General features: G+C 63.3%; 50 protein-coding genes (1 of these 50 running past the window's edge). 19 read left to right on the top strand and 31 right to left on the bottom strand.

The annotated features are described in order from the left end of the window. Nucleotides 1–3469, top strand: partial view of an FtsK/SpoIIIE domain-containing protein gene (locus ACFVSJ_RS08050; RefSeq protein ID WP_387435759.1) — the 3' portion only. It extends 617 nt beyond the left edge of the window; 3469 of the gene's 4086 nt are visible here — the last part of the coding sequence; the start codon falls outside the window, past its left edge; it ends in the stop codon at nt 3467–3469. Here the strand turns inward: ACFVSJ_RS08050 and ACFVSJ_RS08045 are convergent. Then, entirely contained in the window at nt 3466–3975 is a 510-nt protein-coding gene (locus ACFVSJ_RS08045; RefSeq protein ID WP_387435757.1) for a hypothetical protein, read from the bottom strand. The genes ACFVSJ_RS08050 and ACFVSJ_RS08045 overlap by 4 nt on opposite strands. Nucleotides 3976–4217: 242 nt before the next feature. On the opposite strand from ACFVSJ_RS08045, the gene ACFVSJ_RS08040 reads away from it, so the two are divergent. After that, nucleotides 4218–4466, top strand: a complete 249-nt coding sequence (locus tag ACFVSJ_RS08040) for a WhiB family transcriptional regulator (RefSeq protein WP_003804966.1) — start codon at nt 4218–4220, stop codon at nt 4464–4466. Between the two features lie 83 nt (nt 4467–4549). On the opposite strand, the gene ACFVSJ_RS08035 is transcribed toward ACFVSJ_RS08040, so the two are convergent. Genes ACFVSJ_RS08035 through ACFVSJ_RS08020 form a run of 4 tightly spaced genes read right to left on the bottom strand, consistent with a single transcriptional unit; the run spans nt 4550 to nt 12909 of the window. Then, nucleotides 4550–6019: a sensor histidine kinase gene (locus ACFVSJ_RS08035; protein ID WP_387435756.1), complete on the bottom strand. Its 1470-nt coding sequence runs from the start codon at nt 6017–6019 to the stop codon at nt 4550–4552. Nucleotides 6020–6049: 30 nt separating this feature from the next. Continuing rightward, nucleotides 6050–10903, bottom strand: a complete 4854-nt coding sequence (locus ACFVSJ_RS08030; protein WP_387435755.1) for an NAD-glutamate dehydrogenase — start codon at nt 10901–10903, stop codon at nt 6050–6052. Between the two features lie 57 nt (nt 10904–10960). Beyond that, nucleotides 10961–12268 carry a CpaE family protein gene (locus tag ACFVSJ_RS08025; protein WP_387435754.1) on the bottom strand — a complete coding sequence of 436 codons (1308 nt, stop codon included), beginning with the start codon at nt 12266–12268 and terminating at the stop codon, nt 10961–10963. Continuing rightward, nucleotides 12265–12909 carry an SAF domain-containing protein gene (locus tag ACFVSJ_RS08020; RefSeq protein ID WP_387435752.1) on the bottom strand — a complete coding sequence of 215 codons (645 nt, stop codon included), beginning with the start codon at nt 12907–12909 and terminating at the stop codon, nt 12265–12267. Before ACFVSJ_RS08020 ends, ACFVSJ_RS08025 begins: the two co-directional genes overlap by 4 nt. A 151-nt stretch (nt 12910–13060) precedes the next feature. Here ACFVSJ_RS08020 and ACFVSJ_RS08015 point away from each other — a divergent pair, with 151 nt between their 5' ends. Then, nucleotides 13061–13276 carry a helix-turn-helix domain-containing protein gene (locus tag ACFVSJ_RS08015; RefSeq protein WP_387435750.1) on the top strand — a complete coding sequence of 72 codons (216 nt, stop codon included), beginning with the start codon at nt 13061–13063 and terminating at the stop codon, nt 13274–13276. Nucleotides 13277–13316: 40 nt separating this feature from the next. Here ACFVSJ_RS08015 and ACFVSJ_RS08010 read toward each other — a convergent pair whose 3' ends face one another. Next, on the bottom strand, nt 13317–13751 hold the full coding sequence (locus ACFVSJ_RS08010; protein WP_387435748.1) for a hypothetical protein: 435 nt from the start codon (nt 13749–13751) through the stop codon (nt 13317–13319). Nucleotides 13752–14030: 279 nt separating this feature from the next. On the opposite strand from ACFVSJ_RS08010, the gene ACFVSJ_RS08005 reads away from it, so the two are divergent. After that, nucleotides 14031–14750 carry a LysM peptidoglycan-binding domain-containing protein gene (locus ACFVSJ_RS08005; RefSeq protein ID WP_387435746.1) on the top strand — a complete coding sequence of 240 codons (720 nt, stop codon included), beginning with the start codon at nt 14031–14033 and terminating at the stop codon, nt 14748–14750. 133 nt (nt 14751–14883) lie between these two features. Next, on the top strand, nt 14884–15303 hold the full coding sequence (locus tag ACFVSJ_RS08000; RefSeq protein WP_387435744.1) for an Rv3235 family protein: 420 nt from the start codon (nt 14884–14886) through the stop codon (nt 15301–15303). Nucleotides 15304–15390: 87 nt separating this feature from the next. On the opposite strand, the gene secA is transcribed toward ACFVSJ_RS08000, so the two are convergent. The 8 genes from secA to ACFVSJ_RS07960 all read right to left on the bottom strand — a co-directional run bounded on the left by secA (nt 15391) and on the right by ACFVSJ_RS07960 (nt 26166). Continuing rightward, entirely contained in the window at nt 15391–18132 is a 2742-nt protein-coding gene (secA, locus tag ACFVSJ_RS07995; RefSeq protein ID WP_387435743.1) for a preprotein translocase subunit SecA, read from the bottom strand. A 42-nt stretch (nt 18133–18174) separates the two neighbouring features. Further along, complete coding sequence (locus ACFVSJ_RS07990) at nt 18175–19455, bottom strand: winged helix-turn-helix domain-containing protein (RefSeq protein WP_387435741.1); 1281 nt, start codon at nt 19453–19455, stop codon at nt 18175–18177. A 30-nt stretch (nt 19456–19485) separates the two neighbouring features. Beyond that, on the bottom strand, nt 19486–20214 hold the full coding sequence (hpf, locus tag ACFVSJ_RS07985; protein ID WP_387435740.1) for a ribosome hibernation-promoting factor, HPF/YfiA family: 729 nt from the start codon (nt 20212–20214) through the stop codon (nt 19486–19488). A gap of 144 nt (nt 20215–20358) precedes the next feature. Next, nucleotides 20359–21378 (bottom strand): ComF family protein, encoded by a 1020-nt coding sequence (locus tag ACFVSJ_RS07980; RefSeq protein ID WP_387435738.1) that lies wholly within the window; start codon nt 21376–21378, stop codon nt 20359–20361. Between the two features lie 68 nt (nt 21379–21446). Further along, on the bottom strand, nt 21447–23162 hold the full coding sequence (locus ACFVSJ_RS07975) for an LpqB family beta-propeller domain-containing protein (protein WP_387435737.1): 1716 nt from the start codon (nt 23160–23162) through the stop codon (nt 21447–21449). Further along, a complete protein-coding gene (mtrB, locus tag ACFVSJ_RS07970; protein WP_387436146.1) occupies nt 23159–24949 on the bottom strand; it encodes an MtrAB system histidine kinase MtrB in 1791 nt (596 codons plus the stop codon). Before mtrB ends, ACFVSJ_RS07975 begins: the two co-directional genes overlap by 4 nt. A 148-nt stretch (nt 24950–25097) precedes the next feature. Further along, a complete protein-coding gene (gene mtrA, locus ACFVSJ_RS07965) occupies nt 25098–25772 on the bottom strand; it encodes an MtrAB system response regulator MtrA (RefSeq protein ID WP_347107889.1) in 675 nt (224 codons plus the stop codon). A 226-nt stretch (nt 25773–25998) separates the two neighbouring features. Beyond that, nucleotides 25999–26166, bottom strand: coding sequence for a hypothetical protein (locus ACFVSJ_RS07960; protein WP_387435736.1), 168 nt, complete (start codon nt 26164–26166; stop codon nt 25999–26001). A gap of 45 nt (nt 26167–26211) precedes the next feature. On the opposite strand from ACFVSJ_RS07960, the gene ACFVSJ_RS07955 reads away from it, so the two are divergent. The 6 genes from ACFVSJ_RS07955 to ACFVSJ_RS07930 all read left to right on the top strand — a co-directional run bounded on the left by ACFVSJ_RS07955 (nt 26212) and on the right by ACFVSJ_RS07930 (nt 32345). Continuing rightward, entirely contained in the window at nt 26212–27303 is a 1092-nt protein-coding gene (locus ACFVSJ_RS07955) for a glycerophosphoryl diester phosphodiesterase membrane domain-containing protein (RefSeq protein ID WP_387435734.1), read from the top strand. Next, nucleotides 27300–27980: a DUF4129 domain-containing protein gene (locus ACFVSJ_RS07950; protein WP_387435733.1), complete on the top strand. Its 681-nt coding sequence runs from the start codon at nt 27300–27302 to the stop codon at nt 27978–27980. The genes ACFVSJ_RS07955 and ACFVSJ_RS07950 overlap by 4 nt, the downstream gene beginning before the upstream one ends. Next, a complete protein-coding gene (locus ACFVSJ_RS07945) occupies nt 27977–29179 on the top strand; it encodes a DUF4350 domain-containing protein (protein ID WP_387435732.1) in 1203 nt (400 codons plus the stop codon). The genes ACFVSJ_RS07950 and ACFVSJ_RS07945 overlap by 4 nt, the downstream gene beginning before the upstream one ends. A 77-nt stretch (nt 29180–29256) precedes the next feature. After that, nucleotides 29257–30261, top strand: coding sequence for an AAA family ATPase (locus tag ACFVSJ_RS07940; protein WP_387436145.1), 1005 nt, complete (start codon nt 29257–29259; stop codon nt 30259–30261). A gap of 65 nt (nt 30262–30326) precedes the next feature. Next, nucleotides 30327–31619 (top strand): DUF58 domain-containing protein, encoded by a 1293-nt coding sequence (locus ACFVSJ_RS07935; protein ID WP_387435730.1) that lies wholly within the window; start codon nt 30327–30329, stop codon nt 31617–31619. A 15-nt stretch (nt 31620–31634) separates the two neighbouring features. Beyond that, nucleotides 31635–32345 carry a DUF4166 domain-containing protein gene (locus ACFVSJ_RS07930; protein WP_387435728.1) on the top strand — a complete coding sequence of 237 codons (711 nt, stop codon included), beginning with the start codon at nt 31635–31637 and terminating at the stop codon, nt 32343–32345. Here ACFVSJ_RS07930 and ACFVSJ_RS07925 read toward each other — a convergent pair. Next, nucleotides 32342–33370: a hypothetical protein gene (locus ACFVSJ_RS07925; protein WP_387435727.1), complete on the bottom strand. Its 1029-nt coding sequence runs from the start codon at nt 33368–33370 to the stop codon at nt 32342–32344. The two genes, ACFVSJ_RS07930 and ACFVSJ_RS07925, sit on opposite strands and share 4 nt — an antisense overlap. 2 nt (nt 33371–33372) lie before the next feature. Next, nucleotides 33373–33762, bottom strand: a complete 390-nt coding sequence (locus ACFVSJ_RS07920; protein WP_387435725.1) for a chorismate mutase — start codon at nt 33760–33762, stop codon at nt 33373–33375. Nucleotides 33763–33910: 148 nt separating this feature from the next. On the opposite strand from ACFVSJ_RS07920, the gene ACFVSJ_RS07915 reads away from it, so the two are divergent. Then, nucleotides 33911–34567, top strand: a complete 657-nt coding sequence (locus ACFVSJ_RS07915) for an NADPH-dependent F420 reductase (RefSeq protein ID WP_387435724.1) — start codon at nt 33911–33913, stop codon at nt 34565–34567. 2 nt (nt 34568–34569) lie between these two features. Here the strand turns inward: ACFVSJ_RS07915 and ACFVSJ_RS07910 are convergent, their stop codons facing one another. The 4 genes from ACFVSJ_RS07910 to ACFVSJ_RS07895 form a co-directional block, all read right to left on the bottom strand. Further along, nucleotides 34570–36276, bottom strand: coding sequence for an ABC transporter ATP-binding protein (locus ACFVSJ_RS07910; RefSeq protein ID WP_387435723.1), 1707 nt, complete (start codon nt 36274–36276; stop codon nt 34570–34572). Continuing rightward, a complete protein-coding gene (locus ACFVSJ_RS07905; protein ID WP_387435722.1) occupies nt 36273–37253 on the bottom strand; it encodes an ABC transporter permease in 981 nt (326 codons plus the stop codon). The genes ACFVSJ_RS07910 and ACFVSJ_RS07905 overlap by 4 nt, the downstream gene beginning before the upstream one ends. A gap of 2 nt (nt 37254–37255) precedes the next feature. Further along, on the bottom strand, nt 37256–38347 hold the full coding sequence (locus tag ACFVSJ_RS07900; protein ID WP_387435720.1) for an ABC transporter permease: 1092 nt from the start codon (nt 38345–38347) through the stop codon (nt 37256–37258). A gap of 116 nt (nt 38348–38463) precedes the next feature. Next, nucleotides 38464–40092 carry an ABC transporter substrate-binding protein gene (locus ACFVSJ_RS07895; protein ID WP_387435718.1) on the bottom strand — a complete coding sequence of 543 codons (1629 nt, stop codon included), beginning with the start codon at nt 40090–40092 and terminating at the stop codon, nt 38464–38466. A 319-nt stretch (nt 40093–40411) separates the two neighbouring features. Here ACFVSJ_RS07895 and ACFVSJ_RS07890 point away from each other — a divergent pair, with 319 nt between their 5' ends. Further along, nucleotides 40412–41239, top strand: a complete 828-nt coding sequence (locus ACFVSJ_RS07890) for a caspase domain-containing protein (RefSeq protein WP_387435716.1) — start codon at nt 40412–40414, stop codon at nt 41237–41239. Nucleotides 41240–41265: 26 nt separating this feature from the next. On the opposite strand, the gene ACFVSJ_RS07885 is transcribed toward ACFVSJ_RS07890, so the two are convergent. Then, complete coding sequence (locus tag ACFVSJ_RS07885; protein WP_387435715.1) at nt 41266–42891, bottom strand: hypothetical protein; 1626 nt, start codon at nt 42889–42891, stop codon at nt 41266–41268. Nucleotides 42892–42983: 92 nt separating this feature from the next. Next, complete coding sequence (mnmA, locus tag ACFVSJ_RS07880; protein WP_387436144.1) at nt 42984–44105, bottom strand: tRNA 2-thiouridine(34) synthase MnmA; 1122 nt, start codon at nt 44103–44105, stop codon at nt 42984–42986. 181 nt (nt 44106–44286) lie between these two features. On the opposite strand from mnmA, the gene ACFVSJ_RS07875 reads away from it, so the two are divergent. Then, nucleotides 44287–45540 carry an NAD(P)/FAD-dependent oxidoreductase gene (locus ACFVSJ_RS07875; RefSeq protein ID WP_387436142.1) on the top strand — a complete coding sequence of 418 codons (1254 nt, stop codon included), beginning with the start codon at nt 44287–44289 and terminating at the stop codon, nt 45538–45540. Between the two features lie 9 nt (nt 45541–45549). Here ACFVSJ_RS07875 and ACFVSJ_RS07870 read toward each other — a convergent pair whose 3' ends face one another. After that, nucleotides 45550–46779, bottom strand: a complete 1230-nt coding sequence (locus tag ACFVSJ_RS07870) for a cysteine desulfurase family protein (protein WP_387435713.1) — start codon at nt 46777–46779, stop codon at nt 45550–45552. 26 nt (nt 46780–46805) lie between these two features. Further along, nucleotides 46806–47486 (bottom strand): helix-turn-helix transcriptional regulator, encoded by a 681-nt coding sequence (locus ACFVSJ_RS07865; protein ID WP_387435711.1) that lies wholly within the window; start codon nt 47484–47486, stop codon nt 46806–46808. A 103-nt stretch (nt 47487–47589) separates the two neighbouring features. Here ACFVSJ_RS07865 and ACFVSJ_RS07860 point away from each other — a divergent pair, with 103 nt between their 5' ends. After that, nucleotides 47590–47919: a hypothetical protein gene (locus ACFVSJ_RS07860; RefSeq protein WP_387435710.1), complete on the top strand. Its 330-nt coding sequence runs from the start codon at nt 47590–47592 to the stop codon at nt 47917–47919. A gap of 9 nt (nt 47920–47928) precedes the next feature. Here the strand turns inward: ACFVSJ_RS07860 and ACFVSJ_RS07855 are convergent, their stop codons facing one another. Together ACFVSJ_RS07855 and ACFVSJ_RS07850 are read right to left on the bottom strand one after the other, a co-directional pair. Beyond that, the gene (locus tag ACFVSJ_RS07855; protein ID WP_387435709.1) at nt 47929–48603 is read right to left on the bottom strand and encodes a hypothetical protein; all 675 of its coding nucleotides are present in this window, start codon (nt 48601–48603) and stop codon (nt 47929–47931) included. A gap of 48 nt (nt 48604–48651) precedes the next feature. Continuing rightward, nucleotides 48652–49575: a diacylglycerol/lipid kinase family protein gene (locus ACFVSJ_RS07850; RefSeq protein ID WP_387435708.1), complete on the bottom strand. Its 924-nt coding sequence runs from the start codon at nt 49573–49575 to the stop codon at nt 48652–48654. 120 nt (nt 49576–49695) lie between these two features. Here ACFVSJ_RS07850 and ACFVSJ_RS07845 point away from each other — a divergent pair, with 120 nt between their 5' ends. The 4 genes from ACFVSJ_RS07845 (at nt 49696) to ACFVSJ_RS07830 (ending at nt 52790) form a co-directional block, all read left to right on the top strand. After that, nucleotides 49696–50637, top strand: a complete 942-nt coding sequence (locus ACFVSJ_RS07845) for a J domain-containing protein (RefSeq protein WP_387435706.1) — start codon at nt 49696–49698, stop codon at nt 50635–50637. A 45-nt stretch (nt 50638–50682) separates the two neighbouring features. Then, on the top strand, nt 50683–51150 hold the full coding sequence (locus ACFVSJ_RS07840) for a tRNA (cytidine(34)-2'-O)-methyltransferase (RefSeq protein WP_387435705.1): 468 nt from the start codon (nt 50683–50685) through the stop codon (nt 51148–51150). Nucleotides 51151–51340: 190 nt separating this feature from the next. After that, on the top strand, nt 51341–51946 hold the full coding sequence (gene sigK / locus ACFVSJ_RS07835; RefSeq protein ID WP_387436141.1) for an ECF RNA polymerase sigma factor SigK: 606 nt from the start codon (nt 51341–51343) through the stop codon (nt 51944–51946). A gap of 1 nt (nt 51947) precedes the next feature. Further along, on the top strand, nt 51948–52790 hold the full coding sequence (locus ACFVSJ_RS07830) for an anti-sigma factor domain-containing protein (RefSeq protein ID WP_387435703.1): 843 nt from the start codon (nt 51948–51950) through the stop codon (nt 52788–52790). A gap of 86 nt (nt 52791–52876) precedes the next feature. Here ACFVSJ_RS07830 and ACFVSJ_RS07825 read toward each other — a convergent pair whose 3' ends face one another. The 5 genes from ACFVSJ_RS07825 to ACFVSJ_RS07805 form a co-directional block, all read right to left on the bottom strand. Then, nucleotides 52877–54292, bottom strand: coding sequence for a gluconate:H+ symporter (locus ACFVSJ_RS07825; RefSeq protein ID WP_387435700.1), 1416 nt, complete (start codon nt 54290–54292; stop codon nt 52877–52879). Then, complete coding sequence (locus ACFVSJ_RS07820; protein WP_387435698.1) at nt 54289–54834, bottom strand: gluconokinase; 546 nt, start codon at nt 54832–54834, stop codon at nt 54289–54291. The genes ACFVSJ_RS07825 and ACFVSJ_RS07820 overlap by 4 nt, the downstream gene beginning before the upstream one ends. 74 nt (nt 54835–54908) lie before the next feature. After that, nucleotides 54909–55688 (bottom strand): PIG-L deacetylase family protein, encoded by a 780-nt coding sequence (locus tag ACFVSJ_RS07815; protein ID WP_387435697.1) that lies wholly within the window; start codon nt 55686–55688, stop codon nt 54909–54911. Nucleotides 55689–55692: 4 nt separating this feature from the next. Further along, nucleotides 55693–56646 (bottom strand): electron transfer flavoprotein subunit alpha/FixB family protein, encoded by a 954-nt coding sequence (locus ACFVSJ_RS07810; RefSeq protein WP_387435695.1) that lies wholly within the window; start codon nt 56644–56646, stop codon nt 55693–55695. A 12-nt stretch (nt 56647–56658) separates the two neighbouring features. Continuing rightward, entirely contained in the window at nt 56659–57474 is an 816-nt protein-coding gene (locus ACFVSJ_RS07805) for an electron transfer flavoprotein subunit beta/FixA family protein (RefSeq protein WP_387435693.1), read from the bottom strand. Nucleotides 57475–57671: the final 197 nt, after the last annotated feature.

Genomic DNA, 57671 nt, shown 5'->3' with positions numbered 1-57671 from the left:
AAAGGCTTCCCACCGCAACCGTTGGGCCACCGCCATCGGTGCGTTGCTGCCGTTGTTTGCCGGGGTGGGGCTCGCGGTGGCAACCGGGATGTGGATGTTCCTCGGCTTCACGGCTATCTCCGGCGCGAGTCTCTTGGTTCCGGCGATCTCCGGCAGGAAAGACCACAAGCAATTCCGGATAGCCCTGGACCGGGCCGTGCGCGAAGACGAGCGGCGCCGACGGCGGTGCGCACCGTCTGCGGCCGAGATCGGTGTCGCTGCCCGTCCCGGTAGCGATGGCTCCGGATCGATGTCCGCACCTGCGCCGGGTTCCGTGTCCTTCTGCGCTGCTGGCGAGGATCCAGCGGACCCTTCCCGGACCACCGGTGTAATGCCAGTTTGGCTCCGGCTGGGCACGGGAAGGGTCGAATCCAACGTCCGGGTGTTGCCCGAGGACACCCTCTTCCGTCCGCCCGCACTCGAATCCGCTCCCGTGACGTTGGATCCATCATTGCCGACCGTGACGATGCTCGGACCGCGCCGCCACGTTGACGGTCTTGTCCGCTTCCTGATCGTGCAATTGGCCAGCTTTCCGCTGGCATCGGACATCCCCGTAGTCCTGCTCGGCAAGGCCGACCGCCTTCCATTGCCCGCCCGGTTCCTGGATGGTTTTACTCTTGCCACAGACAACACATCGGCTTTGGAAGCCATGCGACGGCTGGACGCCGGACGCGCTGGAAGGCTCATAATCCTGGACCACTGCTTCACGGCGGCTGAAGATTACGACGTCCTCGCCGCCGCGGCAAAGGGTGCCTCTTGGCAGGTCATCATCCATGGCCGTCATAGTGACGGCAAACCCGACAACACCATCGAATTGGACACCTCCGGCGTGTCGGCCAGGCTGCATGTCAACGGACTGCCGTTGATGTTCGTTCCGGATGTGGTTTCGGAACCCACTTTCGACCGGATGTGCCGGCATCTCGCCGGCAAGGGTCCCCGGGAAGGCAACGGGCACCACCACATCATCCCTGCGCGGTGTTCGCTGGAAGAACTCATTTCAACGAGGACCCGGAGCGTAACCCGGCGCTGGGCCTCGGCGCCTCGGAGCAAGAGCCTTGAGGCCATCCTCGGCAGGGACGCGAGCCATCCAGTGACGTTCGATTTCCACGTGGATGGTCCCCACCTGCTGGTTGCCGGCACAACGGGCTCCGGTAAATCGGAATTGCTGCGCACCTTGGTGGCGACGTTGGCGCTGAAGTACTCCCCCGAGCATGTAGTTTTTGTTTTCATCGACTTCAAGGGAGGCTCCGGACTTGGCCCATTGACGTCGCTGCCACACTGTGCGGGGATGTTCACGGACCTTGCCAGCCATGAACTGGACCGGGCGTTGGCTTCCCTGCGCGGTGAAATCAGGTATCGCGAGGAGCGCCTGTCGGCGGCCGGAACTGCCGACATCTTCGCGTATCAGCGCTCCCAGCTTGGCGCTGCGTCGCCAATCCCGCATCTGATGGTGATTGTCGACGAGTTCCGCATGTTGGTGGACGAAGCCCCCGCGGCCCTCAGTGAGCTCATGCGCATAGCCACCATCGGCCGGTCCTTGGGCATCCACCTGGTGATGGCCACGCAGAGACCCCAAGGCGCCTTGACCTCCGATATCCGCGCAAATGTAACGTCCAGCATCGCACTTCGGGTCCAGTCTGACGCTGAGTCCATGGACATCATCAGTTCCAAGGCTGCAGCGGCCATACCAGTTCATTACCCCGGCCGCGCACTCCTGGTCCGGGCTTCGGGCACCCCGGAGGAGTTCCAATCGGCTTGCTTGGGAGTCGCCCGCGCCGACAACCCCGGTATGGCCGGCGAAACTTCGCTGGTTCGGGCGGCGCTCACGGCCCTGGAGACACGGCAGCCTCGCGGGCCAGGTGCCCGGGAACCTGAAATTGCCAAGGACACAGGCCTCACAACAGTGGTGTCCGCTGTAACGACTGCGTGGAACACTACCGGTGCGCGCACCCCGCGGCGCCCCATACAGCTGCCCCTGCCATCCCGCATTCCATGGGACGCGGACCTGGATTCGCTTGCTGCGCCGGAGGCCCGGGAAGGCCATGCGAACAACCCCTTGCCTCATGGATCCAACCTGATGATTCCGCTCGGTGTTGTGGACCGTCCTGAATGCCAGTCCGTTCACTTGCTTCAGTGGTCTCCCCTGGCAGATGGGCCTCTGGCCATGATCGGCAGCGGATCGAGCGGCTTGCCGGAGAGTTTTCGGGCAGTGTCAGCAGCCCTTGCAAGCCATCCGGGCAACCCCCATCTCTACATCCTCGATGCCGTGGGGATGCTCGGGGTGGCCGATGAGCCACGCCATTTTGGTGCTGCTGTAGGGCTTCATCAACTGCCGTTGGCGGTGCGGGTCCTTGAGCGGATATCGCAGGAGATGGACGAGCGTCGCAGCGCTGCCCGATCCGTGCAGCATTCACCTCTGGTCCTGATCGTCGCTGGGTGGTGCACTTGGCAGTCGGCCCTGAGAGTCAGTCAATGGGCTTGGGCTGAAGATCTTTTCCGCGACATCGTCCGGGACGGCCCACCGCTCGGTGTCAGCGTTCTCATCTGTGGCGAACGCGAACTGGTCGGCAGCCGCTTCTTTGCCGCAGTTCCGAACCGCGCCTTCTTCCCAACCGGCTCCACTGAAGAGTCGCGCTTTCATTGGCCCCGGATCCAGGCTGCACAGCATGTCCCGGGCAGGGCCGTGGTCTTCGGTGATATCGCCGACGGGGAGCCCGCGGTTGCTCAATTCCGGGACGCCCCGGCCGACGGCACCTGGCCATACCAAAGTCCGGTCAGAACATCCGATCCCCCGTTCCGGGTAAGGTCCCTTCCACGCCAACTCGATCGAGAGCTGTTTGAGCTCGAGGTTGCCGGCTCTGCACACCCTGATCCGCGGAACCTATGGATCGGGCTGGGTGGCGACGAAGCACGTCCAGTCTCGGTGCCGCTCAGGCCGAAGGGCGTGAGCCTTGTCCTTGGGGCACCCGGCTCGGGAAAGTCATCAATCCTCTCCACCCTTGAAATTCTCAACCCCGGTGTGAAATGGATCCGCCCCAGGAAGGGAGAACAAACCGGACCGTTCTGGACCAGAGTAGCCAAGGAATCCTTGTCCGGAAGCTTTGACCCCACGGGCATCTTGTTGGTGGATGATGCAGACAGCCTGGATGCGGAGGCACGCCAGGCTCTTGCCGGTCTCCTGGGAAATACAGCCGGCATCATCATGACGGCAACCACCAGCCCCGCTTTGCACCGAAGGCTTCCCCTCACCGATGAGGTTCAAGCCAACCGCACGGGGCTGGTTCTTGCGCCCCGCACACCCCTCGATGCCGACGTTTTCGGCGTCCGCTTACCGATATATGGGCAAGCCTCCCCGGGCCGGGGAGTACGGATCAGCGGACAAGAGCTGCTGCCCTTCCAAGCAGTCTTCGACCACAGCCGGGAGAGCTAGATGGCGCCCTGCGAAGTACCGGTCCGCGATGCGTAGGAAATCACTGGACGCTGGAACAGGAACACCAGCGCGGCAAGTGCTGGAACAATCATGGCCAGGCCGGGAAGGATCAAGCCGCCGGACATCGTAGGGAATCCGATCGTCAGGACGAACAATTGGGCAACCAGAGCAGCCGCCCTTGTCCACCTGTACCCGCGGAACAGGAAGTGCCCCACCGCGAACAACCAGGCAGAGAAGGCCAGCAGCAGCCCGAGAGTGAAGACCGCCCCCCAGAAGGTAAGGACGGGCGCGCCGCTCAGCAGCTCAAAGGCATACCAAGCCGCGGCTCCCAAGAGGGCAACAGCTTCAAGCACCACAACAATGGAGATGACCACAATGCCTGCGGGCCGGCTGCTCCGGGCCAGCTCAGATCCGGCAGGCTTACCCGTGGTGTACGGGCGGGTCGAATCGTCGTTTCCATCGTGGCCTGGGGATGGCTGGGCAGGGTTCGCAGGAGGTCTTGACACACTGGCACACTACCCGAGATAGTCATTGAGCAGTGAGGGCACTGGCAGCTGATGTGATGCATCGCTCACGGATTCCGGGCATTTCAACGACTCATACCCCTTGTTTACAAGGCGTTAACATGAAACGCTTGACTCAGACGACCAAGGGGGCCCATGCGGGCCCCTTTCCTTTGGAGCCTCTCGTGAATGTTTTCACAAGAGCCGCTCACCTAGTTCTCACACGAATGGAGTGACTGATCAGCATGGATTGGCGTAATCGCGCAGCCTGCCTCGACAAGGACCCGGAACTCTTCTTCCCAGTCGGCAACACGGGGCCAGCACTTCTCCAGATAGAAGAAGCCAAGAGTGTTTGCCGCCGCTGCCCTGTGGTGGATACCTGCTTGCAGTGGGCACTCGAGTCCGGCCAGGATGCCGGCGTCTGGGGCGGTATGAGCGAAGACGAGCGCCGCGCACTCAAGCGCCGCGCAGCCCGCGCGCGCCGCGCTTCCTAACAGGCCAACAAAACAAAAAGTGCGAGGCCGCGGACCATATGGTCCGCGGCCTCGCACTTTAAGAACGGGAGCAGGCTCCTGGCCTAGCTGCGGGCCAGGTTGAGGACGATCTCGACGGCGGTACCCCCGCCGTCGCGAGGGCTCCATTGGATGGTGCCCCCAAGTTCGCTGGTCACGAGGGTGCGAACGATCTGCAGGCCGAGGCCTTCAGCGTACTGGCCGTCCGGAAGCCCCACGCCGTCGTCGGCAACAGTAACGGTCAGGAACTCGTCGTTCCCGTCGCCCGCCGCCCGGTCGGCCAACAGCCAAACAGTTCCGGTCCGTCCTTCCAGTCCGTGTTCGACGGCATTGGTCACCAACTCGTTGATCACCAGTGCCAGGGGTGTCGCGAAGTCGCTGGGCAGTTCACCAAACAGGCCGGACCTCTCGGTACGGACGTGTTGCGACGGTGAAGCGACTTCTGCCGAGAGTCGGAACTGGCGGCCAATGAGTTCATCGAAGTCCACACTCTGGGTCAAGCCTTGGGACAAGGTCTCGTGAACCAGAGCAATAGTCGCCACCCGGCGCATCGCTTGCTCCAGGCCCTGCTTCGCTTCGTCGCTGACCATACGGCGGGACTGCATACGGAGCAGGGCCGCCACCGTCTGGAGGTTGTTCTTTACCCTGTGATGGATTTCCCGGATCGTGGCGTCCTTGGTGACCAGCTCCATTTCCCGCCGCCGCAGCTCCGAGACGTCGCGGCACAGGACCAGTGCGCCGAAGCGGTGCTGTTCATCCCGCAAGGGAATGGCCCTAAGGGACAGGCTGACGCCGCGGGACTCAATTTCGCTGCGCCATGGCATACGGCCCGTGACCACCAGGGGCAGGGTCTCATCGACCATTCGACGGTCCTTCAACAGTCCGGCCGTGACCTCGGCCAGCGACCTGCCCTCAAGCGATTCCACCTCGCCCAGCCGGCGGAAGGCGGAGACGCCGTTGGGGCTCGCGTACTGCACTACCCCGTCCGCATCAAGCCGGATCAACCCGTCCCCCACGCGTGGAGCGCCACGGCGGGAACCTGTGGGCGACGCGAAATCCGGCCAGAGTCCGAGGGTTCCCATTCGCAGGAGGTCGTATGCGCACTGGCGATACGTGAGCTCAAGCCGCGACGGCATGCGTGAACTCGACAGATCCATGTGCGAGGTCACCACCGCGAGGGTCCTGCCGTTGCGCACCATGGGAACTGCCTCAACACGTAAGGCCATCTCGCTGCTCCAGCTCGTCTCACTGGAGCGCTCGATCGAGCGGCTGTTCCAAGCCTTGTCCACCAACGGACGCAGGTCCGAGCGAATGCCCTCGCCCACGAAGTCCGCGTGGAACACCGTGTGGGATGTTGAGGGACGAACGTGGGCGAGAGCTATGTAACCAAGCTCGGGATGGGGGAACCACAAAGCGAGGTCCGCGAACGCCAAGTCGGCGACCATTTGCCAGTCGCCGACCAGGAGGTGCAGCCATTCGGCATCTCCCGGCCCGAAATCAGCATGTTCCCTGATGGGGTCCGTAAAGATTGCCACTGCACCTCCATTTACGACGCGGGCACCACGCTAGCGTCGGACGATTGACCTCAAGAGCCTTAATGCTACCGACAGTGAGGCCATGTCGTCGGCTTCGAGGGCGTTCACCTCATCGAACATGGTCTTCGCGCGTCCCAGTTGCTCAGCGTTCAGTTCCTCCCAGGCCTTGAGGCGATCCTCAGCAGCGGTTCCACGCTCGCTCGACTCAAGGACCGACGTCGTAATATCCGCCACCGTGGAGTAGAGGTCGTCACGCAAGGCCGCGCGGGCCAATGCCTGCCACCGGTCGTCACGAGGCAAGGCGCTGATGCGTTCCAGCAGCGAGTCGGCGTGGAACCGGTTGAAGACGGTGTAGTAGACCTGCGCCACGTCTTCGACGCTGGTGTTGCGCGACTGTGCGATCCGAGCGATGTCCAAGAGCGCGTAGCTTTCGAACAATTCCGCCCACCGGTGTGCCAGGTGATCCGGGAGATCCCAGCCACGTGCCTTGTCAAGCCAACCGGAAATGCGCTCTTTGTCCTCACCGCGCAGGTAATCCAGCAGTCGACCCCGCAACGGCGCCATCATGGGCTTGAAGGACTCCACTACCTCGGCAATCGGCTGCGAAGCGATGCTCTGGCCGAGCACCCAGCGGACGGCACGGTCCAGGAGCCGCCGGATGTCCAGATGCACTTCGCTCCAGTGCTCAGTGGGAAACGAGGCTGGCAGGGCGTTCAGTTCGTCAATCATCGAGTCGAGGTCGTAGATCTCGCGCAAGGCCACGAAAGCCTTCGCTACGGCGACCTCGTTTGCCGACGTCTCCTCGATGGCCCGGAAGGCGAAGGTGATTCCGCCCAGATTGATGATGTCGTTCGCCACTACGGTGGCGATGATTTCCCGGCGAAGCGGATGGGTATCGAGTTCGGCATCGAATTTATCGCGCAACTGCTTGGGGAAGTACGAGCGGATGGTCTCCTTGAACCACGGGTCGTCCGCGAGGTTGCTGTCGCGGAGGGCCGCTCCGAGCTCGATCTTGGCGTAGGCCGCCAGAACGGAAAGTTCGGGGGACGTCAGCCCCTGGCCCTGTTCGAGCCGCTGCCGCAGTGTCTCGGTGGACGGCAGTGCTTCAAGGTCGCGCTTAAGGTCCGCGGACTTCTCAAGCCAGTCCATGAGCCGCTCGTAACTCGGACTCCATTCAGCAACACGGGTGCGGTCATTGAGAAGCAGGATGTTCTGATCGATGTTGTCGCGCAGGACCAGGCGGCCCACTTCGTCGGTCATATCGGCCAGGAACGCCGCACGTTCGGACGCCTCCAGTTTGCCTGCGGCAACCATGCGGTCCACGAAGATCTTGATGTTGACCTCGTGGTCGGAGCAGTCCACGCCTGCAGAGTTGTCGATGGCGTCCGTGTTAAGGATGACACCCTGCAACGCGGCCTCGATGCGTCCGCGCTGGGTCAGGCCCAGGTTTCCGCCTTCACCGACAACCTTCACACGCAGGTCCTTGCCGTCCACCCGGATGGCGTCGTTGGCTTTGTCGCCCACGGCAGCGTTCGTCTCCGTGCTGGCCTTGACGTAGGTGCCGATCCCGCCGTTGTAAAGCAGGTCGGCAGGTGCCAGGAGGATGGCACGGAGCAGTTCCGGCGGGCTGAGTTGGCTGGTGCCTTCGGGCAAACCAAGCGCTTGGCGGACCTGCTCCGAGACGGGAATGGTCTTGGCCTGCCGCGCGTACACACCTCCGCCTTCACTGATGAGCGAACGGTCGTAGTCATCCCAAGACGAGCGCGGCAGTTCGAACAGGCGCTGCCTCTCGGCAAACGAGGCGGCTGCATCCGGCGTTGGATCAAGGAAAATGTGCCGGTGGTCGAAGGCTGCCACGAGGCGGATGTGACGCGACAACAGCATGCCGTTGCCAAAGACGTCGCCGGACATATCGCCTACGCCCACCACGGTGAATTCTTCGGTCTGGGTATCGAGGTCCAGTTCACTGAAATGCCGCTTGACGGACTCCCACGCGCCGCGGGCCGTGATGCCCATGGCCTTGTGGTCGTAACCCACCGAGCCGCCGGACGCAAAAGCGTCACCGAGCCAGAAGCCGTACTCGGCGGCCAGCCCGTTGGCTGTGTCGGAGAACGTGGCCGTTCCCTTGTCAGCTGCGACCACCAGATAGGAATCATCGCCGTCGTGACGGACAACGTCCGACGGCGGGACAAGCCTTTCGCCGTCCGGGGAAGTCACGAGGTTGTCGGTGATATCCAGCAGGCCACGGATGAACGTCTTGTAGCTTTCGATCCCCTCAGCCATCCAAGCCGCGCGGTCGACTGCAGGGTTCGGCAGTTTCTTGGCAAAGAAGCCGCCCTTGGCACCGGTCGGGACGATCACTGCGTTCTTGACAGTCTGTGCCTTGACGAGGCCCAGGATTTCGGTGCGGAAGTCCTCCCGGCGGTCGGACCACCGGAGGCCACCCCGGGCCACCTTTCCGAAACGAAGGTGCACACCCTCGACGCGGGGCGAGTAGACCCAGATCTCGTACATAGGACGCGGGAAGGGAAGCCCATCGATGGTTGTCGGATCGAGCTTGAAGCTAAGGTAATCCTTGTTCTGGAAGTAATTGGTGCGCAGCGTCGACTCGATCAGGTTGACGAACGTGCGAAGCACGCGGTCGGCGTCAAGGGTGGCCACTTCGTCTATTGCCTGTGCGAGCGCAGCCCGGGCGGCGCCCTGGCGGGCCGGACGCTGCCCTTCTTCGAGGGCCGGATCGAACCGGGCTGCAAACAGTACCATCAACCCGCGGGCGACGTCGGGGTTGGCCAGAAGCGTATCGGCGATGAATCCGAAGGAGTTCGTGTTGCCCATTTGACGCATGTACTTGGCATAGGCACGCAGCACAGTGACCTGACGCCAGTGCATGCCTTCGCGCAGCACCAATCGGTCAAAATTGTCTGATTCAACGGAACCGGTCACTGCGGCTCCGAAGGAGTCCGCCAAGAGATCGCCTGTTGCCAGCGGATCGATGCCCGTGGGGTACTTCAGGCCGAGGTCATAGAGGAAGAAGTCGCGGTGGTCTGCCGTCTCGATTTCGAACGGACGCTCGTCCAGGACTTCCAGCCCCAGATTGTGGAAGTAGGGAAGGATCTGGCTCAGGCTCTTGGGCTCCATGAGGTAGAGCTTCACCCTGGCGTCTTCCTCCAAGGACTCCCCTGCCCCCTCAGGGAGGTACACATGGACGCCAGGACGGATCTCGGTGACCGTTTCGCCGGTGCGTTCCGACTGGGCTCCGTACTTCTCGAAGCGCTCGATATCCTCAAGCGCGTCCTCGACCTCGTAGTCAACCCGGTAACCCGCCGGAAACGCTTCCGCCCACAACGCCGACAAAACCTCGGCGTCGTCGCCTCGGTTTTCCCGCAGGACTTCGGCAATGCCCTCGCTCCAGGAACGGGAAGCCCGCATCAGCCTGTGCTCAAGCTCCTGGACGTTGACTTCGGCCAGCTCAGCAGTCCGGGGCAGCCTGATCCGGAAAAACACACGGGCTAGGGCCGACTCCGTAATCCTCGCCTCATAGTCAATGCTTTCGGCCTGGAAGGTCTCCCGGAGTTCCTGCTCGATCCTGAGCCGAACACTGGTGGTGTACCTGTCACGAGGCAGGTAGACCACAGCCGACATGAACCGACCGTAGATGTCGGGCCGGAGGAAGAGCTTGGTTCGGCGGCGTTCCTGGAGCCGCTGGATTCCCGTGGCGGTCGCCGAAAGGTCGGGGATCTCGATTTGGAACAGCTCGTCGCGAGGGTACGTTTCCAGGATGCCCAGCAGGTCCTTGCCCGAGTGCGAATCGGTGGGGAACCCGGCATTGCGAAGCACGGCGTCCACCTTGTCCCGGACAATCGGGATGCTTCGGACGGATCCGGTGTAGGCGCTGGTGGCGAACAAACCGATGAACCGGCGTTCGCCGTTCACGTTGCCTGCAGAGTCGAAGCTCTTGACGCCGATGTAGTCAAGGTATGCCGGACGATGGACGGTTGAGCGCGAGTTTGCCTTGGTGATGACCAGGGCCCGCTTTTCCCGTGCCCGTTTACGGCCGGCGTCCGTAAGATGTTGGATTTGCCGCGTGTTGTCGCCCGCGCGGAGCAGCCCCAGGCCGCTGTCTTCGCGAAGTTCCAGGACATCCTCGCCATTGTCGTCAATGAGGTCATACTCCCGGTAGCCGAGGAACGTGAAGTTCCCGTTGTCCAACCACCGCAACAGGTCCTGCGCTTGCCGGAGTTCGGCAATTTGCTCGGGATGGGAGACAGTCCCCAGTGCTTCGGCAAGCTCGAGTGCCTTGCTCCGCATCTTGGGCCAATCGTCAACTGCGGCCCTGACATCGCCGAGCACCCTCAGCAGCCCGGCAATCAGTTCGGCTCGTGCATCTTCGCTGACACGGTCGACTTCGACGGCGATCCAGGATTCCATGTGGGAGGCATTGTCACCGTCGCCAAGCAGGTGGGCAACGCTGGGCAGGGCGGCCGTGTCGCCGCTGGAGATGCCAATGTTTGACGGGACACGTGAGACTTTGCTCAAGGCACCGGACACCCGGTCGCGGGTCACCACGAAAAGTGGGTGCATGACAAGGCGGATGGCACAGTTCTGGCGGACCAATTCGGCGTTGACCGAATCCACCAGGAAGGGCATATCGTCGGTCACGATATAGACGACGCTTCGGTCGGCCTCGCTGCCAACCTCGACAATTGGATTGCCGGGCTTGCGGGACTCCGCGACATGCCTGTGCTTATTGGCCCGGTCAATCAGCAGTTCAGGGGCATAACCCCGGGAGTCGTCTTCGGCGAGGTGCTCGTAGTAGTCACCAAAGAACCCTTCCCGGATAACTGCTGCATCGGACCGATCCTCCACGCTGGACCCTGACGACATCTACAAACGCCTCCATTACCTGTCGATTGCTGCGACTCTGCAGCCCACATGGTGAGCCTAGCGCTTAAGGAGGCGCATGGCTCTGGTAGTTCGTCCAGCAGATTTGCGATTTTGCTGGACGGGCGCACAGACCAGTCCGGCAATGGCTAACCGCAGGGGTGAAGTGGGAGCTGACTCCAGCAGAACAGTCCCGCACAGCAAGGCCGCATCACAGGCCGGAAAGTCTGCCGGGAGATACGCCTCGATGCCCATGCGGGGGCCAAATCGCTCCCACGCCTCGTCCAATTGCCGCCTGGGCGACCTTCCGGCAGCCGCCGGCCGCACTTTATTCAGCACGACCCTGGGCGACACGTGCGGGCATGCCAGCTCCAGCTCGGCGATGCCACGGACCAGCCTGGGAACCCCCACAGCGTCGGCCGCACCAACAGCTATCACCTCATCGGCCAACTCCAGGCAACGGAGTGTCGCTCCGTTTCGGCGGGGCGCCAAGGTGTCAAAGCTCAGCTCCTCGTCGGCTTCAAGACAGAAGCCCACGTCAACCACCACCACATCCGCAGCCTGCTTGGCCCGCTCAAGGACCACGGACAACGCCGGGGCCCGCAGTTCCGTCCAGCGGTCCGCCCGGGTAATGCCGCTGAGGATCCGGAAACTCCCCTTCGACGTGTGGACGTGGGTAGCTGCGCGATCGAAAGCCGATCCGTCCAGGATGCCTTGGTCCGCCAGCCGGCAGGCCTGGGCAAGTCCGGCCGATTCCTCCAGGAGGCCAAGCATTGCTGCTGCGCTCGCGCCGTAACTGTCGGCGTCAACCAAGATCACTGAGTTCCCTGCCGCGGCGAGTTCAGCAGCGATGTTGACCGCCACCAAGGTTCGCCCCGGCGCGCCCGCCGGCCCCCAAACCGCGATGATGCGCCCTGGATTCCCCACATCGTCTTGAACAGCCGCCTCCACCGGCGGCAACGATTGGAAAGACAGTTCGGCGAATCCCGCATCCAAAGAGGACTTGGACCGGCCGCGTTCCCGCTGCATGTCCACGACCTCTGAAATTCTTCCGGCCAAATCAATCGGCCCGATGTCCAATGCGGCAGGAGCCGCGCCAATGGACTCCAGGCGCATGGCCTCGGCCGGATCGTCCGTCAGGACCACAATGGAAACTCCGACGATGTCCAGCCGGTCCACCAAGGAGGCGGTCAGCTCGCTGGAGCCTTCCGATACAACAGCGGCCTGGGCCAGACCACTTTGGCAGGCAGCCATGAGCTCGGCCAGTTCCGAGCAACGCCGAACAACTGTGACTGGTCCGTGCAACCGTTCGAGTCCACCAACAAGGGCTTCGGTCGCCTGGCCCAACGTAATCACGGCAATGCTCATCGGCCTGTGCCCGAGGGATTCCACACCACTGACACCCTGGCAGCGTTTGCTTGCGCCCCCAACAACGCGGGCATCTGCTGGTCGGTCACCAGTACCAGGACAACGGTGGCCTTGGACGCGCCGAGGGCCGTGGAGCCCGGCGTGACCTGTGATATCTCGGCCCCGGGCAACAAAAGCGTTGGCTGGTCGTACGCACGCTTGGAACCGGGCAATGCCACCCATACATCCACCCGCGCACCGGCCACCACCTGCACCGGCAGCGGTTCTTCCACAGAGATGGCCACTGGTTTGCGGTTGAGCGCCTCCGCCTGGCCAAGACTCTGACGCGGCACCAGCTGATCTTTCTCAACCCGCTGCAGCGCTACCTTGCCTTCCGTGACACCTTCCGCCACCGCCAAGTAGGCTGTCTCCACCTCGTCCAGCCGCACATTGACCACCTTGAGATCATCACGGGTGACCCGTTGGCCCACTGCGATTGGCTCACGGGCAGCAAACATCTGCGTGGTCTTATCGGCCGACCCGATGACCGCAATGACGCAGGATACAGATGCGAGAACCAACAGGATTCCAGTGAGGAGGCGGGGGTCCCTCCATGAGGGCCTCTTGAGCCTCGCACCCGCACTCGTGTTATCTCGGTCCATTCGCGGTGCTCCCCCAGTCAGTTATGGCAGGTTGTCGTCAGGCCTACCCATTCTTGCCGGAGGGGACGGGCGCCCCCAAGCCAACCGATGCAAAGTGCCGGAAATTGTGGATAACTGCACCAAACCAGCCAACCAGTGGCAAAATATACCCATGCCCCGTTTCCTGACTCTGGCGGACGTCGCCGAACAATTGCAGATCAACTCACCCCAGGCCTACGCCCTGGTTCGCAGCGGCGAGTTGAAGGCCATCCAGGTCGGAGGCCGCGGCCAATGGCGCATCGAAGAGAAAATGCTCGAGCAGTACATTGAGGAGCGCTACGCAGAAGCGAGCCGAATGATCGAAAGGTCCAGGACCAAAAGCGCCTAGCCACTCCAGCGATGCCTGCAGGGCGGTTGCGCGGGCCGCCCTAGAAATCTTGTCGTGCGGTGGAACAGACCGCCGCCAATGCACCAAAGGGCACCGTGATGACCGAGTCCACAGCCCCGGCCCGCCTCGCTTCGCCCCTTGTCACGGCCACGTCTACGTAGTCCTGTCCCGCCCTGTCAATCACGCCCACGAAGACACGGCTGGCCTGCCCGGTCGAGGCTACGTGCACGGAGACCTCCATCCTGCCCCGGGCAAGTCCCCTGAGTGCGCTGGCCAGCCCGGGTCCTCCGCCACCGCCCGGGGATGTTTTGCGGACCAGCCGTCCCAGGCCTTCGATAAAGCAGACGGACCCCCAAGGCACCAGCCACTGGCGGTGGCCTTGGGCAAGAACCAGCCAATCCTTGCCCAAGCGTCCAAGCACTCCTGCAAGGCGGTCCCCACTCGAAAGTACGAGCACCAATTCATGGCCTATCACGCCGCGTAACCTGTCCCCCAGGCTTAACTGCGCCAATTCAACACGGGCGCGCTCGGAAATTTCCGCTTCCTGCGCCCGGGTGCCCTCCTCGGAAAATTGTGCTTCCAAATCGTCAAATAGAGAGTCCCACCTCATCTTCCCAGAGTAGGCTCTACACCAAGCCCGCGCCAAGATCGGACCCGGCACCCTGTACATCGATTGGACAAACCGAACAAAGCATGTCAAAAATTGGCTAAGTGCATCAAATGACATCAAACATGTGATCTGAATGGGGGCGGAATGGGCCGGGACAATTCTCTTCGATGGAACGACGCTGCCATCGCCGGGATAATCCTCGGGCTGGGCCTGCTCTTTGCTCTCACGGGACTGCTGACGGATCGGGAGCATGCTGCCGGACCCCAAGCCCTCGGTTTCGACCGCTTGCTTGGCCTCACGGCCAATGTCCTTGGCCTCGCGATTGTGGCGTGGTGGCTCTTGACCTTCGGCCTTGCCCTCCTGGCCGCCGTACTGCGAAGGACGGGCCGCAAGTCCAGCGCCAACGTGGTAGCCAAGTACAGTCCCGGGTTCATGGTTCGCCTGGCGTTTGCCTTGCTGAGCGTCAACCTTTGGGGAGGGCCGGCAGCACAAGCCGAAACGCCACCCGAACCTGGGTGGCAACCCGCGCCCGTTAGTACAACTGCCCATAGGCCCGCCGAATGGCAACATTCTGAAGCCCACTTCGCACCTCAATGGAAGCCACGGGCGCCACTCGTCGAACCCGGACTTCTGGGCCGCTCCGCAGCCAGAACCAATGCCTTGGCCCCTTCCAGCAAAGCCAGCGTCGTTGTCAAAGACGGCGATACACTCTGGGCCATCGCAGCCCGCTGGTCCGGCCCAATGGCCACCGACGTGGACATCGCGATGGCCTGGCCACGGTGGTACGCAAGCAACCGCCCTACCATCGGGGATGACCCCTCGGTCCTCCGCCCGGGTCAAGTGCTGCAGCCTCCGCCGGACTGAACCACGAACAACAAAAACTGAACGCTGTCCGCTCAGGGACACCGTTTACCCATCCAAAGTCAATCCCAGAAAAAGCCAATAGAGCCAGGCCATCCCCCGCCGGGCTGTGAACGCCTATTCCTGAGGATTGACCATGACTGTTACCACGGCACGCCGTCCCGCGGATGTCCCGACACCGACACAAGTGGCAAAGCGAGGCGCCGGTGCGTCGAACATCGACATCCGCTTGGTGGCACGAAGCATCGCACAAGCTGCCGTTGAGGTCATTGCAGGCACGCGGCCTGTACAACAGCTTGCACGGTTTCTCGAAGCAGACTGCTATGTTGCGCTCCAGCACCGGGCCGGGCTCACACGGGACTTCGTTGTACGGTCCAGGGCCCCGCAAAGGATCCATCTCAGTCCCATGGTCCGTTCCGTCCGCGTTTGCCGCATCTCGGACGAGGTCCACGAGGCCAGCGTCGTCGTGGCAGAGGATCTTCGGTGCCGGGCCATAGCCATGAGGCTCGAGCTCTGCGATGGCGCCTGGCGGGTCACGGCATTGGAAATCGGCTGAGGCCACACCGCCAAACAAGAAGGCCCGGGACCGTTCGACGTGAACGGTCCCGGGCCTTTTCGCCGCGTCAAAGCAGCGCGTGAATGCCTACCGGCGCTTCTTCTTGGCTGGCTTCCGCTGCTCCTGGGCGGCTGCTTTGGCGGGGTTGCCGGAGCGCCCCGAGGTCCTGCCTTCGATGCGCGTTTGCGTTGCCCCATCCTCGCCGGGAGCCGTGTACTGCAGCTGGGCCGGCTTTTCGGGAGCCTCCAAACCAGCTGCCCGGATCTGCGGATCATGGTGTTCAGTGTGCGCACCAGCAGCGGTGTCGTCTGCGACTACCACATCCTCCGCCGGCGTGACCTCAACCTCGAGGTTGTACAGGAATCCGATACTCTCCTCACGGATGGCCTCCATCATGCTCTGAAACATCGTGAAGCCCTCACGCTGGTACTCGACCAACGGGTCACGCTGTGCCATCGCCCTGAGGCCGATGCCTTCCTTGAGGTAATCCATCTCGTAGAGATGTTCCTGCCACTTGCGCCCCAAAACGGACAGCACAACGCGACGTTCAAGCTCCCGCATGCTCTCGGAGCCGATGGCTTCCTCGCGCCCCTGGTAGACCAGCCGTGCGTCAGAAAGGATTTCTTCACGAAGGAACTCAGCCGTGACCTTCGATTTACCTCCGGCCTCGTCAATGATCTCCTGAGCAGTCACCGTCGCCGGGTAAAGCGTCTTGAGGTTGGACCACAACTGGTTGAAGTCCCAATCGTCCCCCGTTCCCTCTGCTGTCGCAGAGTCGATAAGGGCATTGATGGTGTCTTCCAGGAAGTACTGGACTTTCTCATGGAGATCGTCACCTTCAAGAATCCTGCGGCGGTCTCCGTAGATGGCTTCACGCTGACGGTTCAGGACGTCATCGTATTTAAGGACGTTCTTGCGCTGCTCAGCATTGCGGGCTTCCACCTGGCCCTGTGCAGACGCAATGGCGCGGGACACCAGTTTGGACTCCAAGGCGACGTCGTCCGGAACCGAGCTGTTCATGAGCCGTTCGGCGGCACCGGAGTTGAACAACCGCATGAGGTCGTCGGTCAGGGAAAGGTAGAAGCGGGACTCGCCGGGGTCGCCCTGGCGTCCGGAACGTCCGCGAAGCTGGTTGTCGATGCGCCGGGACTCGTGGCGCTCCGTACCCAGGACGTAGAGTCCGCCGAGGTCCAGGACTTCCTCGTGCTCGTCCTTGACAGCCTGCTTGGCAGCAGAAAGGGCCTCTGGCCAGGCAGCCTCGTAGGCTTCGGAGTTTTCTTCCGGATCGAGGCCACGCTTGGCAAGCTCAGCGATAGCAGTGAATTCGGCGTTGCCGCCGAGCATGATATCCGTTCCACGTCCGGCCATGTTGGTTGCCACGGTAACGGCACCCTTGCGCCCGGCCTGCGCGACGATGGAAGCTTCCCTCGCGTGGTTCTTCGCGTTGAGGACTTCGTGTCGGATGCCTTCCTTGGCCAGGAGCTTGGAGAGGTATTCACTCTTTTCGACGCTCGTGGTGCCTACCAGAACCGGTTGTCCGTTTTCGTGCCGCTCCGCAATGTCCTTGACCACGGCGTCGAACTTGACGATTTCATTCTTGTAAACGAGGTCCGACTGGTCGATGCGCTGCATGTCGCGGTTGGTGGGAATGGGCACTACACCCAGCTTGTAAGTGCTCATGAATTCGGCCGCTTCGGTCTCAGCCGTACCCGTCATACCGGAAAGCTTCGAATACATGCGGAAGTAGTTTTGCAGCGTGACCGTGGCGAGGGTCTGGTTTTCAGCCTTGATCTCGACGTTTTCCTTGGCCTCGATGGCCTGGTGCATGCCCTCGTTGTACCGGCGTCCGGCCAGGATGCGTCCCGTATGTTCGTCGACAATCAGGACTTCGCCGTCGAGGATGACGTAGTCCTTGTCCCGCTTGAAAAGTTCCTTGGCCTTGATGGCATTGTTGAGGAAGCCAATCAGCGGAGTGTTGGCGGATTCGTACAGGTTTTGGATGCCAAGGTAGTCTTCCACCTTCTCGATGCCCGCTTCCAGGACACCAACGGTGCGCTTCTTTTCATCGACCTCGTAGTCCACCTCAGGCTGGAGGCGAAGGACCACTTTGGCGAACTCGCTGTACCAGCGGTTGGTATCGCCTTGGGCCGGGCCGGAGATGATGAGCGGGGTACGGGCTTCGTCGATCAGGATCGAGTCCACTTCGTCCACGATCGCGAAATTGTGGCCCCGTTGGACGAGTTCGCTTGAATCCCACGCCATGTTGTCGCGCAGGTAGTCGAAGCCGAATTCGTTGTTGGTGCCATAGGTGATGTCAGCGGCGTACTGTTCGCGTCGAACAGCGGGATCCTGGTTGGACAGGATGCAACCGCTGGTGAGTCCCAGGAAACGGTAGACGCGTCCCATGAGTTCGGACTGGTATTCGGCGAGGTAGTCGTTCACGGTGACAACGTGTACGCCCTTGCCAGTGAGCGCGTTCAGGTACGCAGGAGCAGTGGCAACGAGTGTCTTGCCTTCACCGGTTTTCATTTCGGCAATGTTGCCCAGGTGCAATGCGGCACCACCCATAAGCTGGACGTCGAAGTGCCGCATACCCAGGGTTCTCGAGGATGCCTCACGGACGGCGGCGAACGCCTCGGGGAGGAGGTCGTTCAGGGCTTCGCCGTCCTCGTGCCGGGAGCGGAGACGGTCGGTTTCCTCGCGGAGTTCGGCATCGGAGAACGTCTTGAAGGAGTCCTCAAGGGCATTGATGGAATCGGCATAGTTCCGCAGTTGCTTGAGGGTTTTTTTATCACCCGTGCGGAGAAGTTTTTCGATTAGTGATGCCACGTGAAATTGCTCCCAGTCTCATGCTGCCGAATTCTGGCTGTTTCAGTCTACGGGAGAGACCAAGGCCACGCTGTCGGTTTTCCCTGTCAGCGGATTGTCCGCCGGGTCCTTCCAGGCGGGCCCAACTGCCATGGCGTCGGCAAGGTCCGCGGCAAGATCACCCACGGGTTCCACTGCTATCTCCTGCAGCCCCAACCATTCAGCCATGAGCCTGAGCTCTTCGGAAAGCTCGACGGCGGTGTCCGCCGGGGCTCCCGGCTCGCCAAATGCCGAACGCACCAGGAGTCGTCCGGTGGCCCTGTCTGCTTTCAGGTCCACCCTGGCCACCATTGCTTCCCCCAGCAGGAACGGCAGTACGTAGTAGCCAAAACGCCGTTTGGCCGCCGGAGTGTAGATCTCAATGCGGTAATGGAAACCGAACAGTTCCTCAAGGCGACGGCGCTCAAAGACCAGGGAGTCGAAAGGACTCAGCAACGCCCGTCCCTCGGCTTTGCGCGGGACTCGGGCTTCCACGTGCCGGTAGGTATCCCGGGCCCACCCTTGCACCGACACTTTCTCGAGACGCCCTGCGTCCACCAGGCGCTGGACCGACTCAGCACCGGCTTTCACCGGCGTCCGGAAATAGTCGGCAAAACAGCGTACTGTACCGATCCCGTGGGCCCGGCCGGCGGCCTCGATCAGTCTGTCCATGGATTTCTCCACGTCCGTGGACGCGGAGGGTGTGCCCGGATAGACCCTCGATGTCAGGGTGTAGCGCCGTTCGAACTGCGGGGTCCTGGATGCTGCCGAGACCCGGCCTTCCTCGAACAAATGCTCAAGGACCCGTTTTACGACGTTCCAATTCCAGCCCCAGTTCTCTCGTCCCGGGTCCTCATCATGTCCAAGTTTGGCGGTCAATTCAGCAGCCGTCATCGGTCGGCTTCCCGCCAGCGCCGCCATGATCCGGTCTTCCATGTCCGAACGGACGGCCGGATCCATGCGGTGCGCGCCCACCCAAAGGCGTTTTTGCCACAACAAGAGGTCCTGGAAATGCTCCGGCCTGATGAAACTCGCCTCGTGCGCCCAGTACTCCATCATCTTTCGGGGTGACCGCCCCGCCAGGGATTGCAGGATTGTGGGGTCGTAGTTCCCCAGCCTTGAGAAGAAAGGCAGGTAATGGCTTCTGGCCAGGACGTTGACCGAGTCGATCTGGACCAGTTGCAGTTGGGCAAAAGTCCGGCCCACCGCCCGCTTGGTGACGGGTCCGGTGGGCCGGGCTTTTGCTAATCCCTGTGCTGCCAACGCTGTCCGCCGTGCCTGGGAGAGGCTCAGCGAAACAGTCATGGAAGTCCTTTCGTAGGGGACGACCGTGCCTTACCTGGCGGTGGCCGCCTGGTCATCGGAACGGTATGCGTGGATCTTTTCCTCAACGGCGTCCTCGCCCGGTTCGCACGTCGAGTCAAGGGTAATCACACCATAGGTCCAGCCACTTCGCCGGTAAACCACGGATGGTGCGTTGGTTTCCTTGTCCAGGAACAGGTAGAAGTTGTGTCCCACGAGCTCCATGTTGTCCACTGCGTCGTCAAGCGTCAGTGACGCGGCCGGGAATACCTTCCGCCGGATGAGGACGGGTGAGTCGCCGGCCGGGATGTCGTTCTCGATGTCGTACGGTGACGGTTCGTCAGCCTGCAGTGCGGGATCCTGGTGGTTGCCCGCTTCGGCGTAGATCGGCTCGCTGGCGCTTGCGGGCTCGAGGGATGCTGTTGCTTCGCGTACGGCCTTGGGCGTGTGCCGCCCGTGGTGCACCTTCTTCCTGTCCTTCGCGCGACGCAGCCGCTCAAGCAGCTTGTTGTACGCGAGATCGAAGGCAGCAAATTTGTCAGCGGCTGTGGCCTCGGCACGGATCACGGGGCCTCGGCCCAGGACGGTCACTTCAACGGTGAGCTGGCCAGGTGTCTGGCGCGGATTGGTTTCCTTGGAAACCTTGGCGTCTACCCGCTGGACCTTGTCCCCAAGCGATTCGATCTTTGAGATTTTCTCGCCGGCGTATTCGCGAAAGCGATCGGAAACTGTCAGGTTTCGTCCGCTGATCATGAACTCCATGGTGCCCTCCAAATAACTCAGGTGACACGACAACGACGCTGTTTGGGGCCGGGTCTGACGGACAGTCGAGCCCCTTTCCGAGCCGCTATCGACAGGTACATCTGTTCTTGGTACCCACAACCGACGTTAGTTCATCAGCACGAGTTATTCACCCTTTAGCCACTTATTTTTTGTTTGCGTCTTGCTCGCTGCAGTGGGCTCGTCTTCCGCAGTAAAAGAGGCGTAGGCTGGTGGCCTCGTGGCCGCCAGGACAATGGCACCGCAAACTGTCATACCGGCCGCCTCCAAGGCCCTGCTGGCCTCCGCGAGGGTGGCCCCGGTTGTCAGGACGTCGTCCACGATCAGGCATCTGCGTCCACCGATTTTGGACCGGAAACCAGGCTTCACAACCATGGAGCCCGAAACCCGCCGTGCCCGTTCCCCACGTCCGAGTCCTTTCTGGCCGCCGGTGGCATGCAGCGCCGCCTGCCCAACGATTGCGCCCAAAACCGTGCCCCATACGCCGGTAAGCGCCTGCCAAAGCGGCCTTTCGCCCAGTGGGCCGCCTTTCCTTCGCAGGGCATCCACCATGCTGCTGTCCCCCAGCATGCGTCGACGGCGAACCGCGGCGAGAAGGAGGTGGACAGGACTGAATCCACGTTTCCGGAACGCCTTGCCGCTGCTGGGGACCGGAATGAGGATCAGCCCCTGTTCCGGCCCCACGGCAGCTTTGAACGCCTTGGCCAAGCATGGGCCCAAGACCGCTGCGAGTCGCCCCTGCCCACCACGCTTGAAGGACAGGATTGCTTGGGCAAGCTCATCCCGGTAAGGCCCCGCCGCGACCACGCCGAGCCTGGCGGTTCCATCGAAGTCCATCAGAACAGCCGCTTCCTGCTCGGCCCGAAAAGGGTGCCTGCACAGCAAGCGGATCCGTTTGGCGCACATGGCACACAGCACGGTGTCCTCCACCCCGCAACAAACACATTCCACAGGAACCAGGAGGTGCAGCAGCTCGGCAGCGGCCAGCTGGCACGTCTCCCCCATCCTGCCAACAAGGCTGGCGTATTCGCCACGGCGCGGAGCCACGACGGGCCCAACTCCCCCAAGGTCGGGATCTACGATTGCTTTCCGGCGTTTCGGAGCATCACGGTCGGCATGCCGACGCAGGGGGTACAGGGAAGCCATGGTTCAAGCCTGCCCGCGTGGGCCACGCCCGGGCACCGTTGCCGGGGGGTATGTGGAGAAACCGGGGCCTACCCGGGGAATGCCGGCTCCGTGGGCCCCTTCAGCTGCAGTTCCCATCCGTTCCCGACGCGTTGGAAGACTCCGGCTGCCGACTGGCCGAAGATCTGCTCTGAACCGTTTCCGGCACTCAGGCTGGTCAGTCCGTCCCACGGTGCGAGTTGCTGGGGGTCTCCGGAGGCAAGCGAAAGCAACTCCGGTACCACCGTCCCGGTTGCCGAAGCGGTCATGACAGCCACAGTGGACCCGTTGACCCATACCCCTTGGTCGGGCGACGAACCGGTGAAGAGGGTGATGGGGGCCGTGAGATCCTTGGGCGTGCCATCGGGGTTCCGTACGATGCCGGAGACTTGGACAGCTGTCTTGCCGTTGGCCACCGAGATGATCAACGCCCTGGCACCCTCGCGCGAGACCCTGAACTCCTTGACGGTCCTTCCGGACAGCCATGCGGGAGTCACTGTTGAGGAGGGAACGGCCATCCCGGGCGCCACCCCGGTCGGTTTGAACGCCACGATTTCAGTGGCTCCGTTTGCCCCGGGCCCCGCAGTCCAGACCCAATCGTGTGGGCTGAAGGATGGTCCCGTGAGCGTACTCCGTGTTGTTAGCTGGCGGGCTGGTTGACCTGGTTCGATCGAGTAGAGGGTTGTCCGGTCTCCATTGAGGAAGGCCACCGTTTGCGAGACGGGCGATTCCGCCGGCGCGTGGGGTCCCAGCCCCGCCACCGGTTGGATGTCCGGAAGGGGCGAGACCCTGTTGTTCTCGTAGCGGACAAGGTCCCCGTTGTTCACGGCTACTTGCCGGGCGGGAACACTCTTGTCCACCACAGGCGGCAGCACCGAGCCGTCGTCGTCAACCCGTACCAAATCCTGGTCCGCGCGGAGCTGGACGTTGATAACGTCAGGTTGGCTCCTGAACGTCAGCGCCAACTGGTTCTGCATGCGCTGCCGGTCTTCGGCGGAGGCATCGAAAAGCTCCTTGGCGGACAAGTCCACCTGGGCGGCACCGGAAACTACGGGGACCGACTCCCTCGCCAGTTTGATTCCCGACGGGAAGGCACTCACGACGGCGCCGCGCAAGTAGGGGGCGGGGCCGGCCAGCAGCGCGCTGGTCATCGACTTGACGGTCTTCTTCTTGATGAACCACCGGTAGTCGGGAACCGCATAGGTAAATGTCGGGTCGTAGAAGTAGATGGGGTAAGCCCCGTAGATCACCTTGAAGGTCTCCTCGGGGATGGCAGTGCCATCCGGTACCTTGGAGATGCGCCACTCCCCCTCCACTTGGTCGAGGGTAACGGGTATGGATTCCTTTGTCCCGGGTGGGTATTGCGTAGCGATGCCGTCGGCGTCCACGGAGTAGGCGAGGTCGAGCTCGTACACGTACTCATTTTCGACGGCGGTTTTGACCACTTGCGCTTCACGGAAGACTAAAGCCCGTTTGTCCGGCTTCCACGTCACGGACTGCGCCTGGGTCAGGTACTGGCGCGCCACCGGGTAGTCGTCCTCATAACCGCTGCCGGCCATGTAGAAGTCTTCGATGACGGCCTCCGGGCTGGCGCCGGCCCGGGGCGCTGCCGGGAAAAACACCGGGGCGTTCGAATTCCCGGCGCTTTCGTCCTTGCTCTTGCCCACGGGTCCGGACCGCGGAATCTGGGCGCACGACGCCAGGAAAAGCACGAGGACCGCCATCAGGGCGACGACTATCCGCCGGAGAGGCTTGGCGGTTGTCATGGGTTTCCTCCCTGAGTGCCGGGCGGTGGTCCAGGATCAGCATGGTCGGGACCGCGGGTTCCCGACTTGGCAGCCCCTGGGCCGGTATCCAGGACCAGCAACTGGTGCTCGATGCCGGTGTCCGGGAGGTCGATGTCCGCCGGTTCCAGCTGGAGCGGCGATTTGAGAATGGTTCCGCCTTGGCGCAGGGGAAGAGTGAGCCGGAAATTGGATCCGGCACCCTTGCGTCCCCAGGCCTGCAGCCAGCCGTTGTGGAGTTTGGTGTCTTCCGCGGCAATCGAAAGGCCGAGACCGCTGCCCCCGGTCGTGCGGGCGCGGGCCGGGTCCGCGCGCCAGAACCTGTCGAAGACGCGGGCGGCCTCAGCCTGGCTCATACCGATTCCGTGGTCGCGGACAGCCACTGCGACGGCATCCTGGTTTGCTGCGACAGAGATATGGACCGGCCTGCCCTCTCCGTGTTCCAAGGCATTGAGCAGGAGGTTGCGGAGGATACGGTCGATCCGGCGGGAGTCCATTTCCACCACGATGGCCTTGTCCCGGGCGTTCAGGCGGACTTCGGAGCCATATTCGGCGGCTACCGGCGCAGCACCTTCCATAACGTGGGCCAGCACCTGGAAAATGTCTTGCGGCTCTGCGTCCAGGATGGCGGCCCCGGCATCGAAGCGGGAAATCTCCAGCAAGTCGGACAGCAGGGACTGGAACCTCTCCACTTGGTTGTAGAGGAGCTCGGCGGACCGCTTGTTCATGGGGTCGAACTCTTCGCGGGCATCAAAGAGGACCTCGGCCGCCATACGGACGGTGGTCAGCGGCGTCCGGAGCTCGTGGGAGACGTCCGAAACAAACCGTTGCTGCATCTGTGACAGCGTGGCAAGTTGGGTGATCTGCTCCTGCAGGCTTGCGGCCATGTGGTTGAACGAGGCGCCCAGCCTTGCCACTTCGTCCTCGCCCTTGACCACCATGCGCTCTTGGAGTTGGCCTGCCGCCAGTTTCTCGGAGACCACCGCGGCGTGGCTGACAGGGCTCACAACGTTTCGAGTCACATACCAGGCGATCGCACCAATCATGAGGACCAAAGCGGCGCCGCCGGCCCACAGGACGTTCTGGATTTCGTCCAAGGTCTTCTGGGCTGTGTTGAGGTCATAGATCAAATAGAGCTCATACATGGTCCCGTTGAACGTGACCTTGTTTCCCACGGCAATACCCGGCCGGTCCTCGTTTCCCACCGGAAACTGCATCGACGCCCAGAACTGCTGCTTGCCGCCGTCCTGGACAGCCTTCCTCAATTCGGGTGGAATGACCCGCACCGTCAGTTGATCGGAAGCCCGGGACTCAACCCACCGGTTGCGTGGTTTGGTTTGCTCCGGAACGGCTTCGAAAACGTACCGTCGCTGGATAACGGATCCACGGCCCTCTACGGCCGTAAGAGTGTCATAAACCAGGGTGATGACACTGGACTGGTCGGTGACCTGCGCGCCGTCGAACGTGTCTTGGACCTGCTTGACGTTATACCGCGACTCCGACTCCGCCTGAGCCAGGCGCTCCTGGAAGAGGTTGTTGGCAATCTGGTTGGAAAGGTAAGCCCCAACGATCGCGAAGGACGTGATTGCGAGCAGCAGCGTGGTGAGGACGGTCCTGAACTCGAGGGACCGCCGCCAGCGCCGCAGCAGGGAGCGCCACAGGAAGCGAAGACCCGGCCGGATCTGGCGTATTCCGATCACCACGAGGCGGGAAACCCGGAGGACCAGGATCAGTCCACGTCGCGTCCAGATCCTTGCCCTGCCGGCCAACCATTTGACGGTTTCCCCACTGCTGCGGCGGTCCTTGCCCGCAGGCTTCCCGGGCGCTTCCACAGGGTTCGCCGAAGCTGCCCCGGTGGTTTCCGGGGCTTGCTGTCCACGCTTGGCGTCGGCCGTTCCGGCTTCGCCTGCGGGTGACTCAGGAACCTGCTTTATATCCGACACCACGCACCGTCAATACAACCTCGGGCGCCTCCGGGTCGCGTTCAATCTTGGAACGCAAACGCTGGACATGGACATTCACCAATCTGGTGTCGGCGGCATGCCGGTATCCCCAGACCTGCTCGAGGAGCAACTCACGGGTGAAGACCTGCCAAGGTTTCCGTGCCAAGGCCACCAGGAGGTCGAACTCAAGCGGGGTCAGCGAGATGCGCTCCCCGCCACGGGTCACCAGGTGTCCCGCAACGTCAATGGTGACGTCGGCGATCCGCAGCGTCTCGGGCGCTTTCTGCTCGCCCGGACGGAGGCGTGCCCGGACACGGGCCACCAGTTCAGCGGGCTTAAAGGGTTTGGGCACGTAGTCGTCCGCGCCCGATTCCAATCCACGGACCACGTCCGAAGTGTCCGACTTCGCGGTGAGCATCACGATTGGAACATCCGACTCGCCACGGATCTGGCGGCACACTTCGATTCCGTCTGAACCGGGAAGCATGAGGTCGAGGAGTACGAGGTCCGGCTTGGACGAGCGGAAGACATCGAGGGCCTGGCCGCCGTCTGCGCAGAACACCGGCTCGAAGCCGTCGTTACGCAGGACGATGCCAATCATTTCTGCGAGCGCTTCGTCGTCGTCTACTACCAGAATGCGTGCCTTCATAGTTATATATTCCCTTATCGACAAGCCTTTGTCCTGTTGGCGAGGGCGCACGGCATGGCGTCCTTCAGGAGCACTTCCACCGTACTGCACTGCCCCGAACCCGCTGTGCCTCCGCGGAATCACGCCAATGCTATGAGGGATGGCAGCGGGACTATAGGCTGGGGTCCAGATCCGTTTGGGGGGCGTCGATGGTCGGCGATCAGGGTCTGATGGGGAGGAACTCGTGTCACAACCAGAGCATGGCCAGCAGCCGCCGGCCGGTGGCCAAGGCGGGTGGGGAAGCCAACCGCAATGGGGCGGTCAACCAGCGTGGCCGGCACCTCCCGGACCGCAGCACTGGCAGGGCCAGGGACCAGCCGGGATGCCCGGTGCCCAGCCGTACGGACAACACCATGGCCAGCCTTACGGACAACAGTATGGCCAGCCTTACGGTCAACCAATGTACGTGGCTCCCCCCAAGCCCGGGATCATCCCCCTCAGGCCGTTGCAGTTCGGCGAGTTCCTGGACGGCGCATTCCAGACTATCCGCCGGAATGCGGCTTCCATGGTGGGCTCGGCCCTCATTGTGCAGGCCGTCAGCGGGATCGTGACGGGTGTCCTGACCATGGCAGTCCTGCCGGCCATGGAATCCCTGCAGTCGGTCAATCGCCGTGCGGACCTGGATTCCTTCCTGGGCCCGGTCGTCGGCTTCCTGGCTGCCATTTTTGGCGTTGTCATCCTCACCACGGTCCTTGGCTCGGTCCTGCAGGGGGTCTTCGCTGTGCCGGTCTCCCGTTCAGTCCTGAACCGGCGCACGGGATTCCGGCAAATGTGGAAACTTGCGGCAAGGCAGATATGGCCACTTCTTGGCGTTGCCGCGCTCCTCACCTTTGTGGGCCTGCTGGCCGTCGCTGCGGTGGTCGGCGTCGCCGTGCTCCTGATCATGAGCATGGGACCTGCCGGAATCGGCCTGGCTGTTCCGCTGTGGATCGGCGCCATCGTCCTGTTCGTCTGGATTGGCCTGAAACTCATGTTCGCTCCCGCCGCCATTGTGGTGGAACGGGTGGGCGTCTATGACGGCCTGCTGCGTTCCTGGCAGTTGACCCGGAACAGTTGGTGGCGGATCTTAGGGATCTCCCTTGTGGTGGCCATCATGGTGGGCGTCATTGGCAATGTGGTCCAGATCCCGGTGAGCCTGGCCACCGAAGGCGTTGGAACGGTGTTCTCTCCACACCCCGACGCCTCCTCCACCGGTTCAGGTTTGCTGCTGGCTACTGTCATTTCCACCATCGTCGCCGTCCTGGTGGGGTCGGTGACCTTCGCTTTCCAAACGTCGGTCACTGCGCTCATCTACGTGGATCTCCGGATGCGGCGTGAAGGACTCGACGTGGAACTGATGCGATTGATGGAGACGGGCGCCGACCCCGACGGCGTACCGGGAGAGCCCCGGGCCCCGGGTGTCGGCATGCAGTGGCCGCCCCATGGCGGTTCCTGGCCCGCTCCCGGTTCGCCCGTCCCGGACGGGCCCTACGGGCCACGGCCTCCGGTATGACAGGAGCGTTGACGCTGGCCGTCACGAGCGAACCGCCGGTGGTTCCGGACCGGGACGAGGCCAGACGGTGGGCCGTCGAGGAGCTCAGCAAGAACAAGTACGCAGAAGCACGTCCCAGTTGGCTGGACCAGATGTGGCGCGACTTCCTTGACTGGCTCAACTCCCTGGGCGGCGATGGTACCTCAGGTGGAAACGGTGTGGCCGTCCCGCTCATCATCACTCTCGCGGTGGTGCTTATTGTGGTGGCCGTTGTCCTCGTCCGACCTCGCCTGAACGCACACCGCAAGGCACCTCCCGCAGGGGTCTTCGGCGACGAACCGGTGGTGGGGGCGGCAGCATACAGGCAACGCGCCGCAACTGCCGCCGGCGACGGCAACTGGCAGGCCGCCGTCGTCGAACAATTCCGTGCCCTGGTGCGTTCCGCGGAAGAACGTGACGTTCTCGAGTCACGGGCCGGCAGGACTGCCGACGAAGCTGCTGCGCAACTGGGCCAGGCCTTTGGACCCGCCCACCAACGCCTCGCCGAGGCCGCAGGCGTCTTTGACGCCGTCCTGTACGGCGACCAATCCGCACAGGGGCCGGACTTCGAGGCCATTCGGCAACTGGATGCGGAACTGCTGGCCATGTCCCCCGGCTACCCTGCACCTGCCGGACACGGATTGGCCGTGCCGCGATGACTCTGACCGGTACATCCCCCGGTACACCTACGGACGATGCTCCCGCCAACGCGCAGCCCGGCACCAAGCAACTGAACTGGTTCCGGCGAAATGCGAAGTGGGTGGCGCTTGCTGTCTTGTTTGCCGCATTGGTGACTTACCTCGTTGTCCAGCGGCAGGCGCCCACGACGGACACGCGTCCGTTGTCGGCCAACAACCCAGGGCCGGACGGCGCCATGGCCTTGGCCGAACTCCTCCGCCAGCACGGTGTCCGTGTCACCAGCACCGACTCCCTTGCCGGAACGCTGGACGCCCTTGAGGAAAACCCGCAGTCCACGGTCCTGATCCATGACCCACGGGGCTTCCTGGGCCGGGAGCGGTTGGCGGAGCTGCGGGACTCAGATGCCGCCAGGGTGGTCGCGGTGTCACCACGGCTTGGAACGGTCCGTGGCCTCGACGCACAAATCCAGGCCAGCGGAGTCGTTCCCGATTCGACCAACGTGCTCGCTCCCTCGTGCCGGCAAGCGGACGCAACGGCGGCCGGCAACGTTGCTGCGCGGGGCACTGTCTACACTGCCCCGGTCACGTGCTATAGCACCCGTCCCGGCGGCCCGGGGCTCTACGCTGCCTCCTCCACCGGCAAGGTGGTGGTCCTGGGCAGCGCAGATCTGCTCAATAACGCCCACTTGGCGGAGGAAGGAAACGCCGCACTCGCACTCCGTACGATGGGCACCACCGGTCAGGTCATCTGGTACTTGCCCGGCGTTGCCGATCTCGAGGCGGACGCGTCCACCCCCAGCCTCAATGATTTGGCGCCACCCTGGCTGGCCGTTGCAGGTCCGTGGCTTGCCCTCGTCGCGGTGCTGTCCATCGCATGGCGGGGACGGCGACTGGGTCCCTTGGTAAACGAGCCACTGCCCGTGGTGGTGAAAGCGGCGGAAACCGCAGAGGGCCGGGCCCGCCTCTATCAGGATTCCCGGGCAGTACAGCGGGCGGCGGACAACCTTCGGGCTGGGACGCTGTGGAGATTGGCCAAGCACTTCAACCTTGGTGCCGACGCCACACCGGACGCGATCATCGACGCCTTGGAGCGACACTTTGGAAGACCCATTCCCGAACTCCGTTTCACCGTGATCGACTCCGATCCCCAAACAGAAGGACAACTTGTGCAGTGGGCACAACACATGGAACGAATCGAACAGGAGGCGACAGCCCGATGAGCAACCAGCCCAGCAGCTACACGGACAGCGCCGAGCGATACGCCGGCACTACGACGCCGGAAGCCGGCAACACCGGAATGGACACCACGTCCGCAGCCCACCACGATGGACGAGCGGCGGCCAATGGAGCCGGAGACCCGGCCCGGCAGTCGCTGCTGAACGTCAGGAACGAGGTGGGCAAGGCCGTGGTCGGCCAGGACCCCACGGTGACCGGGATGCTCATCGCTTTGCTGTGCGGCGGTCATGTCCTCCTTGAAGGGGTACCGGGCGTCGCCAAGACCCTGCTGGTCCGGGCACTGTCGACCGCCCTGAGCCTGGATACCAAGCGCGTGCAGTTCACTCCGGACCTCATGCCCGGCGACGTCACAGGCTCGTTGGTCTATGACGCCCATTCCTCGGAGTTCTCCTTCCGGGAAGGTCCCGTCTTCACCAATATCCTCCTGGCCGACGAGATCAACCGGACGCCACCGAAGACCCAGGCTTCATTGCTCGAAGCGATGGAGGAGCGGCAGGTTTCCGTGGACGGTGTTTCGCGGCCCCTTCCGGAACCGTTCATCGTGGCGGCAACCCAGAACCCCGTTGAGTACGAGGGAACGTATCCGCTGCCCGAGGCCCAGTTGGACCGGTTCCTCCTGAAGCTCACCATGCCGCTGCCCGGCCGGGCCGAAGAGATCGAGGTGATTCGCCGCCACGCCGCCGGTTTCGATCCCCGGAACCTCGCTGCCGCGGGCGTGCGGCCGGTTGCCGGTGCCACGGAACTCTCGCAGGCCCGCCAGGCCGTTGCCGGAGTTTCAGCTGCACCGGAAGTCCTCGCCTACATCGTGGACGTAGTCCGCGCCACGAGATCCGCACCGTCCTTCCAGCTCGGGGTTTCCCCTCGCGGAGCCACCGCTTTGCTCAACACCTCGAAGGCGTGGGCGTGGTTGTCAGGGCGTTCCTTCGTGACTCCAGACGACGTCAAGGCCTTGTCGTTGCCGTGCCTCCGGCACCGTGTTGGCCTGCGACCCGAGGCACAGATGGACGGGATCAACGTTGACGACGTGCTGGGCAGTATCCTGGCTTCCGTTCCGGTACCGCGGTGACCCAGTATCCGGTCCCGGCCGGGGCTTCGGTGGATCGCCTTGCGGTACCTGCGAAGGGGTGCTGAATGGCCGTAACGGGTCGCTTTGTCCTTCTGGCCTTCGCTGCGTTGGCACCTGTTGTCCTGTTTCCGTCCTGGTCAACGGTGCTTATGGTCGCAACCGCACTTCTGCTGCTGCTCACTGTGGACTTGGCGCTGGCCGCTTCCCCCGCCAAAACCGTTCTTGAGCGCGTCCAGCCGACCAACGTCACCCTGGAAAACAAGACAGAATCGGTGGTGGTTGTCACCAATCCGGGCCGCCGGAAGCTTCGCGCTTTGGTACGTGACGCATGGCAACCATCTGCCGGCGCCCTCAACGCCGTCCAGAACCTGGTGGTTCCGGCGGGCGAACGCCGCCGGATGGCCGTCACCTTGGTCCCTCGGCGGCGCGGTGACCTTGCGGCGCCACACGTAACCATCCGTTCCCACGGTCCTCTGCACCTCGCCGCCCGCCAGCGCACCCGGCCGTTGCCCGGCCATCTCCGGGTGCTTCCGCCTTTCCACGCCAAGCGGCACCTGCCCTCCAAGCTGCGGAAGCTCCGCGAACTCGATGGCAGGGCGGCTGTTCAGATCCGCGGTGCCGGCACGGAATTCGACTCCCTCCGCGACTACGTCCGCGGGGACGACGTCCGCTCCATCGACTGGCGCGCCACGGCCCGGCGCAGCTCCGTCGTTGTCCGCACGTGGCGTCCGGAGCGGGACCGCCGCGTGGTCATCGTCCTGGATACGTCCCGGACAGCCGCCGCACGGATCGAGGATGAGACCCGGCTGGACACCGGCATCGAAGCTTCCCTCCTTTTGGCAGTCCTTGCTGAACGCGGTGGGGACAGGGTGGATTTCCTCGCTTACGACAGACGTCTCCGCGCCCGGGTGGAGTCGGCGTCGAAAGGTAACCTCCTGGGCCAACTCGTCCAGGCGATGGCGCCGCTGGATGCCGAACTCATCGAACTCGACTGGCAACAGATTCCCGGCCAGGTCCGGGCCGTCTCTGCCCACCGCTCGCTGGTGGTGCTGTTGACTGCGCTCGACGGCGGCGCCCCCGAAGAGGGCCTGCTCCCTTTGGTTGCCCAGCTCGCAACCCAGCACGTGGTTGTCGTGGCGTCAGTCCGCGACCCTGTGCTCGCCTCAATGAAGGAAGAACGTTCGACGGCGAGCCAGGTCTTCCGTGCTGCAGCCGCCGAACGGGCGCTGCTGGAGCGGGCAGCAGTTACAGCGCAGCTCCGGCAAGTGGGAGCAGAAGTGGTGGACGCGGATCCACTGGACCTGCCTCCCCAACTCGCAGATACGTATATCCGGCTCAAGGCTGCCGGACGCCTCTAGGAAGGAACGCACGCCGTGGGCGATGCCATCTACCAACTGGCTTTGCGCGACGACTTCGACCGCCTGCAGCCGGAGCTTCGCGACTACTTTTCCCTTGCCCCCGGTTCCGGCATGTACGGCATCGGCCAGGGAGTCTTCGATGTGGTGGGCTGCCGGCAAAAGTGGCTGCGCCCTTTGCTGGCCCTCACGGGCAACGAGGAGGCTTTCTTTCCCGAATACGGCGAGGGCATCCCCTTCCGGATAGAAAACCATGCCCATATGGATCCGTTCGGACGCCCGGCGCTGACTGCCCGGAGGGAGATCTATTTCCCCTCCGGGACAAGGCTTTTCCACGACACAACGAGCGCCCTTCCCGGCCCGCACGGACAGCCCCATCGGCTGGTGGACCATCTGGGCCGCTACCGGCGCCTGGTGACGGACCTTGAGGTCAGCGCAACCCCTGAAGGAAGGCTGCGTGGTGTGTCCAGAGCCAGCAGGCTTTTCCTGGGTCCCCTCCGGATCCCGCTGCCGGCAGCACTCGACGCCCGCGCCTATGCCGAACAGTGGTGGGACGAGGCAGATGGCAAGCACCGGATCCAGGTGAAAGTGATCCAGCCACAAGTGGGCTTGATCCTTGTGTACGCCGGCCGCTTCGACTACCGGCTGGTTCCGTATCTGCCCGGTTCCGCAGCCGGGACCGCCCTGCCACGCTACGCGGAGCCCCAGCGATGGGAAGAACGGGTCTAGCCCTGGGCCAGCTGGTCCAGGCCGTCGGCCACCTGCGCCAGCTTCGCCAGCGCAGCTTTGGCCTCCGCGGGCTTCAGGTGTGCCAGGCCAGTCGCCGGGGTTACCCGCAATCCGGCCAAGGCCGAAGCGGGCAGGCCCATCTGGCGCCATGGCCGCCACAAGCGTTCCACGATTTCAGAGGTCCGCGGCAAGGATGGTCCGTCCGTAGGCAGCGCGCCTGCCCAGACACGCTTGCCGGCCTCCACCGCAGCGGCCAGTTGCTCCCATTGGCGGGTGGTCAAAGCTTTCAAGGGCACGGCGACACCGTCAGCTCCCGCTGCCAGGATACGTTCGATCGGCGCTTCGATCTCCGGCACGGAAACAACGGTTTCGACGACGCCGGCCGCCTTGAGTGCGTCGATCACCAGCCGCCACGCTGAGCTGACTTCGTCACCTGCTATGGACCGCAACGTCCGGTAACCACTCGCCGTTGGAATGGTTCCGCCCATCACGGCGGCAATAGCGGGTTCGTCCAGTTGCACGACGATGCCGGCTCCGGGAACTGCTGCCCGGACTTTCCGAAGATGATCGGCCACCCCAGCTGCCAGGGACGCGGCAATGTCGCGACGCGCACCATGGTCAAGGAGCGCCCGCTCACCGTTGTGCAGGTACAGCTCGGAGGCCAGGGTGAGGGGTCCCACCAACTGGATCTTCAATTCGGTGGCCGAAACATCTTCTGCTCCTGCCACGTCGGCCAGGACGTTGATGTCCGATGAAAGGGCCGACCGCGCCCGAAAGTGGTCCTTTCCGGGACGGTCCACCAGCCGCCAGCCGTGCGGTTGGACGTCGATGGCCAAATCCACCAGCAGGTTGCCCGTGCGGCCAACGGCGTCGGAACCAACACCACGCCCGGGAAGCTCCGGGAGGAACGGAAGGTGCGGGTCGCCCAGCTCTCCACGGATGGTCCGGATGGCCTCCGCAGGGTCAGTCCCCGGCCACGGACCAAGGGCCGTGGCGCTGGCCCGAACGGGGTGCTCTTCCGCCACGCCTAGGCCTGCTGGCTGGAAATCTGGTGGTTCTCGGCAATCGCCTCATGGTGCCGGATGACTTCGCTGATGATGAAGTTCAGGAACTTCTCAGCGAAGGCGGGGTCCAGATGGGCGTCTTCGGCGAGGCGCCGCAACCGCGCGATCTGTGCCGCCTCCCGGCCCGGGTCCCCCGCGGGAAGCTTGTGTGTTGCCTTGAGCACGCCCACCTTCTGGGTGGCCTTGAACCGTTCGGCCAACAGGAACACCAAGGTGGCGTCGATGTTGTCGATGCTGGACCGGATGGACAACAGTTCCTCCATGATGGCCCGGTCTACCTGGCCTGACAGGGAACTCGCTGCCGGGTCGAAGGATTCGGTGTCATCGGGAAGGGCGTGGCTCTGCTCGGTCATGCCTTCCAGTCTATGGTGTAGGGCCGGTGGCTCCGTTGTTGTTACCTCCCGGTCGAGCTTCCCCAAGGGACGGAGCAAGCCAGTGTTGCCACTGCCCAATCGGGTGCACAATGGGCTCCATCACCTGCGGATCGGCAAAGGAGCTTCCATGAAGATCGCCGTTTTGGGAACGGGAATGGTGGGGCATGCCCTCGCCGGAAAGTTGGTGGCGCTGGGCCACGAGGTCACCATGGGTTCCCGCGAACCGGGGAATCCCAAAGGCGTTGCCTGGGCTGAGGCGTCCGGGGACCTCGCGCATGCGGGGTCCTTCTCGCAGGCCGCCGCCGAATCTGAACTGATTGTCAACGCCACACCTGGAGCCGTCACCCTGGCGGCACTGGCCGAGGCGGGCGAACCAAACCTGAACGGCAAGGTCCTCCTGGACGTATCCAACGGCCTGGACAACTCCAGCGGCTTTCCTCCGGCGCTGACGGTGTGCAACACGGACAGCATCGCCGAAACCATCCAACGCACCTATCCTGAAGTGCGCGTGGTCAAGTCACTGAATACGGTCAGTGCTCCGGTCATGGTGGAGCCGTCGCGGCTGCCTGGAGCGCACGACATTTTCATGGCAGGCAACGATGCTGGCGCGAAGGCCAGCGTTTCCGCGCTGCTTCAGGATTTCGGTTGGCTCAAGGAGCACATCCGGGACCTTGGCGGACTGGACGCCGCACGTGGCATGGAGATGTGGCTTCCCTTGTGGCTGCGCATCTTCATGCAGCAGCCACAAGGGAAAATGTTCAACATCGGGATTGTGTCCGAATAGCGTCAGCCACCCAACAGCGCCCGGTGGGCCTCCCGCCGTCGTGCTTGTTCATCCGGGTCCGGAACCGGCAGCGAGGCGATCAGCCGCTTCGTGTAGTCGTGCTGCGGCGAACCCATGACGTGGTTGCCGATGCCCTGTTCAACGAGCTTGCCTTTGTAAAGCACGCCCACCCAGTGGGAAAGCATGTCCACGACGGCCAGGTCATGGCTGATGAAGAGCGCCGCGAAACCGTACTCTTCCTGGATGTCCTTGAAGAGATCCAGGACCTTGGCCTGCACGGAGACATCCAGAGCCGAGGTCGGTTCGTCGGCAATCAAGAGCCGGGGGTTGAGCGCCAGCGATCTCGCCAAGGAGGCGCGCTGCCGCTGTCCGCCGGAGAGCTCGTGCGGGTACCGTTGCGCGTACGACGCCGGCAACTGGACTGACTCAAGCAACTCGCCTACGCGTTTCCTCGCCTGCGCCGCGCTTGGATTGGTATGGATGACAAGCGGCTCGGCGACACACTCACCAATGGTGAGATGCGGGTTGAATGACGCAGCCGGGTCCTGGAAGACGAAGCCGATGTCCTTCCGCAGGGGCCGGAATGTCCTTTCCTTGAAGTCCAGCATCTCGTAACCAAGGACCTTCAGGCTGCCGCCCGTCACCCTCGTTAAACCGGCGATGGCGCGGCCGATGGTGGACTTGCCCGACCCCGACTCGCCCACCAGGCCAAAAACCTCATTTTCGGAGACAGTAAAGCTTACGTCGTCCACTGCTTTGAACCCGTGCCGTCCGAAGCGGCCAGGGTATTCGATGGTGAGGTTCTTGGCCTCCACCAACACCTTTCCGTCCTGATGGAGCCGGGTGCGGGCGCCCTCGGACGCCGAGTTACGGCCCAGGTGTGGAACCGCGGCAAGCAGTTTCCGCGTGTACTCCTCGCGGGGCTCCGCGAAGAGCACCCGTGACGGCGCCTCCTCCACCACGTCACCTTGGTACATCACCACCACGCGGTCGGCGAGGTCCGCCACCACGCCCATGTTGTGGGTAATCAGCACGATCGAGGTTCCGTAGTTGTCCCGCAATTCACGCAGGAGCTGAAGGATTTCGGCCTGCACCGTGACGTCCAGGGCAGTGGTGGGCTCGTCAGCCACAATGAGTCCGGGGTTCAACGCCAGGGCAGCCGCGATGACGACGCGTTGCTTTTGGCCGCCGGAGAACTGGTGGGGATAGTAGTCCACCCGGGTTTCCGGATCCGGTATGCCCACTTTGCGGAGGGCTTCGGTGGCACGCGACTTCGCTTCCTTGGCGGACACGCGGTGCCCGTCCTTTGCATGGGCGCGGATGCCTTCGGCAATCTGCCAACCCACGGTGAAAACGGGGTTCAAGGCCGTCGACGGTTCCTGGAAGACCATGGCAACGTCCCTGCCGCGGATCTTGCGCAGGGCCGCCTTGCCGAGGCTGATCACATTGTTGCCGTTGATCACTACGGCACCGGAACTGATGGCCGTCTCCGGCAACAGGCCCAGGATGGTCTTGGCCGTGACGGTCTTGCCCGATCCTGACTCCCCCACGATGGCCACTACCTCGCCGGGCTTCACGTCCAGGCTGACGTCCTTGACTGCATGGACGTCCCCGGCATCGGTGGCAAAGGTGACTTTGAGTTGGTCGATCGCCAGGACTGGCTCCACGGCGCCGCCCTGGTCCGCAATGTTTCCGAGGTTGGTGGTCATGGCTTACCTGCTTCTACCGGCGCCTGAGCGGTTCCGCCTGCGCGTTTGCGGCCACGGATCCGGGGATCGTTGAGGTCATTGATGCTCTCGCCAACCAGTGTGAGGCCGAGAACGGTGAGGACGATCGCCATACCCGGGAAGACACCGGTCCACCAGATGCCAGACGACGTGTCCGCCAGCGCCTTGTTGAGGTCGAAACCCCACTCGGCAGCGGAGGTGGGTTCGATGCCGAATCCGAGGAAGCCCAAGCCCGCCAGCGTCAGAATCGCTTCCGACGCATTCAGCGTGAACATGAGGGGCAGGGTCCGCGTAGCGTTCTTGAAGATGTGGCGCCCGATGATACGGAGGCTGGAAGCACCCAGGACCTTTGCGGATTCCACGAACGGCTCGGCCTTGAGGCGGATGGTCTCCGCACGGATCACCCGGAAATACTGCGGGACGAACACCACCGTGATGGAGAAGGCGCAGGAGAAGATGCCTCCCCAGAAGCTGGACTGCCCGCGGCTGATGACAATCGAGATGACGATGGCCAGCAGCAGTGTGGGGAAGGCGTAGATGGCATCGGCGACCACCACCAGGATGCGGTCCAGCCATCCACCGAAGTAGCCGCTGAGCAGGCCCAAGGCCACCCCGAGGAACAGGGACATGGCAACAGACACCACAATGACGGTAACGGCTGTCTGGGAACCCCAGAGAACCCGGGACAGCACGTCGTAGCCACCGACCGTGGTGCCCAGAAGGTGCTTGGCGCTCGGTGCCTGCTGGGTGGGGAACGAGCCTGAGGCATCGCTGAGCTGGGAATAGCCGTACGGTGCCAGCAGAGGAGCGAAGATGCTCGTCAGAAGGAACAGTCCGCTCAGGATCACGCCCGCAACGAGCATCCCCCGTTGGAGTCCAACGCTCTTCCTGAGGTGCGACACCACGGGAAGCCTGGAAAAGAGGGGCTGCTTGGGTGCAGCCAGTTCAGGTGTAGCCATGGTCAGTACCTCACTCGGGGGTCGATGAGGGCAGCGATGATGTCCACGATGAAGTTGGTGACGGCCACGATGACCGCGAGGAGGACAACGATGCCCTGGACGGCCACGAAATCGCGCGCGTTCAGGTACTGCACCAGCTGGTACCCCAGCCCTTTCCATTCGAACGTGGTCTCCGTCAGGATGGCGCCACCCAGCATGAGGGCGATTTGGAGTCCCATGACGGTAATGATGGGGATGAGCGCCGGCTTGTAGGCATGCTTGGTCACCAGCCGGAATTCGCTGACACCGCGGGAACGGCCGGCCTCGACATAGTCCTTGCCGAGCGTTCCGATCACGTTGGTCCGCACCAGGCGCAGGAAGACGCCGGCTGTCAGCAGTCCCAGGGCAACGGCAGGGAGTACGGCGTGGGCGGCAACGTCGCCGAAGGCGGTGAAGTTGCCGCTGCGCAGCGCGTCCAGCCAGTAGATTCCCGAAGGGGCAGCCAGGGTGCTCATGGTCAGTTCCGTTCGCGTGGACGCGCGACCGGCCACCGGGAACCAGCCGAGCCACACCGAAAAGGTCAGCTTCAGGAGGAGTCCCGAGAAGAAAACGGGTGTCGCGTAGCAGAGAATCGCAAAGAGCCTCAGGAAGGCGTCGGAAGTCTTGTCCCGATGTTGGGCGGCAACGAGGCCGAGCGGGATGCCCACCGCGAGCGCCACGATCAGGGCGTTGATGCTCAGTTCCAGGGTTGCGGCGCCGAAGGTGAACAACACCTCGACGACAGGACGGCGGTCCGTGATGGTGGTGCCGAAATTGCCCGTGACCAGCTGGCCGAGGTATTCGAAATATTGGACCAGGACGGGCCGGTCGTAGCCGGCGTCGTGGATGCGTTGCGCCAGGACATCCGGCGGCAACCGCCCGCCCTGGGCTGCGGTGATCGGGTCACCGATGACCCGCATCAGGAAGAAGACCAGGGTCACCAGGATGAAGACCGTGGGGATGATCAGGAAAAACCTGACCACGATGTACCTGCCGAGGCCTCCCCCGGACTTGGACTTGCTTTTCGGAGCCACCATGCCGGGTTCGGCATCGGGCACATCTATGAGAGTTGTCATGTGTTACCTGTGTTTCCTGCCCGTGGGTTGCGCGGGACTGGCTCGTGCGTACTGACGACGATGAGTCAGCAAAGGAGGCGGGACACGTGGTGAGTGTCCCGCCTCCCCGGGCGTGGTTACTTGGAAATGGTTCCGAGACGGAACTTGAAGGAAGCGTCGAGCGTCTTGTCGACGCCGTTCACGCCGCTTCCTGCGATGGCCACCTGGGCGCCTTGGAGCAACGGCAGGGTGGAAATATCCTTGGCCAGGGCGTTCTGGACATCCTGGATGTCCTTTTCACGCTTGGACTTGTCGGCCTCGGTGAGCTGCTTGCTGATCAGCTCGTTGACGGTGGCATTGTTGTAGTGGTTCTTGAGGAAGCCGCCCTCCGGGAAGAACGGGGTCAGGTAGTTGTCAGCGTCGCTGAAGTCCGGGAACCAGCCGAACTGGAACAGCGGGTATTCGTCGGCGCGGCTGGCCTTGCTGTATGTGACCCACTCAGTGGACTGCAGGTTGACCGTGAACAGACCGGACTTCTCCAACTGCTCCTTGATCATGGCGTACTCGTCGCCGGAGGATCCGCCGTAGTGGTCCGGGTTGTACTGCAGGTTCAAGGCAACCTTGTCAGTGATTCCCGCATCCGTGAGGACCTTCTTGGCCTTGTCCATGCTTGGCTTGCCGTTGTCACCGTAGGCGTCCTTGAAGGACTCGTTGGCACCGAGGAAGCCGTTGGGAACGTTCGAGTACAGCGGCAGGTACGTGCCCTTGTAGACCTGGTCGGCGATGGCCTGCCGGTCCACGAGGTTGGCGATTGCCTGGCGTACGGCCGTGGCCTTGGCAGGATCTGCCCCGGCCGCCTTGGTTCCGAACGGCATGGTGTCGAAGTTGAACGTGATGTAGCGGATCTCGCCACCGGGTCCGGTGAGGACCTTGACCTTGGAATCCTTCTTGAGGTCATCAACGTCCGTAGCGCTGAGGCTGCGGAACGCGACGTCGATGTTGCCCTGCTGGATGTCCAGCTTCAGGTTGGTGGGGCTCGCGTAGTACTTGATGGTTGCTTCGTCGTTGGCCGGCTTGCCCAGCACGCCTTGATAGTCAGCGTAGGCCTTGAAGCTCACCAGCTCGTTCTTCTTGTAGCTGTCGATCGTGTACTGGCCGTAGAAGGCCTTGGCCTTGATGATGTCATCGTCCGAAAGGACTTTGTCCGCCGGGAAGACTTCGTCGTCTACGATCGGCGCAGCCGGGCTGCTAAGGATCTGGGCAAAGGTCTGGTCGTTGGCCTGCTTGAGCTTGAACACCACGGTGGTGGCATCCGGAGCCGTCACGCTCTCGATGTTCGTCAGGAGCGAGGCGGGACCTGCCGGATCGTTGATGGCTACTTGGCGATCGAAGGAGAACTTCACATCCTTGGAATCGAGGGTGTGCCCGTTGGCCCACTTCAGGTTTGGCTTGAGCTTGACCGTGTACTCGGTGGGCGCCGTGAACGACGACGATTCCGCGAGATCCGGTACAGGATCGGCTCCGCCGGGCTTGGAGTTCAGCAGGAAGGAGTAGATCTGGTTCATCACCATGAACGAACCATTGTCGTAGGACCCGGCAGGGTCCAAGGCGGTGACTTTGTCTGTGGTGCCGTAGGCTACGGGTCCGGCTGCCGCCGGCGCGGAGGAGGAACCGCCGCCCGAGGGCCCGGTGCATGCCGTCAACGCCAGTGCGGAAACGCCCGCCAGCGCGATAACGCCGTGCAGGGCCTTCTTCTTCAGTGCCATCTGGTGAACCTTCTGTTCGATGGATTCGGCGCGCCGCCGTCGGATATTTGTGACGACGCACACATTTGATTCCCCGATTCAATCAGACTTCGACCCCAGGGAAGCCTTGATTCGATGATTCGAGACACAAAATTTACCAACCAGTAGGGTTCCTCGATCGTTAAGGCCCATTGCCCGCGTCCGCGCCCGGGAATATCTTTAGTGTCGAGTTGGCAAGCGCTGGTCCGCGGCATTATTTGCTCCGTGGCCGGCATCCGGGCGGTGGTTTGCGGGGCCGCCAAGATTGGGGATTGGAGCACCGAGTCCGAAGGACAGCCACATGAGCAAGTCAGCCCTTTGCGTAGGGATCAACAAATTCAAGTTCCTGCCCCAGTCCAGCTGGCTCCAGGGCTGCGTCAACGATGCTGACGACCTGTCCGCGCTGCTGGCCGAACAGTATGGCTTCGCCGCGGAGGACATCACCGTGCTCAAGGACGCCAAGGCCACCAAGAAAGCGGTCATGGCGGAGCTGAACAAGCTGGTGCAGGCGGCCACCTCCGGAAAGGCCGACCATCTGGTATTCAGCTTCTCCAGCCACGGAACGCAGATTCCGGACACCAACGGCGATGAAGCCGACCGCCTTGACGAGGCCTTCGCCTGCTACGACATCAACAACACCGGGGACTCGTGGGATCCTGCCACCGTCATCGCCGATGATGAGCTGTCCGATGTGTTCGCCAGCTTGCCGGATGGTATCCGCATGGACGTGGTCCTTGATACTTGCCACAGCGGCACCGGCCTGAAATCGCTGGACCTGGTTCCGGGCCGCCGGCCCCGCTTCCTGCCGGCACCCACGCCGCGGGCGGTCATCGCCAGCGAGTTCAACGACACCCGCACCCTTCGGGACATGGTCAAGTCGGCCAAGCTGTCCAAGCCCGTGCTCATGGCGGCGTGCCGTTCCGACCAGACTGCCGCCGACGCCCTCATAGACGGCCGTTACAACGGCGCCTTCACCTACCACTTCGTCAAATCACTGAAGAGCGACGGCACCCTGGGACGCGCAGAGATCCTCAAGCTGGTCAGCAAGGGCCTCAAGTCCGGCGGCTTCGATCAAGTGGCCCAGCTGGAAGGCACGACGGCGGCACGCAAGGCCGCGTGGGGCAGCTAAGGGCGGCCCGCTCCCCCGTTGGGGATTCAGTCACCTGTGCCATGGAACTTGTTCTTCACCCCCGACGACGCGGCCTCCTCGGCATCACGCTGTAGGTCCGACCGGAACTGGAGCGCTTGCCTGTCCCGGTCCATGACGGGTTTGAGGGCGGCGTAGACCAGCCTGCCACCGGCGTCGAACCTCAAAAGGCCTCCACCCCGGATGTCCACGTACTCCCGGCGTGTTTTCAACCCCAGGCGAACGTAGGCCTCCCGTCGGCTCATCCGGACCGTTTGGATGAACGAGGCACCGATTTCGGAGATGATGAATCCGTCCGGTGATACGCGTTCGGAAGTCCGAACCCGTGTGGAGCTCAACGGCGTCCGGCGTTCCAGTCGCGCCGCGTCGAGGAGCCGGGGGTTCTCCCAGACGAAACGCTGGACTTCCTGCGGGTCAGAACCAAGGGCGGAGAGGCGGATCGGGTATCGCAGCCCCTGGTAGTTATCCACTCCGCTGATGTTGTTCAATGACACCCTTCGAACGCCGATGGCGGAAAACTCGGCCTGCAGCGTGTCCCGGTAGCCATGTGGATCCTCCGGGACCATGTCCAGGTCGGCTGCAATGATTCCGCGCAGGAGGTCACGCCAACCAACATCAACCGGAGGCATGTACGCCAGGCCGCGGATCACCATGCGAAGGATCCTGGTTGCCACAATTGATCCTGATTCCGCTTTCTGCTGGAGGCTCTGGCCGTCCCCGAAACGGGCGTTCCGCTCGGACCACAGCTTATGGACGGCACGCAGGACCGCACCCACTACCACCGCTCCGCGGGCATGGGGCTCAGGAAGTTCTTGCCAGTCCGCGGGAACCGCTCCTACGAAAGGTTCCCTCAACGGACCGCGGGCGAAGAGATCCCGCGCGAAGTCGAACAGTGAGCGCTGCAGAACGGCGTCGTCCACCACCTGCCCTGCTTCAAACCCGCCGGCCGCTGCCTCGAGCTGCCGGTAGACCACCTCCCACGAGGAAAACACCTGAAGGATGGCCACGAGATCCGCCAGGGCTTCGTGGAGGGCGAGTTGTTCGATTGTGGCGAGTTGGTCCGCCCAGGCCGGCCGGAAGCCGTCCAGGATGGCATGGGTGACTTCGTGGGCAACGATGTCCCTGAACAACGCGGTGGGCACCTTGTAGCCCATGCGGTCTACGGACCCGAAGCGGATGATGTTGGTGCCGCGTTCGTAACCCGTGTCCGTCGCAGTCACGAGGTCCCTGGCCTTCAGGACCACCCGCCCCTCGGGATTCCACGGCATGCGACGGCCCAGTGTGGATTCAAAGACATCAAGCGTGCTCATGGCTACGCCGTAGACGTGCTGCGCCAGGAACCTGGTGTCGTCCAGCAACGCCCGGAGGTCAGCGGGGGGTGGTTCGGAAACCAGCTGCCAGGGGTCGCCCTGGCTGGTCAGGGTGACGGGCGAAACAGCGGTGCCCCGCCACTTCCTGATATGCACCGCATACCGGTGCCCGGTAGGTCCACGACGTAGCCGTTCCACCGGAATCCGCACCTGTGCTGTCAACGGTGGTGCACCGCCGGCACCGATTGGCCCTTCGGCCAGAACCGTCACCGAGACCATCTGCCCAGCTTTGATGTCTCCCGGGCTCTTCTTTGGAAATGCCACAGTCATCGCCGTCCCGAATGCGGACCCCCGAACACCGCAGCGGTTGAGCTGCTTAGGCCAGTATGGGGGTCCTGCCAAACGGAGGCAATGATTTAGAGCGCTGCCCTCTGGAGCGACCGGGCAGCGTCGATGGTTGCCTGGCCCAGCACCCTGCTGCCCTGGTAAAGCACAACGGTCTGCCCCGGCGCCACACCCCTGAGGGACTCTTCCAGGGTGACCACCAACTCGGCCCGCATGACGCCGTCCTCGTCGACCGCGTTTTCCACCCGGGCCGTAGCAGGAACGGGGTCGCCGTGGGCGCGCACCTGCGCGTAGCAATCAAAGACATCGCCCGTCGCTACTTCATCGATGGGAAGACCAGCCCACGAGACCTTGATGCCTCGGATTTCGTCAATGGCGAGCAGAGCCTCGGGGCCCACCACCACCTTGTTCTCCTTCGGGCGGATCTCCAACACGAAGCGGGGCTTGCCGTCGGCAGCAGGCCGGCCAAGCTTGAGTCCGCGACGCTGCCCCACCGTGAAGGCATTTGCGCCGGGGTGCTCGCCGACCTTTGCGCCCGTCTCATCCACGATGTCGCCCGTGGTCATCTCGATCTTTTCGGCCAACCAGCCGCGAGTGTCGCCGTCGGAAATAAAGCAGATGTCGTGGCTGTCCGGCTTGTTGGCGACGGACAAGCCGCGACGTTCCGCCTCCGCACGGACTTCGGCCTTGGACGGGGTGTCGGCGAGCGGGAACATGGAATGCTTGAGCTGCTCGTGCGTCAGGACGCCGAGGACGTAACTCTGGTCCTTGGCCCAGTCTGCGGCGCGGTGGAGTTCGCGGTTACCGTCGGCGTCCTCGATCACCTTGGCGTAGTGGCCCGTGCAGACGGCGTCAAACCCCAGTGCTATGGCCTTCTCCAGCAGTGCCGCAAACTTGATGCGCTCATTGCAGCGCATGCAGGGATTGGGCGTTCGTCCGGCTGCGTATTCGTCAATGAAGTCCTGGACGACGTCTTCCTTGAAGCGCTCCGAGAAGTCCCAAACGTAGTACGGGATGCCGAGAACGTCGCAGGCGCGCCAAGCATCCCGGGAGTCCTCGATGGTGCAGCAGCCGCGGCTTCCGGTTCGGAGCGTTCCGGGCATGCGGGACAACGCCAGATGTACTCCCACCACGTCGTGTCCGGCCTCGACGGCCCGGGCGGCTGCCACGGCGGAGTCGACTCCACCGCTCATTGCTGCAAGTACTCGCATGCTGGCTTTCTGTGTCATGGATTGCTTCAGGGCTTTCGCCGTCGGTCAGACGGCGCGCCCATCCATTCTAGCCGAACACGCCATGGCGGCCTTAAATTCCCTTGACTGCGGGCGCCGGCGCTTCTAAAGTCAAAGTCACCAGTTTTAGAACGGGGCGATGGACATGGCAACGGAACGGATGGTCATAGTGGGCGGCGGGCTCGCCGGCGCCACAGCGGCAAAGACGCTGCGCGCCGAGGGCTTCGAGGGTCCAATCACGCTCCTGGCGGCGGAGGGCAGGATCCCTTATCTGCGCCCACCCCTTTCCAAGGAATTCCTCCTTGGAAAGGCGCGTGAGGACGTCGTGGATGTGGTTCCTGGAGAGTGGTATGCGGACAACGGTGTTGAACTCCTCCTGGGCCGCCCCGTCGCAGCGCTCGATGTTGCGGGGCACAAAGCAACACTCATGGACGGCGAGGATATCGAGTACGCCAGGCTCCTGCTTGCCACCGGCGCCCAACCCCGGCACATCCCGCTGCCGGGCATTGAATTGGAAGGCGTCATGACCTTCCGGACGTTCAAGGACAGTGTCCGCCTGCGTTCATTGTTGCAACAAGGCGGACAACGCGTCGTGATGGTTGGCTCCGGATGGATTGGCATGGAACTGGCCGCAGCGGCGCGGAGCTACGGCAACGAGGTCTCCTTGCTCGGATTGGAGGACGTTCCACTCAGCGCAGCCATTGGTCCCCGGCTTGGTGCGCAGTTCCAAAAACTCCAAGAGGACCAAGGCGTCGTTTTCCACCTCCCTGCCAGCGTTGCCTCCATCGAAGGCAGGAACGGGCACGTGTCAGCCGTCCGCACAAACACCGGCATCTCCCTGCCCGCCGACATCGTGGTCGTCGCCGTCGGCGTCGTTCCGGACTCGGCACTCGCAGAGGCCGCAGGCCTAAAGATCCAGAACGGAATCGTGGTAGACGCCTCGCTTCGAAGCAGCGCACCGGATGTGCTGGCCGCAGGGGACGTCGCAAACGCCCTGCACCCATTCACCGGGGAACACCACCGCAGCGAGCACTGGGCCAATGCGCTGAACGGCGGAAAGGTGGCAGCAAAGTCCATGCTGGGACAGGCTGCCCTTCTGGATGTGGTGCCCTATTTCTACACGGACCAGTTCACTTTGAGCATGGAGTATTCGGGCTTCCCTTCACTCACCTCCGGCGTGGACCCCGTAATCCGGGGCTCCCTGGACGAAGGAAGCTACATCGCCTTCTGGCTCAGGAACGGCGGGCAAGGAATCAACCAGGTTGTGGCCGGCATGAGCGTCAACCAGCGCCGGGTGCAGAAACCCATCAAAGCACTCATTTCCGGCAAGGTTCCCGTCGACGTCCGCCGGCTCACAGATCCGGTCATTCCCCTGGAAGAACTCCTGCCCGAGGCCTAGGCCCAAGGCTCAGCGGCCCCCGCCCCCGTTGCGGGCTTCGGTCGCGGCTGTCTGGATAGTCGATTCGTGTCCCGCCATGCCCGCTTGTCGCGCCCTCGCGCAGGCTTCGGGGAGGGCCTTCAGCAGTGCGGCCACGTCAGCCTCAGTGGACGTGTGGCCCAGGGTAAACCGTTGGGCACCGCGCGCAGTATCCTCATCCAGGCCCATGGCCAGGAGGACGTGCGATGGCCGAGGCACTCCCGCCGTACAGGCGGAGCCGGTGGAGGATTCGACGCCGGCCAGGTCCAGCAGGAACAGCAGGGAATCGCCTTCGCAACCCGGGAAGGTGAAATGGGCATTTCCGGGGAGCCTGCCCCTGCCCGTTGAACCTCGAAGGACGGCCTCCGGAACAACCTCCCTGACCCCTGCGATCAAGCGGTCACGAAGGCCGGACAACCGCTCGGCCTCCGCGCCAAGGTTCCGCGCAGCGGCTGCGGCTGCTGCCGCAAAGGCAGCGATGGCAGGAGTGTCCAAGGTTCCCGACCGGACGTCCCGTTCCTGGCCTCCACCATGCTGGACCGGCGTCAAGGCTATGGCGCGGCCCAGGAAAAGGGCCCCAACACCCACGGGGCCGCCGATCTTGTGCCCCGACACGGACATCGCGGCCAGCCCGGACTCACGGAAGTCGACAGGCAAGGAGCCGAATGCCTGCACAGCATCGCTGTGCACAGGAACGCCATACGGCTTGGCCAACCCGACGATTTCCGCGATGGGTTGGACGGTGCCTACCTCGTTGTTCGCCCACATCACCGTGACAAGGGCCACCGAATCCGGGTCCCGGCTTAGTTCGTGCCGCACGGCATCGAGTTCGACGATTCCCTCGCCGTCAACCGGCAGCCACACCACCTCGGCGCCTTCGTGGCGTTCGAGCCACTCGACGGTGTCCATGACCGCATGATGCTCGACGGCGGAACACAGTATCCGTCGTCGGCGCGGGTCCGCGTCGCGCCGGGCCCAGTACAGGCCCTTGACGGCAAGGTTGTCCGCCTCGGTACCGCCCGAGGTGAAGATAACTTCGGACGGGTGTGCTCCCGCGGCCGCAGCCAAAGTTTCGCGGGCGTCTTCAACGGTACGACGCGCACGGCGCCCTGCGCCGTGAAGCGAAGAGGGGTTGCCGGTCCTCGCCAATTCACGGGTCATGACCGCAAGGGCTTCGGCCGACATGCTGGTAGTTGCGGCATGGTCAAGGTAAACGGACACGCTGCAATTCTACCGACGGTCCACCCTCAGGCGTCGCCCGGGGCTTCCAGTGCAGCTATTCGGGCGCAGCAATGGCCGGGGCCGTCATCGGGCACCACGCATTCCGGAGCCTGCCCCGAAGCGGTCGCAGCGCCTCTGAGGAAAGCGCCATTCATGGAGCACACCACATCCTCGTGGTTCCTCGAGAGCCGGTGGAAGGGACAGTTGAGGAGCCGGTACCCGCTGTTGTCCGGCACCGGTTCGTACCCCAAATCCGTCAAGGCGCCTACAAAGTCACCCGGACGCCCGGCCTCGCGGCCTTTGCCGTGCGCAACTTCCAAAAGGGCCTCCTGCACTGGAATCGCTCGGTTGATGGATTCCGAGACCGCAGTGGCCAGCACATCGCCGGCAAGGTCGTAATGCCGCTCGGGGATGGATGCGCTGATCTCGTCAGTGGCAGCGCGATAGAACTTCGCCGGCCGTCCCGAGCCCGGCCCGGCCTTCCCGGAGGGCTTCCGGAACTCGACTTTCAGCACACCCTCACCAACCAGGCGATCCAAGTGGAAAGACGCCGTACTGCGGGGAAGACCCATGGCCCCTGCCGCTTCGTCCCGCCCCACAGCTTCACCGGCGGCCAGGACATAGGAGTACAGCGCCCGGCGATTGCTGTCATCCAACGCCGCGATCGCGGAAATCCTCTTGCTCCACGAAGAACCGGTAATGCCCATGGCTAAAGGATATCTCTAAAAACAAGATTCGTTGATTATTTGAGCTTCCACCACCCAGCCCACCAGCCGTCAGGCCTTCCTCCTGCTGCGCACGGTTTTCACGGTGGCACCCATCATTTTTGGCGTGGACAAATTTTTCAACCTGCTCACGGACTGGACCATCTACCTGGCCCCGGCCGCCACGGCTGTGGTGCCCGTTTCGGCCCAAACGTTCATGTACGGAGTAGGCGTCGTCGAAATCCTCGCCGGGATCGCCGTGGCGCTCAGGCCCCGCATCGGCTCGTTGATTGTGGCAGCCTGGCTCCTCGGCATCATCGTCAACCTCTTGGTCCTCGGCTCCTACTTTGACGTTGCCCTGAGGGACTTCGGCCTCCTGGTCGGCGCGCTCGCGCTTCACCGCTTGGCCACACCCTCCAAGACAGGGAACCCGTAGCCGCAACCGTCAGGACGGCGGGATTACGGCCACTTGGGCTTGAACGTCCGCCTTGGCATTGGCCAGGGCAGACGTGGAAGGGCAGGCAATCGACACATAGACAGAGGACTCAGGGCCGCTGAACAACCTGGCCATCACCAACGCCTGCTTTCCTCCGGCAGTAGAACCGGATTCCAAGGCCAGCAACTCCACGGAGCGCTGGGGTTTCCCTGAGTCCTGCCCCCAGCGAAGAGTGGCCGCCTTCAGTTTTTCCGTATCGACCCCTGCGTCGAGGTACTGGAAAAGTGCCTTGGTGGATGCAACATCGTCCCCAGGGACCACCAACGGACCTTGGTTGACGCTGACCCTGGCTACCGCAAGGCAACCATCGGATTTCGCGTACCGGTTCTCCCCCTGCAGTCCCGAATGCACCACCGACCACCCGGGAACCTCCTCGAGCCTGCTGGCGTAAGTGACCGGCTCTCCCGGGACCAACGTTCCTCCGGCGCCAAGGGGAAGATCCTTGGCCGCCACGGCCGCCGCGTCATGCCCAGGAGTAATGGTGGGCGTGGACAAAGTGGATTCCGCAGACGAAGGCTTGGGAGCGGCAGGGTCCGGGACGTTGACGCTGCACCCGGCCATCAACAGGCCGGCCGAGCCCGCTGCTCCCAAGGCGAGCAGCCGCCGTCGAACGTTTCTTACCACCGTTGCTCCTCACTCGCCGTCCCTGCCCGATCAGAGTCTACAGACGCGCTACGCCAGGACGCGCAATCCTCCCGGGACCACTTCAACGTCAACGGGCAGCGCGGCAATCCGCTCGCCGTCGGCATAGGCGCTCGCCCCGGCGGCCTCAAGGCGCACGCGCCTAAACCGTTGGATCTCCACGGCCGGATGCGTCGTATGCCTGCCCGTGAAGACTTTGGGGAAGACGGCCAGGAAACGCAAGCGGGAGAGCGGCTTGACCACGAACAGGTCCAACTCGCCGTCATCAGGCGAGGCCTCGGGAGTGATCTTCATGCCGCCCCCGATCGACTGGCCATTGGCAACGGACATCAACATTGCCCGCTGATGCCATTGCCGGCCGTCAGCCGTGACTTGGTACTCGATGGGGCGGAAGGAAGCCAGTTCCCGGATCATGGCAAGGTTGTAGCGGTTCCTGCCGCGGGGCCAACGCCAGGAGTTGGCCCGTTCGTTGACGGCGGCGTCGAAACCGGCGGAAAGTACGCCCGCAAAATAGGTAGTCCCCGCTGCCGACGTGGTTCGTGCCAGATCAATCCGACGCCCGCCCGTCTCGAGGGCATCAAGCGCCAGGCGGCATGCGGCCGCGACGTCCGTAAGAGGCACACCCAGCGTCCTTGCGACGTCGTTGCCCGTTCCTGCCGGAACAATGCCCAGCGGAATGTCCCTGCCCACCAGGGCGTTCGCTGCCAGGTTGACCACACCATCCCCGCCTACAACCACCAACGCGTCGATACCCGTCTCCGCCGCCTGGTCCACCAGTTTCCGCAGGGCCTCGTGGCTGTCACCCTTGAGCACGACGACGTCGAATCCGGCGGTGCGGAAAAAGGCGGCGGCCTGGTCCCCGGCTTTCGGCAGGCGACCGAACGAAGCGGCGGGGTTGATGGCCAGGGCAAGCTTGCCCGAACTGCGGCTGTTCAGGGGGACCGGAGCATTCACAGCCCGAATTATGCCAGCCGGGAACCAGGGCACCCCTCGCCGACGTTCACACTGTGGCTGGATAGACTGGCCCCTGCCGCCCATTCAGGAGCGGACCACAAACTAGAGAAGGGCCCGTGCTTGGCCGAGGGCAGCAATTCGCACTATCAGGTCCTCCGTGTGCCCGTCACTGCGACGGACAAAGAAATCAAAGTGGCCTACCGCAAGGCCGCGAGGAAGGCCCACCCGGATCATGGCGGCGAAGCCGAAACGTTCCGACGAGTGACCCTGGCTTACGAAACCTTGATAGACCCCCGCCGCAGGGCTGAGTACGACCGCCGGTACGCCACTGGAGGGGCCGGACGATCCGAATCAGGGCCCGGCGACTACACCGGTCCGGCCAGTCCCGGACCGGGCACCACTGCCGGTGTCAGGCGTCCACAGCAGCAGCGCAACACCGCCGGCGACCCGGCCATGTACGTGCCACCTTTCGATGACCCCTTCGAGGTTCCACTCATTTCCAAGGCAGAGGCCGCCCTGCAGGTCCATGGGATTCCCCGCAAACGAGGAATTTTTGGTGCCGAAGCGCGGATCCAGCGTGAAATGCGCACGGTGCAACTGATCTCCCGCCAGGTTCTGACGGCCATTCCGGCGGCACGCTTGGTCAATGGCTTGCGCTCCCCCTCGGACAACAGCCACATAGACCACGCCGTGCTGTCCGGATACCGGCTCGCCCTCGTAGGCTCAATGCTCCTTCCCAAGGGCGCATACGCCTGGGACGGCCAGTCCTTGCGCCATGGCGGCAGGACCATCGCACCGCCGCAACTCAGCCACATCGTCCGGCAGATGCAGGACATCTTCCCGGAACTGAATGTAACCGGCTGGGTGGTGCTGCATAGCCCCGACGGAAACCTCCACGAACCGGTGATCGACCATTACGGCAAGAGCACGGCTTCCGGAATCGAAGTGGTCAACGGCGCGGGCTTGGCCAGGGGGCTGAAGCAATTCCTTGGTTCGGGTCCCGCCCCCAACACCGTGGTGGTGCCCGTCCTGGCCCGGCTGCTACGGGGCATGCACCAGTAGCGGGGCCGGACCACAGGCCCGGCAATCGCTGGATAGGATGGACCAGTGTTCCGCATCCTCTTCCACACGCCAGAAATACCGGGCAACACCGGCAACGCCATCCGCCTGGCCGCCATCACCGGCGCCGAACTGCACCTGGTGGAGCCGCTCGGCTTCGATTTCTCCGATGCCAAACTGCGCAGGGCAGGCTTGGACTACCATGACCTGGCCGTCGTTACCGTCCATAAGGACATAGAGGCTGCGTGGGCAGCCCTGCAGCCGGAGCGGGTATTTGCTTTCACCTCCGATGGCGAAACGTCTTATACGGCTATCGAATACCGTCAAGGCGACGTCCTCATGTTTGGCCCCGAATCAGTCGGGCTCCCGGCCTGGCTGAAGCAGGATCCGCACGTTACGGCGCGGGTGCGGCTGCCGATGCGGCCCTCGCTTCGCTCCCTCAACCTCGCCAATGCGGCATCCATCGCGGTCTTCGAAGCATGGCGCCAGAACGGCTTCGGCGGGGCCAAGCTGTAACCCATCCACACGGGCGGCGGTGCCGAATACCTGATGCAGGAGGAATCTCCGGCCAAAGGATTGCGGATGAGGAGCCCAAGTGAGCGTGCTGGAGAGCAAGGTGGCTGTGATGGTCGACGGCACGTCCGCAACCATCACGCAGGGTGGCCGTCCTGCCGATTTCAAAGCAGACCACATATGCTGGACTGTGATGGACACCCCCAACAACCCCGGACCCCCGGTCTTTGCGGCTGCAGGCCCGGCGACCGATTTGAACTCGCAATTGACGGGCCTTCTTGAATTGATCGCCGCAGGTGAGCAGGAAGCCTTCGCTGAGTTCTACCGCCTGACCTCCAGGCGGGTCTACGGTATGGCCAGGCGGGTGCTCATCGATCCCGAACTGAGCGAGGACGCCACGCAGGAAGTCTTCATGCAGGTCTGGCAAGGAGCCTCAAAATTCGATCGTGCCGCTGGAAGCCCACTGGCGTGGTTGATGACCATTGCGCACCGCAGGGCTATTGATCGTGTCCGTTCCGTGCAGGCCGCGACAGACCGCGAAGCCCGCTATGGCGCTGCCAGCCAGGATCCGGACCGCGATGTGGTGGCCGAGGAAGCAGGCACCAACCTTGAAGCGCAGGCTGTGAGCCGCTGTTTGGATACCTTGACGGAGACCCAGCAGGAGTCGGTTCGCCTGGCCTACTATGGCGGCCTCACTTACCGCGAAGTAGCCGAGCGGCTGGGCGCAGCTGTGCCCACCATCAAATCAAGGATCCGGGACGGCCTCCTGCGCCTCAAGACGTGTTTGGGGGTGGCCTGACATGACTGAAAACGCAGGTGGAGGATTTATCCGCAAAATGTTCGCGAACGACATCGCAACGGACCTGGCTGAGGGCCGCGTCCTCGAGCTTGCCGAGATCTATGCTTTGGATGCCGTTACGGTCGAAGAACGCGTCCTGATCGACAACTTCGTCAAGGACGCCCCTGAGGGCCCCGAATTCAGGGAAAGAGTCCGCCAAGCGCGGGAGACGTTGGCTGTCAGCTTCGCACCGGAGGAGGATCCGCCCGCCGGACTGTTCGACTCCATCATGGACAAGGTCGCCCAGGCATCCCCAGCGGCGCCGCCCACTGCCGAACGTCCTGCTGCGCCCGCCACAGGACTACCCGCAGTCGCCGATCTTGCCAGTGCACGGCTCAAGCGAAATGAACGTCGACGCCTGGCAGGGGCACGGGCGTGGATCGTTGGCGCGGCCGCGGCTGCCGCGATCGCCGTTGCAGGCGTCGGCGTTGGCGCTTACGTCGCGGCCCAGAACGATCCCGTCAACCAGGTCCTCCAAGCACAGGATGTCCAAAAGAAAACCGCGGACGTTCCCGGAGGCGGCACAGCCACGATCTCCGCGTCCTCGGCAAAGGATTCTTTTGTGGTGCTCATGAACGGCGTGTCCCCCGCCCCAACTGGCAAGGTCTACCAGTTGTGGACCCTGCCAAAGGACGGTTCAGCCCCGGTTTCGCAGGGAACCATGGACGCAGACGGCCTGTCCAAGCCAGCCATCGTGAAAGGGCTGTCCTCGGCATCATCCGTAGCGATCACGGTGGAGCCGGCCGGGGGCTCCAAGGCGCCTACCACCGCGCCTGTCGTGGTGGTCCCCTTGGGAGCCGCCTGACCCTGCACGTACTGCCTTAACGCCCGACGGCGGCCGTCCCACCCAAGGGGACGGCCGCCGTCGCACTTTGCGGTACGGAGGCGTCGCTACAACACGAGCGACAACAGCATCACGAACCCAAAGCCAACTACGGAGATCAGCGTCTCCATCACGGACCAGGTTTTGAAGGTTTGCCCCACCGTCAGCCCGAACAATTCCTTGACCAACCAGAAACCGGCGTCGTTGACGTGGGACAGGAACAGCGAGCCTGCCCCGATCGCCAAGGCCAGCAGGGCTGCGTGAGTCGGACTAAGGCTGCCTGCCAAAGGGGCCACGATCCCGGCAGCCGTCACAGTGGCCACTGTTGCCGATCCCGTTGCGAGGCGGAGCGCGACCGCAACGATGAAGCCCAGGACCAGCACGGACATGTTGGCGCCTTCGGCCCATTTCTTGACCGCGTCACCTACACCCGCGCCGATCAGGGTCTGCTTGAATCCGCCGCCGGCGCCAACAATCAGGAGGATTGCCGCGATCGGTCCAAGGCTGTCGCCGAGCTTGGCCGTGATCCTGCTGCCGGTGAAGCCCACTGCGTACCCAAAGGTCACGATCGCGGCCAGCACTGCGAGGGTCATGGCCACCAGCGGCTGGCCAACGAAGTCGAAGAAGATCCGGATGGCGGGCGCAGTCGCCGCGTCCGGCCAGATGATCCCGCCCAAGGCCTTCAGCAGCATCAGTACCACCGGGAAGATGATGGTCAACAGGGTGACGATGAAGGACGGCTGGCGTTTGACGTCAGTGAGGTCGGCGCTGTGCTGGGTGTCGATGCCCCCGGCGATCGCAGGCGCGTCGACGGGTACCCATCGGGCAGCCAACCTGGAAAACAGCGGACCACAAATGATCACGGTGGGGATTGCCACCAATATGCCCAAAGCGAGAGTGGTGCCGAGCTCGGCCTTTACGGCGCTGATCGCGATCAACGGCCCCGGATGGGGCGGAACCAGGCCGTGGAGCACGGACAAACCCGCCAAGGCAGGAATGGCGATGCGCATCAGCTTCATCTTGGAGCGCTGCGTCACCAGGACGATCACCGGCAGGAGCAGCACCAGACCGATCTCGAAGAACATCGGCAGGCCAATGATGACCGCCACCAGGGTGATCATCCAGACCAGCTTGTTGCCACTCGCTTTGGCGATCAGCGTATCCACTACCCGGTTGGCGCCGCCGGAGTCTGCCAGGAGCTTGCCGAGCATCGCACCCAGCGCAATCAGCAGGCCGACTTCCTTGAGGACGCCGCCCACTCCGTCTTCGAAGTTGGTGATGACCTTGCCCAGTTCAACGCCCGAAGCCAGGCCAACGAAGGCCGAACCAAGGACCAGCGCCAGGAAGGGATGCAGCTTCAGCTTGGCAATCAGGACCACGATCAACGCGATCCCGATGGCCGCTACCACCAGGAGCTGGGTATCATGACCGGTCCAACCCTGGACCTCGGTGGACACCAGGGATGCGGTATTCAGGGCAGTCACGAAACGGCCGTTCCCTTGCCCTCGGCGACGGGGTGGAGCCCCAGCCTCTGGATGACTTCGTCCGCTTCCTCGGCAGGAGACGCCGAGACGCACAGCGAAATGTAGTTCTCGCCCTCGGTGGGCTCCTCCAGGGCTTCGAATTGCGATTCGAGCAGGGACGGCGGCATGAAATGACCGTGGCGCGAGGCCAGGCGGTCGGAGATCTTGTCCTTGCTGCCCTGGAGGAAGACAAAGACGACGCCCTCCCCGCGAAGCACGTCGCGGTACTTCTTCTTGAGGGCCGAGCACGTGATGATCGCCGGTGTCCCGGTTGCGGTGCGCTCCCGGATCCAGGAAGCAATAATCTCCAGCCAGGGCCAACGGTCCTCGTCCGTGAGCGCCTGTCCCGAGTGCATCTTGGCAACGTTGGCCTCGGGATGGAGATCGTCACCTTCGGCGAGATCCCATCCAAGCTTCCCGGCCAGAACGCCGGCTACAGTCGATTTGCCCGATCCTGAGACGCCCATGATCACCAGGACGGGCTGCTGTGCAGTCTTCGCCATCAAAGTCTGCCTTCCTCGAATAAATATGATTTAACCGAGGTCAAGCATATGGCAGGGGTTACACGAGGGCAATACTAGAAGCCCGCGATGGTAGTGGATCCGTTGACCGACACCACGTGGAACCGCTCCGCACTTCGCCCTTCGGACAGCCCGGACCGCTGTCCATTTGCCAGCAGGTTACTGCGGACCACGCGCTCCATTCCTTCAATGTCGGGGTGCTGGCTCGCATGGATCCGGATGGCCTTCAGCTTGGCGTCAACATGGTCCGTAATGTCCACTGCATGATTCTCGAGGACCTCGGGACTCGAGATGAACCACAGCCAGGGCAGCTTGAAGGCCTGCAGCCCGGCTTCTGCAAGCTCCGGGTACGCGAACGGGTTCTCCACGGCCGGGTACACGGCCCGCGTCACGGCCTCCCCCGCGGCAAGGTGGTCCGGGTGGCTCTTCTGGATCCGCTCCCAGTTCCTTTCGGGGTGCATGGTCAGCACAATGTCCGGGCGAATTTCGCGGATCAGCTTGACCACTTGCTTGATGACGCCGTGGGTCGGTTCCAGATAACCGTCACGTTCGTGCAGGTAGTGGATGTCCTGCACGCCCACCAGTGCCGCAGCCCGCGCCTGCTCCTCGGCCCGGAGCTCGATGATTCGTTCCCGGTCCACGGGGTCGAATCCTCCGGCGTCACCGTCGGTCATGATGCAGTAGCTGACCTGGACCCCCGCGGCCGTCCACGCTGCGATGGTCCCGGCCGCCCCAAAGTCGATGTCATCCGGATGGGCAGTAAAACAAAGCACCCGCTCAACACGCTCCGTGGAGGTGTTGAACGGGCTCTTCGCTGACGAAACGCCAGAAGTCAAAGGATCAGCCTTTCCGCTTCTTGATCTCGGCCGTGGCCTGGGGCAGGACCTTGAAGAGGTCGCCGATAATGCCAAAGTCCGCAATTTCGAACACCGGTGATTCAGCGTCCTTGTTGACGGCGACAATCACCTTGGAGGTCTGCATGCCGGCCTTCTGCTGGATGGCACCGGAAATGCCCGCCGAAATGTAGAGCTGCGGCGAAACCGTTACACCGGTCTGGCCTACCTGCGCGTCGTGGCCGATCCAACCGGCATCCGTCGCGGCACGGGAAGCACCGACCGCGGCGCCCAGCGCGTCCGCGAGTTCCTCGACGGGGCCGAAGTCGCCATCAACGCCACGTCCACCTGCCACAACAATGCGTGCTTCGCTCAGTTCGGGGCGTCCACTGACGGGCTTGTCCGTCCGCGACGAGATCCGCGCCGAACTTGCCGCTGCGCCAGCTGGTACTTCCACCGTGGCCTTTTCCGGGGCGGTGGCGGCAGCAGCAGGCTCAGGTTCAACCGTGTTCGCCTTGACCGAGTACACCGACACAGGCGTAGTCGCCTTCGCAGTGGTGGTGTAGGAGCCTGCGAGGACCGACTTGTGCGCGGTGCCGTCCGCTTCCACATCCACTACGTCCGTGATGACTCCGGCGTTGAGCTTGATGCCGAGGCGGCCGGCGATTTCCTTGGCCTCGGGCGAGTTCTCGAGCAGCACGGCGGTGGCACCGGAGGTGCCCACCGCAGCGGCCAGGTAGGCGGCCTTCGGCCCAGCGAGGTAGTCGCCAAGGTCCTCTGCAGACGGCTGGAATACCGTCACGACGCCATAGGCACCCAGGGCGGCTGCTACGCCGTCGGCCAGTTCGCCGTTAATCGCGACGGCGGTCTCCCCCAGCTTCCGGGCAAGGGTCAGGAGCTCCAGGCTGCTCTTCTTGAGCGTTGCTCCGGGGTTGTCAATGAATACAAGTGCATTTGCCATGGTTGAGGTCCTTTAGAGCAGCTTCTGTGCGGCCAGGAAGTCGACCAGCTTGATGCCGGCGTCGCCTTCGTCGGTGATGATGGTGCCGGCACTCCGCGGCGGACGTGCCTCAGCGGATTCCACGACGGTCCACGAACCCGCGGCGCCCACCTGAGAGGCATCAACCCCGATGTCCGCGAGGGACAACGAAGCAATCTTCTTCTTCTTGGCTGCCAGGATCCCCTTGAAGTTCGGGTATCGCGGCTCGTTGATCTGGTCGGTCACGGAAACGACCGCAGGAAGCTGTGCCTCGATGGTCTCGGAGTGGAGTCCGGTGTCCCGGCGGGCCACCACGGTGCGGCCGCTGAGCTCGAGGCTGGAGGCGAAGGTCACCTGGGGCAGGGACAAGCGCTCAGCAAGCTGTGCGGGGACCAGCGAGGTCTCACCGTCCGTGGAAGCCATGCCCGTGAGGACAAGGTCAACAGGGCGCCCGTCCGCGGAAAGGTGGCGGATGGCGGCTGCAAGCGCCAGTGACGTGGCAGCCGCATCGGAGCCTGCCAAGGCGTCGTCGCTCAAGTGGACACCGGAGAAGGCGCCGATTTGAAGTGACTTCTTCACGGCGTTCACTGCTCCGGACGGGCCCATGCTCAAGGCAATGACCTCGTTGCCTGCCTTCGCGCCACCGCGCTCTTCAGCGAGCTGCAGGGCTGCCTCAAGGGCGTACTCGTCAAGTTCGGACAAGATGCTCTCGTCGCGATCGGTGGTGTTGCCTGGTCCGTTGATGTGCCGGTCAAACTGCGCGTCCGGGACGTGCTTGACCAGGACCACAATCTTCAATGTGTCTTCCACTGTCTTCGAAGCAGCCTTCCATGCTTGTGGACGGCCAACCTTGAAAGCGTGGCCGTGAAATCGCCCAACACGTGGGCTTCCCCTAGCTAAGCATATTGCCCCCAAAAATCCATTGCGGCGTTAACGCCTGTTTCGTCTTCCTGGAGGCCGGTACTTGCCGGGGAGAGCCCGACGGCGGGCCGCACCTTCCAGGTGCC

The organism is Paenarthrobacter sp. NPDC058040 (assembly GCF_042885775.1).
In the GTDB taxonomy this organism is placed as follows: domain Bacteria; phylum Actinomycetota; class Actinomycetes; order Actinomycetales; family Micrococcaceae; genus Arthrobacter.
This window is presented reverse-complemented; position numbering and strand designations above follow the sequence as displayed.

Coding starts and splice junctions, on each gene's coding strand:
- ACFVSJ_RS07980 (WP_387435738.1), bottom strand. CDS start 21,378: ATGGCTTCCCTGTACCCCCTGCGTCGGCATGCCGACCGTGATGCTCCG.
- ACFVSJ_RS07865 (WP_387435711.1), bottom strand. CDS start 47,486: ATGGGCATTACCGGTTCTTCGTGGAGCAAGAGGATTTCCGCGATCGCG.
- ACFVSJ_RS07935 (WP_387435730.1), top strand. CDS start 30,327: ATGGCCGTAACGGGTCGCTTTGTCCTTCTGGCCTTCGCTGCGTTGGCA.
- ACFVSJ_RS07940 (WP_387436145.1), top strand. CDS start 29,257: ATGGACACCACGTCCGCAGCCCACCACGATGGACGAGCGGCGGCCAAT.
- ACFVSJ_RS08025 (WP_387435754.1), bottom strand. CDS start 12,268: ATGAGCATTGCCGTGATTACGTTGGGCCAGGCGACCGAAGCCCTTGTT.
- ACFVSJ_RS08020 (WP_387435752.1), bottom strand. CDS start 12,909: ATGGACCGAGATAACACGAGTGCGGGTGCGAGGCTCAAGAGGCCCTCA.
- ACFVSJ_RS07950 (WP_387435733.1), top strand. CDS start 27,300: ATGACAGGAGCGTTGACGCTGGCCGTCACGAGCGAACCGCCGGTGGTT.
- mtrA (WP_347107889.1), bottom strand. CDS start 25,772: ATGAAGGCACGCATTCTGGTAGTAGACGACGACGAAGCGCTCGCAGAA.
- ACFVSJ_RS07945 (WP_387435732.1), top strand. CDS start 27,977: ATGACTCTGACCGGTACATCCCCCGGTACACCTACGGACGATGCTCCC.
- ACFVSJ_RS07960 (WP_387435736.1), bottom strand. CDS start 26,166: ATGGTGTTGTCCGTACGGCTGGGCACCGGGCATCCCGGCTGGTCCCTG.
- ACFVSJ_RS07900 (WP_387435720.1), bottom strand. CDS start 38,347: ATGACAACTCTCATAGATGTGCCCGATGCCGAACCCGGCATGGTGGCT.
- ACFVSJ_RS08040 (WP_003804966.1), top strand. CDS start 4,218: ATGGATTGGCGTAATCGCGCAGCCTGCCTCGACAAGGACCCGGAACTC.
- ACFVSJ_RS07990 (WP_387435741.1), bottom strand. CDS start 19,455: ATGACTGTTTCGCTGAGCCTCTCCCAGGCACGGCGGACAGCGTTGGCA.
- ACFVSJ_RS08005 (WP_387435746.1), top strand. CDS start 14,031: ATGGGCCGGGACAATTCTCTTCGATGGAACGACGCTGCCATCGCCGGG.
- ACFVSJ_RS07895 (WP_387435718.1), bottom strand. CDS start 40,092: ATGGCACTGAAGAAGAAGGCCCTGCACGGCGTTATCGCGCTGGCGGGC.
- ACFVSJ_RS08015 (WP_387435750.1), top strand. CDS start 13,061: ATGCCCCGTTTCCTGACTCTGGCGGACGTCGCCGAACAATTGCAGATC.
- ACFVSJ_RS07905 (WP_387435722.1), bottom strand. CDS start 37,253: ATGGCTACACCTGAACTGGCTGCACCCAAGCAGCCCCTCTTTTCCAGG.
- ACFVSJ_RS07890 (WP_387435716.1), top strand. CDS start 40,412: ATGAGCAAGTCAGCCCTTTGCGTAGGGATCAACAAATTCAAGTTCCTG.
- ACFVSJ_RS08000 (WP_387435744.1), top strand. CDS start 14,884: ATGACTGTTACCACGGCACGCCGTCCCGCGGATGTCCCGACACCGACA.
- ACFVSJ_RS07975 (WP_387435737.1), bottom strand. CDS start 23,162: ATGACAACCGCCAAGCCTCTCCGGCGGATAGTCGTCGCCCTGATGGCG.
- ACFVSJ_RS07875 (WP_387436142.1), top strand. CDS start 44,287: ATGGCAACGGAACGGATGGTCATAGTGGGCGGCGGGCTCGCCGGCGCC.
- hpf (WP_387435740.1), bottom strand. CDS start 20,214: ATGGAGTTCATGATCAGCGGACGAAACCTGACAGTTTCCGATCGCTTT.
- sigK (WP_387436141.1), top strand. CDS start 51,341: ATGGACACCCCCAACAACCCCGGACCCCCGGTCTTTGCGGCTGCAGGC.
- ACFVSJ_RS07820 (WP_387435698.1), bottom strand. CDS start 54,834: ATGGCGAAGACTGCACAGCAGCCCGTCCTGGTGATCATGGGCGTCTCA.
- ACFVSJ_RS08030 (WP_387435755.1), bottom strand. CDS start 10,903: ATGTCGTCAGGGTCCAGCGTGGAGGATCGGTCCGATGCAGCAGTTATC.
- mnmA (WP_387436144.1), bottom strand. CDS start 44,105: ATGAGCGGTGGAGTCGACTCCGCCGTGGCAGCCGCCCGGGCCGTCGAG.
- ACFVSJ_RS07955 (WP_387435734.1), top strand. CDS start 26,212: ATGTACGTGGCTCCCCCCAAGCCCGGGATCATCCCCCTCAGGCCGTTG.
- ACFVSJ_RS07830 (WP_387435703.1), top strand. CDS start 51,948: ATGACTGAAAACGCAGGTGGAGGATTTATCCGCAAAATGTTCGCGAAC.
- ACFVSJ_RS07810 (WP_387435695.1), bottom strand. CDS start 56,646: ATGGCAAATGCACTTGTATTCATTGACAACCCCGGAGCAACGCTCAAG.
- ACFVSJ_RS07910 (WP_387435723.1), bottom strand. CDS start 36,276: ATGACCACCAACCTCGGAAACATTGCGGACCAGGGCGGCGCCGTGGAG.
- ACFVSJ_RS07915 (WP_387435724.1), top strand. CDS start 33,911: ATGAAGATCGCCGTTTTGGGAACGGGAATGGTGGGGCATGCCCTCGCC.
- ACFVSJ_RS07920 (WP_387435725.1), bottom strand. CDS start 33,762: ATGACCGAGCAGAGCCACGCCCTTCCCGATGACACCGAATCCTTCGAC.